48 protein-coding genes, 1 tRNA gene and 1 pseudogene (1 of these 50 running past the window's edge) are annotated in these 57,671 nt (G+C 50.8%); 9 read left to right on the forward strand and 41 right to left on the reverse strand.

Features of this window, described 5'->3' with window-relative positions; all coding sequences use genetic code 11:
* Positions 1 to 148 precede the first annotated feature (148 nt).
* Positions 149 to 225 (forward strand) — tRNA-Met (locus tag ACEN2G_RS09725).
* 279 nt (positions 226 to 504) lie between these two features.
* Here ACEN2G_RS09725 and ACEN2G_RS09730 read toward each other — a convergent pair.
* The 8 genes from ACEN2G_RS09730 to ACEN2G_RS09765 form a co-directional block, all read right to left on the reverse strand.
* Positions 505 to 1,041: a cell division protein ZapC gene (locus ACEN2G_RS09730; protein WP_442021296.1), complete on the reverse strand. Its 537-nt coding sequence runs from the start codon at positions 1,039 to 1,041 to the stop codon at positions 505 to 507.
* A 238-nt stretch (positions 1,042 to 1,279) separates the two neighbouring features.
* Positions 1,280 to 2,287, reverse strand: a complete 1,008-nt coding sequence (gene pyrD, locus ACEN2G_RS09735; RefSeq protein WP_442021297.1) for a quinone-dependent dihydroorotate dehydrogenase — start codon at positions 2,285 to 2,287, stop codon at positions 1,280 to 1,282.
* Between the two features lie 120 nt (positions 2,288 to 2,407).
* A complete protein-coding gene (locus ACEN2G_RS09740; protein WP_442021298.1) occupies positions 2,408 to 7,258 on the reverse strand; it encodes an NAD-glutamate dehydrogenase in 4,851 nt (1,616 codons plus the stop codon).
* 444 nt (positions 7,259 to 7,702) lie between these two features.
* A complete protein-coding gene (locus tag ACEN2G_RS09745) occupies positions 7,703 to 7,921 on the reverse strand; it encodes a DUF2835 family protein (protein ID WP_442021299.1) in 219 nt (72 codons plus the stop codon).
* Complete coding sequence (gene pepN / locus ACEN2G_RS09750; RefSeq protein ID WP_442021300.1) at positions 7,921 to 10,572, reverse strand: aminopeptidase N; 2,652 nt, start codon at positions 10,570 to 10,572, stop codon at positions 7,921 to 7,923. Before pepN ends, ACEN2G_RS09745 begins: the two co-directional genes overlap by 1 nt.
* A 182-nt stretch (positions 10,573 to 10,754) precedes the next feature.
* Complete coding sequence (prc, locus tag ACEN2G_RS09755; protein WP_442021301.1) at positions 10,755 to 12,761, reverse strand: carboxy terminal-processing peptidase; 2,007 nt, start codon at positions 12,759 to 12,761, stop codon at positions 10,755 to 10,757.
* A 10-nt stretch (positions 12,762 to 12,771) separates the two neighbouring features.
* Positions 12,772 to 13,395, reverse strand: coding sequence for an RNA chaperone ProQ (proQ, locus tag ACEN2G_RS09760; protein WP_442021302.1), 624 nt, complete (start codon positions 13,393 to 13,395; stop codon positions 12,772 to 12,774).
* A gap of 87 nt (positions 13,396 to 13,482) precedes the next feature.
* Entirely contained in the window at positions 13,483 to 13,941 is a 459-nt protein-coding gene (locus ACEN2G_RS09765; RefSeq protein WP_442021303.1) for a GAF domain-containing protein, read from the reverse strand.
* An 84-nt stretch (positions 13,942 to 14,025) separates the two neighbouring features.
* Between ACEN2G_RS09765 and ACEN2G_RS09770 the strand changes: the two genes are divergently transcribed.
* Positions 14,026 to 15,837: an ABC transporter ATP-binding protein gene (locus ACEN2G_RS09770; RefSeq protein ID WP_442021304.1), complete on the forward strand. Its 1,812-nt coding sequence runs from the start codon at positions 14,026 to 14,028 to the stop codon at positions 15,835 to 15,837.
* Positions 15,838 to 16,068: 231 nt separating this feature from the next.
* Here the strand turns inward: ACEN2G_RS09770 and ACEN2G_RS09775 are convergent, their stop codons facing one another.
* Entirely contained in the window at positions 16,069 to 16,392 is a 324-nt protein-coding gene (locus tag ACEN2G_RS09775) for a YebG family protein (RefSeq protein WP_442021305.1), read from the reverse strand.
* 384 nt (positions 16,393 to 16,776) lie between these two features.
* Between ACEN2G_RS09775 and ACEN2G_RS09780 the strand changes: the two genes are divergently transcribed.
* On the forward strand, positions 16,777 to 17,970 hold the full coding sequence (locus tag ACEN2G_RS09780; protein ID WP_442021306.1) for a Bcr/CflA family multidrug efflux MFS transporter: 1,194 nt from the start codon (positions 16,777 to 16,779) through the stop codon (positions 17,968 to 17,970).
* Between the two features lie 313 nt (positions 17,971 to 18,283).
* On the opposite strand, the gene ACEN2G_RS09785 is transcribed toward ACEN2G_RS09780, so the two are convergent.
* The 15 genes from ACEN2G_RS09785 to yceD all read right to left on the reverse strand — a co-directional run bounded on the left by ACEN2G_RS09785 (position 18,284) and on the right by yceD (position 30,793).
* Complete coding sequence (locus ACEN2G_RS09785) at positions 18,284 to 19,249, reverse strand: SPFH domain-containing protein (protein ID WP_442021307.1); 966 nt, start codon at positions 19,247 to 19,249, stop codon at positions 18,284 to 18,286.
* A gap of 17 nt (positions 19,250 to 19,266) precedes the next feature.
* Entirely contained in the window at positions 19,267 to 19,680 is a 414-nt protein-coding gene (locus ACEN2G_RS09790) for an NfeD family protein (RefSeq protein WP_442021308.1), read from the reverse strand.
* A gap of 161 nt (positions 19,681 to 19,841) precedes the next feature.
* Positions 19,842 to 20,633, reverse strand: a complete 792-nt coding sequence (locus ACEN2G_RS09795; RefSeq protein ID WP_442021309.1) for a TatD family hydrolase — start codon at positions 20,631 to 20,633, stop codon at positions 19,842 to 19,844.
* Positions 20,634 to 20,748: 115 nt separating this feature from the next.
* Complete coding sequence (gene holB / locus ACEN2G_RS09800) at positions 20,749 to 21,759, reverse strand: DNA polymerase III subunit delta' (protein ID WP_442021310.1); 1,011 nt, start codon at positions 21,757 to 21,759, stop codon at positions 20,749 to 20,751.
* Positions 21,740 to 22,366: a dTMP kinase gene (tmk, locus tag ACEN2G_RS09805; RefSeq protein ID WP_442021311.1), complete on the reverse strand. Its 627-nt coding sequence runs from the start codon at positions 22,364 to 22,366 to the stop codon at positions 21,740 to 21,742. Before tmk ends, holB begins: the two co-directional genes overlap by 20 nt.
* Before the next feature lie 3 nt (positions 22,367 to 22,369).
* Positions 22,370 to 23,377 carry an endolytic transglycosylase MltG gene (mltG, locus tag ACEN2G_RS09810; protein WP_442021312.1) on the reverse strand — a complete coding sequence of 336 codons (1,008 nt, stop codon included), beginning with the start codon at positions 23,375 to 23,377 and terminating at the stop codon, positions 22,370 to 22,372.
* A complete protein-coding gene (gene pabC / locus ACEN2G_RS09815) occupies positions 23,361 to 24,221 on the reverse strand; it encodes an aminodeoxychorismate lyase (protein ID WP_442021313.1) in 861 nt (286 codons plus the stop codon). The genes mltG and pabC overlap by 17 nt, the downstream gene beginning before the upstream one ends.
* Positions 24,222 to 24,368: 147 nt before the next feature.
* Complete coding sequence (gene fabF, locus ACEN2G_RS09820; protein ID WP_442021314.1) at positions 24,369 to 25,610, reverse strand: beta-ketoacyl-ACP synthase II; 1,242 nt, start codon at positions 25,608 to 25,610, stop codon at positions 24,369 to 24,371.
* 72 nt (positions 25,611 to 25,682) lie between these two features.
* A complete protein-coding gene (acpP, locus tag ACEN2G_RS09825; RefSeq protein WP_086963052.1) occupies positions 25,683 to 25,919 on the reverse strand; it encodes an acyl carrier protein in 237 nt (78 codons plus the stop codon).
* Between the two features lie 158 nt (positions 25,920 to 26,077).
* Positions 26,078 to 26,812 carry a 3-oxoacyl-ACP reductase FabG gene (gene fabG, locus ACEN2G_RS09830; RefSeq protein WP_442021315.1) on the reverse strand — a complete coding sequence of 245 codons (735 nt, stop codon included), beginning with the start codon at positions 26,810 to 26,812 and terminating at the stop codon, positions 26,078 to 26,080.
* 188 nt (positions 26,813 to 27,000) lie between these two features.
* Positions 27,001 to 27,939 carry an ACP S-malonyltransferase gene (gene fabD / locus ACEN2G_RS09835; RefSeq protein ID WP_442021316.1) on the reverse strand — a complete coding sequence of 313 codons (939 nt, stop codon included), beginning with the start codon at positions 27,937 to 27,939 and terminating at the stop codon, positions 27,001 to 27,003.
* Between the two features lie 157 nt (positions 27,940 to 28,096).
* Entirely contained in the window at positions 28,097 to 29,056 is a 960-nt protein-coding gene (locus tag ACEN2G_RS09840) for a beta-ketoacyl-ACP synthase III (RefSeq protein ID WP_442021317.1), read from the reverse strand.
* Between the two features lie 4 nt (positions 29,057 to 29,060).
* Complete coding sequence (plsX, locus tag ACEN2G_RS09845; RefSeq protein WP_442021318.1) at positions 29,061 to 30,071, reverse strand: phosphate acyltransferase PlsX; 1,011 nt, start codon at positions 30,069 to 30,071, stop codon at positions 29,061 to 29,063.
* A gap of 8 nt (positions 30,072 to 30,079) precedes the next feature.
* A complete protein-coding gene (gene rpmF / locus ACEN2G_RS09850; RefSeq protein WP_442021319.1) occupies positions 30,080 to 30,250 on the reverse strand; it encodes a 50S ribosomal protein L32 in 171 nt (56 codons plus the stop codon).
* A 21-nt stretch (positions 30,251 to 30,271) separates the two neighbouring features.
* A complete protein-coding gene (gene yceD / locus ACEN2G_RS09855; protein ID WP_442021320.1) occupies positions 30,272 to 30,793 on the reverse strand; it encodes a 23S rRNA accumulation protein YceD in 522 nt (173 codons plus the stop codon).
* 217 nt (positions 30,794 to 31,010) lie between these two features.
* Between yceD and ACEN2G_RS09860 the strand changes: the two genes are divergently transcribed.
* On the forward strand, positions 31,011 to 31,610 hold the full coding sequence (locus ACEN2G_RS09860) for a Maf family protein (RefSeq protein ID WP_442021321.1): 600 nt from the start codon (positions 31,011 to 31,013) through the stop codon (positions 31,608 to 31,610).
* Between the two features lie 101 nt (positions 31,611 to 31,711).
* Here ACEN2G_RS09860 and ACEN2G_RS09865 read toward each other — a convergent pair whose 3' ends face one another.
* On the reverse strand, positions 31,712 to 32,353 hold the full coding sequence (locus ACEN2G_RS09865; protein WP_442021322.1) for an HAD family hydrolase: 642 nt from the start codon (positions 32,351 to 32,353) through the stop codon (positions 31,712 to 31,714).
* A 52-nt stretch (positions 32,354 to 32,405) separates the two neighbouring features.
* Positions 32,406 to 33,368, reverse strand: coding sequence for a 23S rRNA pseudouridine(955/2504/2580) synthase RluC (gene rluC / locus ACEN2G_RS09870; protein WP_442021323.1), 963 nt, complete (start codon positions 33,366 to 33,368; stop codon positions 32,406 to 32,408).
* Between the two features lie 399 nt (positions 33,369 to 33,767).
* Between rluC and rne the strand changes: the two genes are divergently transcribed.
* Both rne and ACEN2G_RS09880 read left to right on the forward strand, forming a co-directional pair.
* The gene (gene rne / locus ACEN2G_RS09875; RefSeq protein WP_442021324.1) at positions 33,768 to 36,926 is read left to right on the forward strand and encodes a ribonuclease E; all 3,159 of its coding nucleotides are present in this window, start codon (positions 33,768 to 33,770) and stop codon (positions 36,924 to 36,926) included.
* Between the two features lie 582 nt (positions 36,927 to 37,508).
* On the forward strand, positions 37,509 to 38,459 hold the full coding sequence (locus ACEN2G_RS09880) for a formate/nitrite transporter family protein (RefSeq protein ID WP_442021325.1): 951 nt from the start codon (positions 37,509 to 37,511) through the stop codon (positions 38,457 to 38,459).
* A 125-nt stretch (positions 38,460 to 38,584) separates the two neighbouring features.
* Here the strand turns inward: ACEN2G_RS09880 and ACEN2G_RS09885 are convergent, their stop codons facing one another.
* From ACEN2G_RS09885 to apbC, 8 genes and pseudogenes are all read right to left on the reverse strand, one after another.
* Positions 38,585 to 39,544: an alpha/beta hydrolase gene (locus ACEN2G_RS09885; RefSeq protein WP_442021326.1), complete on the reverse strand. Its 960-nt coding sequence runs from the start codon at positions 39,542 to 39,544 to the stop codon at positions 38,585 to 38,587.
* A 139-nt stretch (positions 39,545 to 39,683) separates the two neighbouring features.
* Positions 39,684 to 40,109, reverse strand: coding sequence for a low molecular weight protein-tyrosine-phosphatase (locus ACEN2G_RS09890; RefSeq protein WP_442021327.1), 426 nt, complete (start codon positions 40,107 to 40,109; stop codon positions 39,684 to 39,686).
* A gap of 161 nt (positions 40,110 to 40,270) precedes the next feature.
* Entirely contained in the window at positions 40,271 to 40,609 is a 339-nt protein-coding gene (locus tag ACEN2G_RS09895; protein WP_442021328.1) for a zinc ribbon domain-containing protein YjdM, read from the reverse strand.
* Between the two features lie 91 nt (positions 40,610 to 40,700).
* Positions 40,701 to 40,946, reverse strand: a complete 246-nt coding sequence (locus ACEN2G_RS09900; RefSeq protein WP_442021329.1) for a DUF6868 family protein — start codon at positions 40,944 to 40,946, stop codon at positions 40,701 to 40,703.
* A 257-nt stretch (positions 40,947 to 41,203) separates the two neighbouring features.
* Positions 41,204 to 41,698 (reverse strand): low molecular weight protein-tyrosine-phosphatase, encoded by a 495-nt coding sequence (locus ACEN2G_RS09905; RefSeq protein WP_442021330.1) that lies wholly within the window; start codon positions 41,696 to 41,698, stop codon positions 41,204 to 41,206.
* A 595-nt stretch (positions 41,699 to 42,293) separates the two neighbouring features.
* Positions 42,294 to 44,333: pseudogene (locus ACEN2G_RS09910) on the reverse strand (AsmA family protein); the annotation flags it as partial.
* Between the two features lie 20 nt (positions 44,334 to 44,353).
* Positions 44,354 to 44,935: a dCTP deaminase gene (gene dcd / locus ACEN2G_RS09915; protein WP_442021331.1), complete on the reverse strand. Its 582-nt coding sequence runs from the start codon at positions 44,933 to 44,935 to the stop codon at positions 44,354 to 44,356.
* Positions 44,936 to 45,076: 141 nt separating this feature from the next.
* On the reverse strand, positions 45,077 to 46,150 hold the full coding sequence (apbC, locus tag ACEN2G_RS09920) for an iron-sulfur cluster carrier protein ApbC (protein WP_442021332.1): 1,074 nt from the start codon (positions 46,148 to 46,150) through the stop codon (positions 45,077 to 45,079).
* 239 nt (positions 46,151 to 46,389) lie between these two features.
* Between apbC and metG the strand changes: the two genes are divergently transcribed.
* On the forward strand, positions 46,390 to 48,447 hold the full coding sequence (metG, locus tag ACEN2G_RS09925) for a methionine--tRNA ligase (protein ID WP_442021333.1): 2,058 nt from the start codon (positions 46,390 to 46,392) through the stop codon (positions 48,445 to 48,447).
* A gap of 253 nt (positions 48,448 to 48,700) precedes the next feature.
* Here metG and ACEN2G_RS09930 read toward each other — a convergent pair whose 3' ends face one another.
* The 3 genes from ACEN2G_RS09930 to pabB all read right to left on the reverse strand — a co-directional run bounded on the left by ACEN2G_RS09930 (position 48,701) and on the right by pabB (position 52,363).
* A complete protein-coding gene (locus ACEN2G_RS09930) occupies positions 48,701 to 50,110 on the reverse strand; it encodes an L-serine ammonia-lyase (RefSeq protein WP_442021334.1) in 1,410 nt (469 codons plus the stop codon).
* A gap of 164 nt (positions 50,111 to 50,274) precedes the next feature.
* Positions 50,275 to 50,838 carry a CoA pyrophosphatase gene (locus tag ACEN2G_RS09935; protein WP_442021335.1) on the reverse strand — a complete coding sequence of 188 codons (564 nt, stop codon included), beginning with the start codon at positions 50,836 to 50,838 and terminating at the stop codon, positions 50,275 to 50,277.
* Positions 50,839 to 50,977: 139 nt separating this feature from the next.
* Positions 50,978 to 52,363 carry an aminodeoxychorismate synthase component I gene (gene pabB / locus ACEN2G_RS09940; RefSeq protein WP_442021336.1) on the reverse strand — a complete coding sequence of 462 codons (1,386 nt, stop codon included), beginning with the start codon at positions 52,361 to 52,363 and terminating at the stop codon, positions 50,978 to 50,980.
* Positions 52,364 to 52,572: 209 nt separating this feature from the next.
* On the opposite strand from pabB, the gene ACEN2G_RS09945 reads away from it, so the two are divergent.
* On the forward strand, positions 52,573 to 54,096 hold the full coding sequence (locus tag ACEN2G_RS09945; protein WP_442021337.1) for a fumarate hydratase: 1,524 nt from the start codon (positions 52,573 to 52,575) through the stop codon (positions 54,094 to 54,096).
* 189 nt (positions 54,097 to 54,285) lie between these two features.
* Here ACEN2G_RS09945 and arsB read toward each other — a convergent pair whose 3' ends face one another.
* From arsB to ACEN2G_RS09965, 4 genes are read right to left on the reverse strand one after another with little or no spacing between them, the layout of a single operon-like run.
* Positions 54,286 to 55,332 carry an ACR3 family arsenite efflux transporter gene (gene arsB, locus ACEN2G_RS09950; protein WP_442021338.1) on the reverse strand — a complete coding sequence of 349 codons (1,047 nt, stop codon included), beginning with the start codon at positions 55,330 to 55,332 and terminating at the stop codon, positions 54,286 to 54,288.
* A gap of 37 nt (positions 55,333 to 55,369) precedes the next feature.
* Positions 55,370 to 56,110 carry an arsenical resistance protein ArsH gene (gene arsH / locus ACEN2G_RS09955; protein WP_442021339.1) on the reverse strand — a complete coding sequence of 247 codons (741 nt, stop codon included), beginning with the start codon at positions 56,108 to 56,110 and terminating at the stop codon, positions 55,370 to 55,372.
* Positions 56,107 to 56,589 (reverse strand): arsenate reductase ArsC, encoded by a 483-nt coding sequence (locus ACEN2G_RS09960; RefSeq protein ID WP_442021340.1) that lies wholly within the window; start codon positions 56,587 to 56,589, stop codon positions 56,107 to 56,109. The genes arsH and ACEN2G_RS09960 overlap by 4 nt, the downstream gene beginning before the upstream one ends.
* Before the next feature lie 38 nt (positions 56,590 to 56,627).
* Positions 56,628 to 56,978, reverse strand: a complete 351-nt coding sequence (locus ACEN2G_RS09965) for a metalloregulator ArsR/SmtB family transcription factor (RefSeq protein ID WP_442021341.1) — start codon at positions 56,976 to 56,978, stop codon at positions 56,628 to 56,630.
* Between the two features lie 173 nt (positions 56,979 to 57,151).
* Here ACEN2G_RS09965 and ACEN2G_RS09970 point away from each other — a divergent pair, with 173 nt between their 5' ends.
* Positions 57,152 to 57,671, forward strand: the beginning of a protein-coding gene (locus ACEN2G_RS09970; protein ID WP_442021342.1) for a class I SAM-dependent rRNA methyltransferase. It continues 674 nt past the right edge of the window; 520 of the gene's 1,194 nt are visible here — the first part of the coding sequence; its start codon is at positions 57,152 to 57,154; its stop codon lies beyond the right edge, outside the window.

Consider the following 57,671-nt stretch of genomic DNA (forward strand, 5'->3'; position numbering starts at 1 on the left):
AGCAGTCTGGTAGCTCGTCGGGCTCATAACCCGAAGGTCGTCGGTTCGAATCCGGCTCCCGCAACCACTTAAGTGTGCAGTTGCAGTAACTTTCGTTGTAGTAAAGTGTTAAGCAGTACAGAGTAAAGAATAGCGTTTAAGTATCGGACGCGGGATGGAGCAGTTTGGTAGCTCGTCGGGCTCATAACCCGAAGGTCGTTGGTTCAAATCCAGCTCCCGCAACCACTTAAAAAAACTTAAAATAGTTATCTTCAAACATCATAACTCCCCTCTTCTAGCAATCACCCGCCACATCTTGTAATAAAACACTCACGAACTCTTAGTTCGATTTTCCCGATCCTGATTTTCACTGGGTTATTGGCCACACATTCAATATTTTGTTCGCTGCTTCAAACAGATAACACAAAGCCAACAGCAGAATGCGCTACTGTTGGCTTTGTGTTTTAATGTTCTTGCATTGCTATCTTGACTGAATGCTGACGGCTTATCGCTGAAAGTTGCCCGTTAACCTACTTGCCTGATGTGCTCGTTCTCGCTCAGCACATCTAAACTAACCAGACGATCGTTCATCACCTTGATGGCACTAAAGGTGTTCAGTTGTTTACTGCCCGATAACAATCGGCTTGGGGCCAGTGAAATACACACGGACGCCGAAGGTGAGGTTTCGATAACCATCATAGTCAGTTGTTCATTTTCCACATCTAAACCGATTAATTCGCCAAGTTCTGGCTGATGGTAATCCGCTTGCGGCTCAAAAAACCAACTCTGGGGCATCAAAGGTTTATAAAAACGGGCGGCTGCCACACCATTTAATGCCGCTTGCACCCGCTGTGCCGATGAACCCCAATGGCAGAGTTTGTCTAAAAATCGATAATACAGGCCGGTATCTTCGACCGAAAAACACTGATCTAATGAGGTCGAACACACTAAATGCTTTGCTACATAAGGGCTGCAAAACAGCATCTCCTCACCTAAGTCCAGCATTAGGTGTCTGTCTTCACCCATAAACCAGCGCCACTGATCATTTGGTTGAAGCAACATCCAAGTCACACCTTTTAGTTATATTTACACTAGTTATGCGTGCAATAGTTATGCGTGCAATAGTTATGCGTACAATAGTTATGCATACAACAGTTATGTTTAGTAAAACTAGCACATGCACAGGGTTTGATATTTGATAATAGTCATCAAACATCAAACCATAGTGTTAATTTCTGTTTATTGCCTTATTTTATAACCTATTTCGCACAAGAGTTACAGTCTGTGACGCATATCTAGTTTATAAATGGCGCGCCAGCTGCTGAATAAGTTGCGGCCCCTGATAAATAAAGCCGGTATAAATCTGCACCAGACTGGCACCGGCAGCCATTTTTTCGCGCCCTGCCGTTAATGAATCTATGCCACCCACACCAATAATAGGCAAACGGCCCGCTAAGCGACGGGACAATTCCTGGATAACAATTGTGCTTTTATTTTGTACCGGACGACCACTTAAACCACCTGCTTCATGGGCATGAGGCAAGTCAAACACCAATTCGCGATCCAGCGTGGTATTAGTGGCGATCACGCCATCGATATTAAAGCGCACTAAGCTGTCCGCCACCTGCTCAATTTCTTCCATAGACAAGTCTGGAGCAATCTTCACCAGCAAGGGCACCTGCTTATTATGCAGTGTGGCCAATTCGGCCTGCTTTTCTTTCAGTGAACCCAGCAAGTCGTCCAGCGCCTCGCCGTATTGCAAGCTACGTAGGCCTGGGGTATTGGGTGAGGAAATGTTCACCGTAATGTAGCCTGCGTGAGCGTAGGCTTTTTCCATACAGATAATATAGTCGTCTTTGCCGTGCTCAATCGGCGTGTCTTTATTCTTACCGATATTAATGCCGAGCACACCGCTATAGCGGGCGTTTTTCACATTTTCAATCAAGTAATCGATGCCATGGTTATTAAAGCCCATGCGGTTAATGATGGCGTCCGCTTGCGGAATACGGAACAGACGCGGCTTATCATTGCCATCTTGTGCCTTGGGCGTGACGGTACCAATTTCAATAAAGCCAAAGCCCATGGCGGCGAATGCATCTATGCAGTCGCCATTCTTATCCAACCCCGCCGCCAACCCCACAGGGTTATCGAAGGTCAGGCCCATTAATTGCACCGGATTCATAATTTTAGGTCGGCGATATAAGGTCGCCAAGGCGTTGTGTTGGCTTTTTCCTAAGCCCTTGATAGTGAGCTCGTGCACATGCTCTGGGTCACATTGAAACAAAAGCGGTTTAACCAGTGAATACACAGTTCTTGTCCTTGTAAAAAAGCCCCGGTATTGACCGAGGCTTGAGTATTGTTATGGGTATAACTACGGGTATAGTTATGCAATGCCATTTATTAAACGGCGTTTACGCTAAGCCCGCCATTAAACCGCGTTCACACAATGCAGATGCAGCAAATTCAGCTCACGCAAGGCCACTGAAAACTGAGCAAACTCATGGCTAGATGAGGCCTTAAAGTCTGCTAATAAATGGCGCCAGCGATTCAATGCTTGCTCGTGCTTATCCAGCCACTGGGCCAGCATATTAGCGCATTCATCGCTCGCATTACAGTCTTTCAATACCACAGCCGCGAGGCTACGCTGCTGATAATCCAAGTCTTCTCTAAATGCGGATCGCGCCTGTGCCTGCCAGTGGTTGCTGACGGCTTGCAGGTTTATTTGATCTAAGAACCAATGCAGCTCCAGCTCAACGCCAAGGTGGAAATACAGCTTGGCCACCACGTTTATGTCTTTGTCTTGCTCTGTGGCCACTTGTGCTATGTCTAGGCTTGAGAAAGCGCTGCTTAACTTCGCCACTCGCTCGGCGACAGATTGCGACACGCCTTGAGCCGTAAGATCGCTTACTGCCTGTTTGATGTCCGCCACTTCTGACTCAATCATCACCTGATACAGATCCTGCGCCAAGCTGGTATAAGCCGGTTTAAAGAGGCTGATGGCCTGCTCAATAGACAACTTACGATCCCGATTGCGCAACAGCCAACGGGTCGCACGACGAACCGTACGTCTCACTTGAGTAAAGAGCGCTAATTGCACGGCGGCCGGTGCTTGGTTATCCAGTGCTTCAATATCGCGCAGCAAGTCGTCCATGCCAAACACCTCGCGCGCTATCATAAAGCTGTGCGCAATATCGCAGATGCTGGTGCCGGTTTCGTCTTGCAGGCGCATGGCAAAGTTAAAGCCCATGTCGTTGACCATGATATTGGCCAAACGCGTCGCAATGATCTCACTCCGTAACGGGTGAGCCATCAGTGCCTCACCAAACTGCGCCACTAAGGGTTGTGGCATACTCAGCGGCAATAACTGCGCGATAAAGTCGTTGTCGGTGATTTCACTAATATTCAGTGTCTCTTTCAAGGTCATCTTGGCGTAAGCCACTAAAATCGCCAATTCGGGACGCGTTAAGCCGCGGTTTGCCGCCATGCGCTCGGTCAGCTCATCGTCGCTCGGTAAATACTCTAATTGACGATCCAGTTTGCCTTTGCGCTCTAACCATTGAATAAAGTGCTGCTGCTCTTTTAGTGCCGCCGCACCGCTGTGCTCGGTCACAGAAATCGTTTGCGACTGACGATAGGCATTGGTCAGCACTTTGTTGGCCACATCCTCCGTCATATCAAACAGCAACTGGTTGCGGTGCTCCATGGTCAGCTCGCCTTTATCGACCAAGGTGGTCAATAAAATCTTGATATTCACTTCGTTATCGGAGCAATCTACGCCGCCCACGTTATCGATAAAGTCGGCGTTAATGCGCCCGCCTTGACTGGCGTATTCAATACGGCCCAGTTGAGTGAAGCCTAGGTTACCGCCCTCGCCTACGATGCGCGCCCGCAGCTCAGTGCCATTCACACGCACTGCATCATTGGCGCGGTCGCCTACGTCGTTATGACTTTCGCGCGCAGATTTCACATAGGTGCCGATGCCGCCGTTCCAAATCAAATCCACTTTGGCCATCAATAAGTGATGAATAACCTCAGTTGGCGCCAAGCTCGTCTTATCCGTATCCAGCAGTTGCTGCATTTCGGGCGTTAAATTAATGGACTTAGCCGAGCGCTCAAACACGCCGCCGCCTTGTGAAATTAAGCTAGCATCAAAATCGCTCCAGCTTGAGCCTGGGGTATTATATAACCGCTCACGCTCCACATAGGTGGCCGCCGCATTGGGGCTCGGGTCAATAAAGATATGTAAGTGGTTAAAGGCCCCCACCAGGCAGGTGTGCGGTGATCGCAACATGCCATTACCAAACACGTCGCCGGCCATGTCGCCAATGCCGACTACGGTAAAGTCGGTGGTTTGACAGTCGATATTCAGCTCTCGGAAGTGGCGCTTCACCGACTCCCAGCCGCCGCGGGCTGTGATGCCCATTTTCTTGTGGTCGTAGCCCACAGAGCCGCCAGAGGCGAAGGCATCGCCTAACCAGTGCTGGTATTCAGCACTGATTTCATTGGCAATATCAGAGAAAGAAGCAGTGCCTTTATCCGCGGCCACCACCAAGTAGTAGTCATCTTCGTCGTGACGCACCACCTCTTTGGCCGGGATCACGTGGCCGTCAATGATGTTGTCGGTCACGTCTAACAGCGCGCGAATAAAGAGGCGGTAACAGGCCTTACCCTCGGCTAAAAAGGCGGTACGATCGCCGTTTGGAAGTTGCTTACACACGAAACCGCCCTTAGCACCCACGGGGACGATCACGGTATTTTTCACTTGCTGTGCTTTTACCAAACCTAATACTTCGGTGCGGAAGTCTTCACGACGATCCGACCAGCGCAAACCACCGCGCGCCACCTTGCCCCAGCGCAGATGCACACCTTCAACCCGCGGCGAATAGACAAAAATCTCAAACATAGGTAGCGGTTGCGGCATGTCACTAATGGTGGACGGCGCCAGCTTATAGGAGATATAGGGCTTAGGCTCGCCATTGGCCGCCGTCTGATAGAAGTTGGTGCGCACCGTGGCTTCAATCATTTCCATAAAGCGGCGAATAATACGGTCGTCGTCGAGATTGGCAACTTTATCGAGCTCTGCCACTAATTGTTGATGCAACGCAGCCTCCTGAGCGGCGTCTTGGCTTTGCAGCAAGGAAAAACGCTGTTCAAATAGCGTAAACAACAGCTGGGCTAATTGTGGATAGCGGGTCAGGGTTTCTTCAATGTATTGTTGGCTAAAACTCACCCCGGTTTGGCGCATATATTTGGCATAACCACGTAACACGCTGATATCACGCCCCGTTAGATCACAGGCCAACAATAAACGGTTAAAGCCGTCGTTTTCCAGCTCTTTATTCCACACCTGAGCAAACGCCTGCTGAAAACGGCCTTGGCAATGATCCAGATCCAAAGGCGCGCCGGTGTAAAACATGGCGAAGTCTAATACCCAATAAGTGTCGTCGCCGCAGCTTACCTGATGGGGCGTTTCACCTATGATGCGCAGGCCTAAGTTTTCCAACATCGGCATTACATCAGATAAATGGATGGGCTCATTTCTGTGATAGAGCTTAAGGCGCACCCGGTTAGAGTCGGGTTTTTCTTCTTGGGCGCGATAAAACAACATGCCCAACGGCTGCGCATCACTGAGCGCTTCCAATTTTTCAACATCGGCTACGGCTGAGCCTGGCATCACTCTTTCGGTATAAGAATGTCCAAAGGCGGCACCGTATTTATCGAACAGGCGCTTTCCTTCGGCTTCGCCCATGCTCACCGACAAGGCTTGGCTAAATTGGTCTTCCCAACTGCGCGCCGCTTCAATTAAGTTTGCTTGAATTTTATTCACATCAATGTCCATCGCGTTATCTTGCACCCGAATTAAATAGTGGGTGCGTGCAAATACGCCTTCAGAAAAGTAAGTGCTAAATTCCACTTCCTCTTCTGAACCAAAATAATCTTGTAAAATTGCTTGGGTTTTTTGGCGTAGCGTAGTGTTAAATCGCTCTTTGCTGACATACACCATGCAAGAGAAAAAGCGTTCAAATAAGTCACGGCGCACAAACAGCCGCGTCATGTCCCGCTCTTGCATGCCCAATACACCCATGCCGATGGTGGTTAGCTCTTGCTCAGTGGCTTGAATAAGCTCATCGCGCGGGTAGCTTTCTAAAATATTAACTAACGATTTATAGGCATGACTGCCCTTCACCAAACCAGAATGAGCCAAAATACGGCGTAACTTAGCGCCAATCAGTGGGATATCGAGGGCACTCAGGTTATACACATTAGAGGCGTAGAGTCCGATAAAGCGGTCTTCACCTATCACCCTACCCTGATCATCAAAGCGTTTAATGCCGATGTAATCAATATAAGACGGTCGGTGAACCCGAGATTGATGATTGGTTTTGGTGAGAATTAAAATGTTATTATTTAACGCCGCCTCTCGCGCGGCTGGGCTTAAATCGCTGAGCACTAACGGCTGGGCGTGGTTGATATTACCTAACAAGCCTAAGCTGCTGTCTAGCTCCGGCAATAGCACTTGAGACTCGCCTTCACCGGTTAATTGATAGCGACGATAGCCCATCAGCGTAAATTTATGATCCACCACCCAGTTTAAAAACGCTAACGTCTCCGCCATGTCATCGGGATGCGCGCCACAGGCGGTAGGCAGTTCGGCTATCACTTGCTCCAAACGTTGCACCATCGGCTGCCAGTCAGACACCACTTGCAGCACTTCTGTGACCACAGACAACAATTCAGCGGTTAAGGCGTCTTGAATTTCTTGGGTGGGTAAGCGGTCAATTTCAATTAGAAAAGCGGTTTCAAGGGGCTGATTGGCGCTGGCTTGCTCTTGTGTTTGCTCCTGCTCTCGCTCTCTGATCTCGGTGAGTGTGCCATCCACATCTCGCACCACCTGCATGGGTTGATGCAGCATAAGATGCGATGTGATGCCCATACGGTTAAGCGCCATGCGAATGGAGTCCACTAAAAATGGCGCATCAGTGCAGATAACTTCTACCAAGGTATGGGGTGACTGCCAGCCGTGACGGCCGAGCTCTGGGTTATAAACACGCACATATAAGCCAGCGTCTGGACGCGTAGCAAAGGCTTGCCACAGGTTAATGGCTGCGCCATACACATCGCTGGCGTTGCGATGAGATAAGTCATAATCGGTAATGCCGCTGTATAAATGAGTGACGAAATTGTTCACTAAGGGAGCGAGAGGGCCTGGGAATTTATCTGTGATGTGCTGGGCTACATTGTCGAGCAAAACGGATCTTGCTGGGGGGGTAAATGCCATGTTGTTATCTTCCTCGTATACAAGCGAGTGTCCATAGAGCATGACGCCCTAACAGAACAGGATGGAAACAGTGTATGCCCGCCCAATTTTGAATACGAGTCAGGCGTGGGAGCAAGGTGTCAAAGTATCGACTCGATCACGGCCTAAGAGACTATTTTTCAATTGACGACTGTCTCATCCCCCTGCTGTCTTGCAACTTAATGAATAAGTTAGCAAAAGTTTGCATTTTTAATAAGCCATTGTTAATAAACCGTTGTTATTAAAACATTGTGATTAAACAGGCGGAGCAATACAGAGATACAACTTTCGCAGTACGCCGTATGCTAAAAAATCCTGTCGCTAATACACATTGGGTTTGGGCATAAAAATACCGGGCAAGCCCGGTATTAGGTGTTGTTTTTAACGTATGACGTATATGTTATGCCTTACATATGACCGCAGGCACTATAACCGCGCTAATTGCTGAAATTGATTCTCAGCATTGAGGGTAATTTCAAAATAACCTTGTAAGCCATCATGACTGACAAAAGTGCGAAAGTGATGCAGCCCAATTTGCAGCCGCACCCCTTGTTCGGTTTGGACCGACAAGGCCCCAGTGCGACCTTGGTAATACTGCAACAGCTGCGGGGCCGAAATAGCCAGCCGAAACCGCAGCCGGCGCATTAGGCTAGCGCCTTAACGATTTTTTCATACAAGTCACCAGATAAATCAGGCATCGCCATTAGCTGTGCCAAGCGTGTCTTAATTAAGTTTTGCCGGGTATCGTCAAGGCGCGCAAACTGTATGAGCGGCGTAATTAAGCGCGAGGCGATCTGTGGGTTGCTCTTATTCAGAGCCATTAATACCGACACCAAAACATCATAACCGCTACCGTCAATGCGGTGAAACGCTAACGGGTTGCCGTTAATAAAGGCACCAATGACCGCCCGTACCCGATTGGGATTGTTCAAGCTAAAAGTGGGATGCTCCATTAACTGGCCGATACGCGCCAATACATCATCTCCGGGTGCCGTGGCTTGTAAGCGAAACCAGTTATCGAGCACTAAGCCATCGTGCTGCCATTTTTGCTCGAAGTCCGCCAGCATAACGCCCGCTTCAACGAGTGAAGCACGCACCGCCGCCTTCATGGCACCCAGCGTATCTGTCATGTTATTGGCGTGCTGATATTGCTGTTGTGCCAAGCCATTCTTTCCTGCATGAGTCCCCGCATCAGCATCAGCTAACGCCAAATAGCTCAGCGCCACGTTCTTCAAAGCGCGTTTGGCTATATCTTGATGTTCGATGCGATAGTCAGGCGTAATATTTTGCTCATAGGCTTGGCGCCACAAGGGTGCCAAGGTTTGCGCCAGCGCTAACTGCAGCTGGGCGTGCACTTGACCGAGTATATCTATGTCGACCTGCTCAAATAACTCCAGCAGGCTGCCAATATCCGGCAAGGTCAACATCTCCGCTTTTAAGGCAGAGTCCAGACTTTCCTCTTCAAGCGTCGCGCTAAACACATCTAACAATGCTTGAGGTACGGGTACAACGTGCTCGCCTTGCTGTTGCGTTTGTAAACTTTGTAAGCGCGCTACATTGTCGCGCACCGCATTGTTAATCAGCATTTGTACCGCGTCCCAGCGTACGAACTCATCTATGCTGTGCTTGGCCAACAGGCTAAGCTGGGCATTGGTATAGGGATAATCCAGCTTCACGGGTGCCGAAAATCCCTGCAATAATGCCGGTACGGGCCGCGTGGGCACATTTTCAAAGATAAATTCGTGCTCGGCTTCTATAACATCCAATACTGGACTGACATTCTCGCCACGCAAGATGAGGGTGAGCGGCTCGCCCTGCTCCGTGTATAAGGCCACACTGAGTGGAATATGCAGCGGTAATTTTTGCGTCTGTTCTAAGGTAGGTGGCGTATGTTGGCGCACGATTAAGATGTAGTGCTGGGTGGCGGCATCGTACTCATCACGCACCGTTAATACCGGCGTACCCGACTGACTGTACCAGCGGGCAAAGCGTGTTAAGTCACGGCCACTGGCCTCAGACATGGTGCTAAGAAAATCGTCACAGGTGGCCGCTTGGCCATCAAAACGCTGTAAGTAAAGCGTCAAACCACGCTGAAACGCAGCTTCACCCACTAAGGTATGCAGCATGCGGATCACTTCTGCGCCCTTCTCATACACAGTGAGTGTATAGAAGTTGTTCATTTCAATCACCGCATCCGGGCGAATAGGATGGGCCATAGGACCGGCGTCCTCGGCAAATTGCGGGCCGCGTAAGATGCGCACATTTTGAATGCGATTGACGGTACGTGAGCCGAGATCAGAGGAAAACTCCTGGTCGCGAAATACCGTTAAGCCTTCTTTCAACGACAACTGAAACCAGTCACGACAGGTAACGCGATTACCGGTCCAGTTATGAAAGTATTCGTGGCCAATTACCCGCTCTACATCCAAATAATCCGCATCGGTGGCGGTATTGGCATCGGCCAACACAAACTTGGAGTTAAAGACGTTGAGGCCTTTGTTTTCCATGGCGCCCATGTTGAAAAAATCCACCGCCACTATCATGTAAATATCGAGATCGTATTCTAAGTGACAGCGCTGTTCATCCCACGCCATGGAGGCTTTTAAGCTGTCCATGGCGTGGTCGGCGCGGTGTAGGTTACCCTTGTCGACAAAGATCTCGAGCGCCACGTTGCGACCACTCACTGTGGTGTAATGGTCGCGCAGCACATCAAAATCACCGGCTACCACTGCAAATAAATACGCCGGCTTTGGAAACGGATCTTGCCATTGCACCCAGTGGCGGCCGTCGTCCAAGGTGCCTGCATCCACCTTATTGCCGTTCGATAATAAATACGGGCAGGTAGCAGCATCGGCAGTAATACGGGTACTGAAACGCGCCAATACATCTGGGCGATCCAAGTAGTAGGTAATACGGCGAAAGCCCTGAGCTTCACATTGAGTACAAAAAGCGGAGCCAGACTTATATAAGCCTTCCAGCGCGGTATTGGCCGCCGGATCCAGCTGGGTTTTAATGGTTAGCACAAACTCTTGGGGCAGTTGCGACAACACTAAGCTGCGCTCAGTTTGCTGATACTGACCGATATTGATGCCATTTACCGCCACCTGTAACAAGGTTAACTGCTCACCATCCAGTACCAAAGGCTCATCGTGCTCGCCATTGCGGCGCACGCGGCTGATGGCCACCACTTGGGTGGCGTTATCATGCAGCTGAATATCCAGATCCAAGGTATCAATCCAATAATGGGGCGCTTGATAATCATCACGATATTGCACTTTAGGCGTGATTTGAGTCATGAACGGAGACCTCGCTTATTTGACCCCATGCATAGAGGGCACAGGTGAAATGAAATGGTGTGGTAGCGGGTAAAATTGCTTGAGTCACTGGGCATAAATTATGAACTAAAAAGTGACGAACTTGAGCAGTAAAACGGCATAAAAAAAGCCCAGGCTGATTAATCAGCCTGGGCTTAGCTTAATTAGCCTTTAGCGTTGGCCAGATCGGCGGTAATACGTGCCGCTTCATCTAAATAACCATCGATAGGTACAAAGTCGGTAGGCGCATCGTCTAACTGAGTGACGGTGGCCAAGCCTGCTCGCTTCAAACGCTCATTTAAACGTATCAAGGCTTTGGCATCTTGCTCTTCCATCTCGACTTTGCGTTTAGCAGAGTTGAGTGACACCGATTTTTTGTCTTTGAGTTTTTGGTATTCTTTAATATCTTCAAAAACGTACACAAACTCGGGAGCTTGCTTAATACGTGCCTGATGATGCTGGCGTAAAGAACCCAGTAAAGGCGTAAGGTCTTGCACCTTATCAAACGCTAAGCTGTCTACTTGATCCCAAGGTAGCGCATGTTTCTCCAGACTTTCGCCGGTTTCCTCCGCCACAATCGGCGTAGGGAAAGCAATGTCGGGTTTCACACCTTTATTTTGGGTACTGCCGCCATTAATGCGATAAAACTTGGCGATGGTGAATTGTACGAAGCCCATGGGGTGTTCATACAAGTCATACATGCGCGATAAGCTACGATGTTGCTGTACCGTGCCTTTACCAAAGGTATTTTCACCCAAGATCACCGCTCGACCGTAATCTTTTAACGCAGCAGCAAAAATCTCAGAAGCCGACGCCGAGTAGCGGTCAACCAGTACCGTCATCGGACCCGCGTAGGCCAACAGCTCATCGTCATCACCGTTTACCGTAATACGACCCAAGCCATCACGAATTTGCACCACAGGCCCGCTTTTAATAAACAGGCCCGTTAGACTGGAGGCTTCGGTGAGTGCACCGCCGCCATTACCGCGCAAGTCAATCACTAAGCCTTTAATGTTTTCTTTCTTCAGCTTATCGATTTCTTTGGCTACATCCACGCTCAAGTTGACATAAAAACTCGGAATTTCAATCACACCGATATTTTCATTGTTCACCTTGATCACTTTGCCGCTGGCGGCTCTGTCTTCGAGACGTACCGTATCGCGAGTGATCTCAATCAGCTTAGGCGTACTGGTGACCGCCTTGCCACGCTGAATTTGTAGCCAGACTTGCGTGCCTTTTTTGCCCTTGATCAAGTCAACAACTTCATCAAGACGCCAGCCAATGACGTCGATAATTTTATCGGCCGCTTGGCCTACACCAATAATACGGTCGTCAGGCAGCAACTCGCCTGACTTAGCCGCTGGGCCCCCGGGTACCAAAGAGCGGATCACCGTATAGTCATCTTCACCCTGTAATACGGCGCCTATGCCTTCGAGCGACAAGTTCATTTCTGTCTCGAAGCGCTCGGCGTTACGCGGGCTTAAATAACTGGTGTGTGGCTCTATGGCGCGGGCAAAGGCGTTGGTGAAGCTTTGAAAGGCGTCCTCGCTTTCGCTTTGCGCTAAGCGCTTAATCGCGTTGTTATAGCGTTTGGCAAGGGTTTCTTTGATCTCTGGCCAGTCTTTATCGGTAAGAGCCAGACTGAGCGCATCGTATTTAACTCTTTGTTGCCACAGCTTATCTAGCTCTGCCTGATCTTTCGGCCAATCGGCCTCACGCCGGTCAAACTGATACTCGTCATCGTTTTCAAAGGTGATGGGGGTATCGAGTAACGACAGTGCATAGACAAAACGCTCATAGCGTTTTTTCAAGCTTTTGTTATACATCCCATAAACAACGTCGAGCCTGCCGGCTCTCAGTGCATCGTCAAAACTATCTTGATAGCCCCTAAAGCGCTGAATATCAGCTTGAGTAAAAATATTCTTACTGAAATCTAGGCTTTCTATATAGCCATCAAAGATCCGTTCGGAAAAGGCATTATCAAGCTGAAATTGACGATAATGGGAACGGGTGAACAGCGCGGTAACCCGCTTGCTGGCAACCGCATGCTGACTTTCTGGCGCCAATACGGGAATGGCGGACGCATCAGTGGTCGGCGGTACTGCCCAAGCAATACTCGCCCCCATGATGCCGGCGGCGACCAAAGACAAACGAATTCCGTGACTGATCAAACCCTACTCCTTAAAGAATAAGATGTTCGAATTTAACACGCAGTGACAGGCCAGTTTTTAACTCAACCTGTACATCATCGCGGGTAATTTCTTTAACGGTCGCAGGTACTGGCGACGTGCCCAGTAACACTCTGACCTCTTGTGCGACTTTTAGGGTCGCGGGATCAACAGGCTGCGGCTTAGCTTGCGGTTGCGCCGGGGTCGCAACTGCTGGCTCAAGCTTAGCTTTAGACTCAGGTTTAGGCTGAGCTTTTGCTTTGGGCTTGGCTTTTTTAGGAGCGGGCTTGTCTTTACGCGCACCAAAGACTTTTTCTTTGCTTTCTTTAAGCGCGCCTTTGGCATGCTCAACATGTTCTTCAGTCAACTCACCACAGGCTTCGCCATCTAAACCGACACGGGTTTGACCGGCTTTTAAGCCATGCAGATAGCGCCAGCTAGACGTGTACTGGCGTAAGGCTGTGCGCAGTAAGGTCTTGGACACCTTAGGATCTTCGCCTAATTGGGCGGCTAAATCCTGAAAGATACCAATTTTTAAAGGCTTAGCTTCGCCGTCGGCGATAAAGCATTGCGGGAAGCGTTCTGCTAAGTAAGCAATAACTTCTTTACTGTTTTTCAATTTTTCCGAGTTTTCCATGAAATACCTTGGTTAAGACCTAAGGGCGCACCGCCCACTGAAACAATGCATATTATAAAGAGCGCGCAGACAAAAGCGACCCCGACGTTACAGCAAGGGACTCACTGTCGCCACAAAAAGACTCAATCCAGCCTCATCCTCTTCATCAAAGCGGTCAAAGGTCGGGCTATCAATGTCCAATACGGCCCAAACTTGCTCACCGTCACTGATAGGCAATACGATTTCTGAATTGCTGGCGCCGTCGCAGGCGATATGACCAGAAAATTCATGTACATTGGCTACGCGTTGAATAATCCCTGTGCTTGCCGCCTTGGCGCACACGCCTTGGCCCATCGGCAAGCGCATGCAAGCGGGCTTGCCTTGAAAGGGACCCAGCACTAGGCTTTCTGATTCGCAGAAATAGAAGCCAACCCAGTTAATGTCCTCTAGGGCTAAATTAAGCAAAGCAGATAAGTTGGCCAATTTAGCCAAGCGATTGGGCTCGCCATCACACAAGGCGACGGCTTGTGCGGTGAGACTGTTATAAAATGCAGATTTTGTAGACATAGTATGTTTTTAAACACGAAAGCCGATAAATTTTACTTAACTTACCTGCCCTTTCCCTAAATGAAAACCCAGTGAGGGTAATTGATGGATAAAAAAAATTCCCTGACCCCGTTTTTGTCATGGTCAGATATCGTCAACATGATGCGAAAACGCAAATCTGCGCTGATATACGCGCACATTTTTGCCTTATGTGGCACCTTATTGGCCGTACCCGTACCCTTGCTGATGCCGTTATTAGTTGATGAAGTATTACTCGACCAACCAGGCCGCTTACTGGCGGGATTAAGCTGGTTCTTACCCAGCTCATGGCAAACTGGGGTGGGCTTTATTTTAGCAGTATTAGCCTTAACGCTATTACTGCGGGTGTTTTCTTTGGTGTTTAATATTATTCAGGGTCGCCAATTTGCCCATATCGCCAAGCACCTCACCTTTCAGGTACGCACCTTATTGGCCAAACAGCTAGTGCGCACCCCCTTGCGTGCATTTGAGTCTGTCGGGGCGGGCAGCGTCAGCTCACATTTTGTGACTGATGTGGAAACGCTGGATAAATTTTTAGGTGAAACCTTAAGTCGGTTACTGATCAGCCTATTTAGCGTGATCGGCACCGCCATTGTCTTGCTACTACTAAGCTGGCAGTTAGCATTATTTATTTTATTGCTTAATCCGATAGTGGTGTATTTTTCGAGTCGCCTCGGTGCCAAGGTAAAATATTTAAAGCGCAATGAAAACAGCGCCTTCGAACTGTTCCAACAAGCCTTAGTCGAGACCCTAGACGGCATTCATGAAATTCGCGCCGCCAATCGTGAGCGTCATTATTTACTGCGCGTGATCGACCGCGCTCGAGGCGTGCGCGACACCGCTATCGATTATGCGTGGAAGAGCGAAGCGGCCAGTCGCGCTAGCTTCTTGCTGTTTTTATCTGGCGTAGAGGTGTTTCGCGCCGCCGGTATGATAATGGTGCTTTATACCAACCTGACAGTGGGTGAGATCTTTGCCGTCTTCAGTTATCTGTGGTTCATGATGGGACCGATACAAGATCTTCTGAATATGCAATATTCATTTTATGCGGCCAGTGCTGCGTTAAAGCGCATCAATAATATGCTGGCATTAGGTACTGACACGGATCGACAAGCCGTGGGCGACCTTAAGCATTCGCCGCAGGCTGATCCTTTTTTGGGTGTTACTACCCTGCCCATCAGCGTGCAAGATTTGAGTTTTTCCTATAATGGCGAGCGCAAGGTATTAGACCAAGTCAACTTGCACATTCACGCCGGTGAAAAAGTGGCTCTGGTGGGTGCCAGCGGCGGCGGTAAGTCGACCTTTATTCAACTGTTATTAGGCTTGTATCCCGCTGACAGCGGCGAAATTCGCTTTGGTGGGGTTAGCAGCCAAGCGATTGGCTTTCCCATTATTCGTGAACACATCGCCACCGTTCTACAACAACCCGTGCTGTTTAACGACACCATTCGCGCCAATCTGTGCTTGGGCGATGAGCATGACGACGCGGCACTGTGGCAAGCCCTTAAGGTAGCGCAACTCTTTGATGTGGTTTTTACCATGACCGAAGGCTTGGACACCCAAGTAGGCAGGCGCGGCATGAAGCTCTCCGGCGGCCAACAGCAACGACTCGCCATCGCGCGCATGGTGTTAAAAAATCCGGCCATCGTTATCTTAGATGAAGCCACCTCTGCGCTCGATACAGATACCGAAAATAAGCTGCATACGGCATTGGCGGAATTTTTACAGGGACGAACCACCTTAATAGTGGCGCACCGCCTCAGCTCAGTGCGCCAAGCGGATCGGGTACTGGTATTTGAAGACGGTAAGATAAGCCAGTCTGGCACGCACCAAGAATTGCTGGCGCAAGAAGGCCTGTATCGGACTTTGTATCACTGATTACGCGTGAGGCGTGAGGTCCAGGCAAAAATACAGCGCCGAGCACCAAGCTAAACAAAAACGGTAACATCGCTGTCGGCATGGAGCAGCAAAGCTGTAGTTCTGCGGTAGTCGCGTGCTTTAGCCGCGAAAACCTGCATAGCAGGTTCTGAGGTGCCAAGCACAACGGTTGCGAGGAGGCGTAACAGGGTTTTCCCTCACGCCTCACCTTTTACGCCTCACAGTTAGCCATCAAGCCACGGCGTTAATGTCGTCTTCTGGCTCAGCATCTTCTGCAGCTGCAGGCTCAGCCTCTTTGGTGTTACGGGCGGGCTTAGGGGCTTTTTTGGCGGGCTGTTTTTTCGGTCCGCTGAGCAAGTCTTGGTTTTCGGCTAAAAACAGCGCCAGCGCTTCACGATCGGTTTCATTTAGCGTGATCGGCGCGCGTTCCAACACTTCATCTAGGTGCTCTGCCAAGTCGAGCAGACGATCGTAAGCATCGGCGTCTTTTTTATTAATAAACGTCATTTTTTCGATTCCGTTTCTAACCACGAGATACTGTATTGTTACTGCCATTACTGACTCCTTATCTGTATGGGCATACAGTAATATTATGTAGACCCAGTTGCAAGCCTATCGCATCACACCGGGTAAAAAATTGAGCGCGATTTTAAGCGTCTTAAGCTCGCTCAATTATGACTTTACCGCGCACTTGCCCGTATACTGGCGGGCTTAGAGTCAGGGCCTGATACAACACAGTTTCAGCTGCTCACTCGTGAGATTGTTAAGTGTGAGCTGGCAAGCTTAGCGTTTGTGGCCGATAGTGAGAAGGTGACACTCAGCGGTCTGCAGCTCGCGCTTCCCCTAGGCTAGGTACACGGATTTAGTACCTAGCTTTTTTTGCTTTATTTTGTCGACAACCGCAAGGAGCGCTTGTTTGCTTGGAGGAATCTGCGGCGTATGTCAGCTCACGCATCGTTACCGTTAATTATCTTGCTTGGCGCCGTGTCCGCCCTCACGCCACTGGCCATCGATATGTACCTGCCAGCCATGCCGGCCATCGCCGAAACCTTGGCCAGTAACTCCCATCGCGTACAAGCCACGCTTGCCGCCTACACTGCCGGCTTTGCCTTAGGTCAACTGTTGTTTGGCCCCCTTTCCGATGCCAAAGGCCGCCGTCCGGTATTACTAGGCGGCATGTTAGTATTTGCCGCCGCCGCCATGCTGTGTGCCATGGCCACTAGCGTAGAAAGCCTGACTTGGTTGCGCGCCGCGCAAGGCTTTGCCGGAGCAGCGTCGGCCGTGGTAGTACAAGCCTTAGTGCGCGACTTATTTAACCGCGAAGACTTTGCTCGCACTATGTCCTATATCACCTTGGTGATGACGCTCGCGCCCTTAATTGCCCCTATGCTGGGCGGGCATTTGGCCCATTGGTTTGGTTGGCGCTCCATTTTCTGGGTGTTAGCGGGTTTTACCGTCATTATTGCGGTGTCGTGCAACTTTCGTCTGCCCGAGACCTTGCCCTTAGCGCGCCGCCAACCATTGCATTTGGGCTCCATATTGCGCAGCTACTTACGCCTGCTGACTAGTCCGATGGCATTGGGCTTTATGTTGTGTGGCGCCTTTTCCTTTGCCGGTATGTTTGCCTTCTTAACCGGTGCTTCGTTTATTTACATCGAGATCTATGGCATAGCTCCCCAGCATGTGGGCTACTTATTTGGCTTAAACGTCATCAGCTTGATGCTGTTCACTATTTTTAATGGCCGCTGGGTGCACCGCTTAGGCTCGCGCACTATGTTGCGCTTAGCGCTGGGGCTGCAGTTATTGGCCGGACTGCTGATGCCGATTGGTCCGTTAATGGGCTGGGGATTATGGTCTGTGGTGGCGCCCATCATGTTGTACGTGGGTGTGATCTCCACCATCGGCAGTAACAGCATGGCCAGCCTACTTGGCAGCTTACCGAACTTGGCGGGCACGGCATCGTCCATGGCAGGGACGCTGCGCTTTGGCTCTGCGGCCTTGGTGGCGGCATTTGTGGCGCTGCTGCCCGATGGCTCGCCGTTATATATGTTGATTACCATGAGCGGCTGCACCTTACTGGCCGCCCTCGCCTATGTGGTTTTATGTGAGCGCAAGGAGCAGGTTGATGTGTAGATCTTAGCCCAGCACCAAGCGTAAAAAACACCAGATCCGTAGCCCGTATATTTTCATAAAGAGTATTCGCCCTTTGTAGCCGCCAATTTATTCGGCGGGCCAGCATAGCTGGCTATTTTAAGGCTAAAAAACAGAGCCAAACCGTGGCAAAGACTCTTTACCTAAGAGACGGCCACACTACAGAAGAATTGTGCTTTGTAAGCGGCTGTTTAAAACCAATTATCACAAGCTGCGGCAAACGAATATAAAAAAGCCCAGTGCTGTCAGCAGCACTGGGCTTTTATATAAAAAATAATCGCAGCTGCGTTAACTGTTAGCCGCTGATCTTACGCGGGTTAAGCAGCGCTTCTATGCTACCTACTGCGCCCAGTACACTGCTGGCTTCAAAGGGCAAGAAGATGCGATCGCCCTCTCTACCAATCTCGGGCAAGGTTTTCAGATATTCAAGACCGAGTAAATAACCAACCATAAGTTGCGGGTCTAGCCTTGAATCGCCGGCAGATAATACCTCATCTATGGCCTTGCGTTGGCCTTCGGCCATTAAGATGGCCGCTTCTTTACTGCCCTCAGCCACTAGGATGCTGGAGCGCTTTTCGCCTTCCGCCTTGGCAATGGCCGCTTCACGCTCACCACTGGCGCGCAAAACAAGCGCACGACGTTCACGCTCCGCGGCCATTTGTTTGCGCATGGCGTCTTCTACTTCAGCCGGGATCACTATGTCTTGAATTTCAACACGGGTAACTTTTACGCCCCACTTATTGCCGGCTTCATCCATCACCAGCTGTAATTTGTCGTTAATTTCTTGGCGCGATTCAAACAGCTTATCCAGCTCCATTTTGCCCATTTCAGAACGCAGCGACGTTTTGGCTAAAATTTCGATAGCTTGGATCAGGTTCTCGGTTTGATAGACGGCACGCTCTGGATCTATCACCTGAAAATATAAGGCGCCATTAACGTTCACACTGACGTTATCTGCGGTCACCACCGACTGTCCTGGGAAGTCGAGCACAGTTTCACGGCGGTCAATGCGCAGCTCATCGGTCACCATGGCGACATTTTGGCCGCCAATGGTACGATAGCGGCGAACTTTGATGGATCTGGGCTTATCAATAAAGGGGATCACCCAGTTAACACCCGGGCCTAAGGTTTTGTTGTAACTGCCTAAGCGTTCAATCACCACAGCTTCTGACTGCTGTATTATCATCAATCCTTTGATTACAAATACTAAAATAAGCACCGCAAACACCAATGCTACGATAAATGTTGGTTCGAAACCCATGCTATTCCCTTATTTTATTATTCAATGATGGCGGTAATGCCATCAAAGCGACAAATCATTACTCGCGCCCCCACTATCAGCGGCGCATTTGAGGCACTGCGTACCATAAATAAGTCACCTTCAAACCGCAGCCGATACTCTCCCGTTTCAAGCTGGGTAATCTCGCCCTCTTGCAATTGACCTTCGCCGGCCAAGCAGCTGGTACGCCGTGACGGCGCATACCGGCGAAATAGCCACTTTAAGCCCGGTGCTAACACCCCCGCTGCTAAGGCAAACACAAACCATTGTACGGTTGCTCCCTGATCTAACAAGGCGGCACTCATGGCCACTAATGCCGCTAACCCCAACGCCAGTGCAAAGAAACCTAGGCTCAGCAATTCCAGTAACAACAGTAATAAGGCGACAATTAGCCACCCATGCCATGCAAGCAAGGCGCACCTCCTGATAAAGACACCAATGGATCGATTCGTTTATAACACAGACGGCTAGCCTACGTAAAAATAGAAATAAAACAGCAGCCTAGCAACTGAGGAGCTTAAATATTGAAAATGAGCACCCGTCTGCGTTTACCCCCCCACTCACGATTCACGCCTCACTTTACATCCACAGGCTTGGCTAATTTAAATAACTCGAAAAAATTGGCAGTCGTTTGCGCGGCCACTTCTTCTGGCGTGATGTTTTTTAGCTTGGCAATAAACTCCGCCACGGTGCGCGTATAGGCAGGCTCATTTTCTTCACCGCGAAATGGCACAGGTGCCAGCCAAGGGGAGTCGGTTTCCACTAATAATCGGTTTAATGGCAGGGCTTTCACCACTTCACGCAGCGCCGAAGCGCTGTTAAAGGTCACGATACCGGAGATCGAAATATAGAAACCCAGCTCTATGGCCGCTTGGGCCATTTCCAATGACTCAGTAAAACAATGCAGCACACCACCTACTTTTTCGGCGCCGCCGTCTCGCAATACTTGTAACGTGTCTTCTTGGGCGCCGCGGGTATGAATGATCAACGGCTTATTGACCGCGACCGCCACCGCCACGTGTTGCTCAAAGGAGCGGCGTTGTAACTCGGCTGACTCAGGCGCATAGAAATAATCTAAGCCGGTTTCACCGATCGCCACCACGGCCGGATCGGAAGCCAATTTAAGCAGTAACTCAGGATCGTTGGCTTCATCGTCTTGATGCAGCGGATGTACGCCGCAGGAGGCAAACACCTGTGGGAACGGCTTAATGGCATCCAACATATCGGGAAAGGAGCTTAAGCTAACGCCGATACACAACATATGATCTACGCCACGACGAGCCGCCTTGGCGATCACCTCGGCCATATCGGTGTGTTTTTTTCCGTATTCGAGTCTGTCTAAATGGCAATGTGAGTCAACCAGCAAAACCGTCTCCTTTGTGTGTATGTGAAGTGTGAAGTGTGAAGTGTGAAAAGTGAGGCGTGAAGAGTGAGATAAGAGTAGAAGTGGGCATCACCCCTCACGCTTCACACCTCTCTCCTCACTTTGCGTTCGCCAGCCAATCATTTAGCCACAGGCTTAGCTGCATACCGGCATTCACCGGTCGGCCAAGGCTGGTTTGACCGACTTGCTGCAGTTGCAGTAAACCGGTTAAGGCGCGCTCTAAACGCATCATCCCCACTTGGCTAACGCGACGGGCAAGATCTAGATTATCTGCTAAGCGCAATGCGGCTGGCGTTAAGCCCAGGGCTAACTGCAGCGCATCTTGCAGTAACAGCTGCAACCATGTCAGGTGTACTTTGTTAGCCAACAAGGCGGTATGCACCGCCATCACAGTCTGCGGTTGGTCGGCTAACTGGCTAAATTGGCTTAATAAAGCATGGCGCCCTTGATCCAGCCCTGCCTGTAAATACGCCAAGGTGGCCAGCGGCGAGCCTTGGTTGACGTTTAAGGCGCCCAACCAAGACTGCTCACTATGGGCGCCCACGTCTTGCTGTGCCAGCCCTTGCTCTGAAAACCAAGCCAACACCAAATCCGGTTTTGGCAGCGGCACCAACCACTGCTGACAGCGGCTGCGAATAGTGGGCAACAGCCGCTCCGGATGGGCGCTAACAAGTATTAACGTCGCTTGACCGGCGGGCTCTTCTAGGGTTTTCAGCAAGGCGTTGGCCGCCGCCTCGGTCATTTTTTCTGCCTCATAAATAATGGCGACTTTAGCGCGGCCCAAACGTGGGCTTTCGCTTAACGTCTGAGAAAGCTGGCGTATGCTGTCTACGCCTATGCTGCGGGTATCACTGTTAATCAGGTGCAAATCACTGTGGGTGCCCGCCTGCACCAGTCGACAGCTATGACACTGGCCACAAGGCAAAACAGCGCTGATATCAGCGGCTTCATCAGGCGCAATATCACACAACAAGGCCTGCGCTAAATGCTGGCTTAAGTGCAACTTGCCAAGGCCCGCCGTGCCTTTTATCAACAACGCATGGCCCAATTGCCGCCGAGCTATCAGCGGCAACAATTGGCCTAATGACTCACTTAGCCAAGGATACAAACCACTGCTCCAAGGCACTTAGCACGGCTTCTTTTACCGTTTCTTCATCAAGACTTGCATCAATCACCCGACAATTTGGCTCGGCGGCCGCCAAGGTTAAATAAGTAGCACGGGTGCGTTGAAAAAAGCTTAATTGCTCCTGCTCGATGCGATCCAGCTTACCGCGCTCTAAAGCACGCGCTAAGCCAATCGCGGGGTCTATGTCCAGATACAAGATAAAGTCAGGTCCAAAGTCCCCTAATATTGCTTGTTTGATTTCGCGGATCAGATCTGTGTCAATGCCGCGTCCGCCACCTTGGTAAGCCAAGGACGACCAATCATGGCGATCACCCACCACCCAGCAATCGGCTTCTAAGGCAGGCTGAATACGATTTCTCACTAATTGCACGCGGGCCGCATACATCAGCAGTAGCTCGGCTTCCATGGTCATGGGCTCGTCATGCACCTCTTTCACCAGGTCACGCATGCGCTCGGCGAGCGGGGTGCCACCGGGCTCGCGGGTGTTAACCACGCTAATGCCTTTGGCTTGTAACCACGCCACTACGTGGGCGTGTACCGTACTCTTACCGGCTCCTTCGAGCCCTTCAATCACAATAAACTGGCCCATAATCTACCTTTTTAAGATATAGCGACGCACGGCATTATTATGCTCACGCAAGGATTTAGAAAAATAGTGCCGCCCTTCACCCATGGCCACAAAATAGTAATACGTGCTGTCCAGAGGATGCAAGGTGGCCATAATGGCCTCTTTGCTGGCCATGGCAATCGGGCTAGGTGGCAAGCCATCTATGGTGTAGGTGTTATAAGGCGTTGGCGTCTGTAAGTCTTTCTTACGAATATTGCCGTCATAATCTTCACCCATACCGTAAATTACCGTGGGATCGGTTTGCAGACGCATGCCGACTCGCAACCGATTCACAAATACCGAGGCGATCAGCGGTCGCTCTTCGGCAATGCCGGTTTCTTTCTCGATAATGGAGGCCAGGATCAAGGCTTCGTAGGGAGTCGCTATGGGTAAGTCAGGCCTACGCTCTGACCATGCCTTATCGATAAATACCTGCATCTCATCATAAGCACGCTGCAAAATAGAAAGATCCGTGTCACCTGGGGTATAGCTGTAGGTTTCGGGTAGCAACCAACCTTCTAATTTTTTATTATCCAGTCCGAGTTGCTTGGCTATCTGAGCTTCGCTTTGCCCGTCTAGGGTTATTTCTAAATATTCCGCAGTGGCCAAGCGTTGCAGCCAATCGCTTAAGCGCAGCCCTTCTATTAAGGTGACTTGCAAGCGATAAGTTTCACCATTTACGATAGCTTGCAGTGCCTCTCGCACCGAGGTCTGCTCATCAAATTTATAGGTACCATGGCGTACCGCGACTAACTCGGGATGAAAGCGCAACCATAACTTTTTAACAAAGTTCGGCACCGACTCCGTACTTAGGCGCGTGACCAAATTCCCGCTGGTTTCACCGCGTGCCACCACGAATAACGGTGACTCTGTAGTGGCAATCGGTGCTGTTTCTAGCTGCTGCCATTCTTGATAACTGTAGATGGCCATACCGCCAATAAAGAGCACGGCTAATAAAAAAATACGGCCCAGCCACTTAATTAGTTTTCTCATAAGCCTGTTGTAATTCCCTCGTTATTTTAAACTCAGCAACGTTTAAATTGGTTGTCTTAACATTTGTTGTCTTAACATTTGTTGTCTTAACATTCGAGCCCGCATGGCGCTCAAGGATCCTAGTTATCGGGACCACACCCAGCAGCGCATTGGTGAGCCAGACTTCATCGGCGACGAGTAAGCGCGCTAATGGGGTTTGAGTGATGGTCAGTCTGTCTCCCAAATAATCCGTACACCAAGCGCGCATCGTACCCCATACGCCAAGCTGACATAAATCTGGGGTATAAATTTGCTCGCCTTCTCGCCAAAATACATTGGCGGTGACGGCTTCTACTATGTGGTTTTCTGCATTGAGCACTAATGCTTCGGGCCAGCCTTCGGCGTCCAATTCGGCTTTCAGCAGCACCTGCTCTAAGCGATTCACTGTTTTTAAGCCCGCTAATAAGGGGCTGTTACCCAAGCGCCCTTGGCATACGCCAATCTCAATGCCCTGCTCGCGCCACTGATAATATTGCATCGGAAAAGGCGCGGTATTGAGCAGCACTTGAGGTTCAGCACAGCCTTGCATGCTGTAGCCGCGTCCACCCGCACCGCGCACTAAAGTAATACGCAATACTTGGTCGGTTTGTGAGCCGACCAATGCTTGCGCGTGATCTTTTACTTTTGTCCAGTCAGGCATCGGCATTTGCAAGCGCATGCAAGCAGCACTCAAGCGCGCCTCATGATACGCCCAGTGCAGTAAGTGGCCATGTTTAGCATGCATGGTAGTGAAGTGGCCATCACCCAGTTGCCAACCACGACTTACAGCCGAAAAGAGACGGGTGTCTGTGATAATGGTATCCATGCCGCCCTCCACTATTTTCTTATACAACAAGACTTTGTATCTCGTATCAACTTTGGCGTATGGCTTACCACGTAAAACATACCGCTCTACTTGCGCCTATAAAAAAGCCCGGCACAGGGCCGGGCTTACAGCATGACCGAAGGGCCATTATATGCGTTTAAAAATCAATGAGCCATTAGTGCCACCAAAACCAAAAGAGTTGGATAAGGCATACTCAAACTGACCTTGTTTCGCGGTGTGGGCGACTAAGTCCAAGTCACACTCATCATCTGGATTGTCCAAGTTGATGGTGGGTGGTGCAATTTGGTCGCGCAACGCCAGTACACTGAAGATGGCTTCAATAGCACCGGCCGCACCTAATAGATGACCTGTCATCGATTTGGTGGAGCTTATCATTAGCTTGCTCGCATGCTCACCAAACACCTGCTTCATGCCGCGCAACTCGGCCACATCGCCTAACGGCGTTGAGGTACCGTGGGCGTTCACATAACCGATCACACTCGGTGCTATGCCCGCATCCTTAATGGCATTGGTCATGGCTTTTGCACCGCCACAGCCTTCCGCTGGAGGAGCCGTCATATGGTGTGCGTCGCCGCTCATACCAAAGCCGACTAGCTCGGCGTAAATTTTGGCACCGCGAGCCTTAGCATGCTCATACTCTTCCAGCATCATAACGCCGGCGCCGTCACCCAGCACAAAACCGTCACGGTCTTTGTCCCAAGGGCGACTGGCTTTTTGTGGTTCGTCGTTACGCGTAGAAAGCGCACGCGCCGCCGCAAAACCACCCATACCTAAAGTGGTAGAGGCTTTTTCGGTGCCGCCTGCCAGCATGGCATCGGCGTCACCATAAGCAATCATACGCGCCGCCAGACCTATGCTGTGCGTGCCTGTGGTACAAGCGGTAGTGACTGCGATATTTGGGCCGCGTAAGCCATTCATAATAGATAAGTGGCCAGACACCATGTTGATGATGGTGGAAGGCACAAAAAACGGGCTTAATTTACGCGGGCCACTGGCCAGTAAATTGGTGTGGTTGGACTCTATTAAGCCAAGACCACCAATGCCTGAACCAACGGATACACCAACGCGATCGGCGTTAGCGTCTGTAATGTCGAGTCCGGAGTCGGCCATGGCCTGTAAACCGGCTGCCACGCCATATTGGATGAACAAGTCCATCTTGCGGGCTTCTTTCTTCGCAATACCATGATCTTCGGGATCGAAGTCCTTGACCAGGCCTGCAAATTTGGTGCTGTAATCGGTTGTATCAAAGTGCTCGATATTGCTAATGCCACTTTGACCTGCCAACAAGGCCTGCCAGCTGGCATCAACCGTGTTACCGACAGGAGATAGCATACCGAGGCCAGTCACCACGACTCTGCGTTTGGACACAGGAGCGTCTCCGAATGGGGATTAAAACGGGGAAAGAGCCGAAGTGACCTTGGTCACTTCGGCGCAGATTTATTACTCTTGATTCGCGTTGATGTAATCAACTGCCGCTTTAACGGTAGTGATTTTTTCAGCTTCTTCATCAGGAATTTCAGTATCGAATTCTTCTTCTAACGCCATTACTAATTCAACGGTGTCCAAAGAATCGGCACCCAAGTCGTCAACGAAAGAAGCTTCAGATTTAACTTCTTCTTCTTTAACGCCCAGTTGTTCAATGATGATTTTCTTTACGCGTTCTTCGATGTTGCTCATGACAAATATTACCCTTTAGAAATACGCAAGTGCGTGTAGTTGCGGTAGTGTATTAAATTAACCGTCGTTTGCAAGACTATTTAGGGCTGGTCTAACCAGAAATAATGTTGAAAATGCTGCATTATCCACCAAACGGCAGCAAACTGCGGAGATTTTCATCACACCATGTACATGCCGCCATTTACGTGCAGCGTTTCACCCGTGATATAAGCCGCCTCTTCTGATGCTAAAAAAGCCACCGCAGAAGCAATTTCGTTGGGATTACCCAAACGTTGTGCCGGAACTTGAGACAAGATACCCGCCTTTTGCTCGTCATTTAAGGCCTGTGTCATGTCGGTTTCAATGAAGCCCGGTGACACTACGTTAACGGTAATACCACGACTGGCCACTTCACGACCCAATGACTTACTAAAGCCAATTAGGCCGGCTTTGGCCGCCGCATAGTTTGCCTGACCCGCATTCCCCATAGTGCCCACCACAGAGCCAATAGAGATGATGCGACCATGGCGTTTTTTCATCATGCCGCGTAATACCGCTTTAGAGAGACGGAATACTGAGGTCAGATTAGTATCGATAATATCCTGCCATTCGTCATCTTTCATCCGCATCAATAAATTATCGCGGGTAATGCCGGCATTATTCACTAAAATGTCAATCTCGCCAAAGCGCTCTTTTACACTAGCTAAAAACTGTTCTAATGAGGCCGCATCAGTCACGTTTAATACTAAACCCGCACCTTGCTCGCCTAAATAGGTACTGATGGCTTCGGCACCGCTTTCGCTGGTAGCCGTACCGATAACGGTGGCGCCGCGAGCAACAAACAACTCAGCCGTAGCTCGGCCAATACCGCGACTGGCGCCCGTGACCAGTACTAGTTTACCGGAAAAACTCATAATGACTCCTTCAGTTATAACTAAGGCCGGTGTGATAAGGCGTCAAGCTGCGGTTGTCTCTCCTGAACGCACAGCAAACCCTCCTTGGCTTTCTGCTTGATTTCAACACCACACCGGCCTTTGTATATTTGTTAATTGTCGTATTTATTAAGCTGACGGCTTCGCATCATAGTAGCGAAACAAGTCACTTATTGCGCAGCAACGGCTGCAAGAGCTTGCTCAAGACCCGCTTGGTCATTGATGCCTAAGCCTTCTACACGCTTATCGATGCGCTTAGCCAAACCCGACAATACCTTACCTGGGCCCATTTCTAGCGCCAAGGTCACACCTAGCTCCACCATGGTTTCCACGGTTTCGGTCCAGCGTACTGGACTATAGAGTTGGCGTACTAACGCATCTTTAATGGCTGCGGCACTGGTTTCAGTGCGCACGTCCACGTTATTAATCACAGGCACACTTGGCTCATTAAAGATCATCTCGGCCAAGGTTTGCTCTAGCTTCTCGGCTGCCGAGCGCATCAGTGCACAGTGGGAAGGCACGCTGACCGGTAACGGCAAGGCACGTTTAGCGCCACTTTCTTTCATTAACACGTTAGCGCGCTCTACGGCCGCCTTATTGCCGGCGATCACCACTTGGCCTGGTGAATTAAAGTTCACTGCAGAGACCACTTCGCCCTGCTCGGCCAGCGCGCAGTTGGCAATAATAGTGTCATTGTCGAGGCCAATAATGGCAGACATAGCACCTGTACCTTCAGGCACGGCTGCTTGCATCAGTTGACCGCGCAGCTCGACCAGTTTAACGGCGTCGGTGAGACTTAATACATCGGCGCAGACTAATGCCGAATATTCGCCCAAGCTGTGGCCCGCCATCACATTCGGCATGGCACCGCCCTGCTCGCGCCATAAACGCCACAAGGCAACCGAGGCGGTGAGCAAGGCAGGCTGAGTGCGCCAAGTTTTATTCAACTCTTCTGCTGGGCCGTTTACGACCAGTTCGGCTAAGTCATAACCCAAGGCACTAGAGGCCTCGGCAAAGGTCTGTTTAACGCAGTCATGTTCAGCTAACACATCGGCTAACATACCGACCGTTTGCGAGCCTTGGCCGGGAAAGGTAATGGCAAAAGTCATTGTCTGTCCTTTTATTTAACACATGTTTTTTAAAACAAAGTGTTCAAAACATACTGGTTGAGCAAAACATGCCGCCCTTGGCTGCAATCGCACAAGTACGGCATGCTGCATACCCCGACGCTGATATAGACACTCGCGTCGAGGAGGATGGTCGGGCTTAAAACCGGATCAGGGCTGAACCCCAAGCAAAACCGCCACCGAAGGCTTCCAGAAGCACCAAATGGCCCCGCTGAATACGACCGTCGCGCACGCCTTCATCGAAGGCAATAGGCACACTGGCCGCCGAGGTATTGCCGTGGCGATCGAGCGTTAAGATAACGTTATCCAGCGACATGCCTAACTTGCGGGCGGTGGCGGTAATAATACGATAATTTGCCTGATGTGGGACTAACCAATTGAGCTCAGACTTATCAATATTGTTGGCTTCTAAGGTCTGAGTCACAATTTCGCTTAACCGCGAGACCGCCACCTTAAATACGTCGTTGCCTTTCATGGTCATGTAAGCGCCCATCTCGGCACCACTGATGCCGCGAGTACGGTGAGGCAATTTCAGCATATCTGCATAACGGCCATCGGCGTGCAAATGGGTCGACAAGATACCCGGCTCTTCGCTAGCACCTATGACGACCGCGCCGGCACCATCACCAAATAAGATAACGGTGCCGCGGTCTTCTGGGTCACACATACGTGACAGTGCATCGGCACCTATCACTAAGATATGACGGGCGGCGCCACTTTTAATAAATTGATCTGCCACGCTCAAGGCGTAGCTAAAACCCGCACAGGCCGCCGATAAGTCGAAGGCGGGAATGCTTTGTACTTCCAACAAGGCTTGCACTTCACAGGCCGCGGCCGGAAACGCATGTTCGCCACTGGTGGTAGCAAGAATGATCATGTCCAAGTCTTGGGCAGAAATACCCGCGGCCTCAATAGCACGCAAGCCTGCCTGATGGGACATGGTCGCTATGGTTTCGTCGGCGCTGGCAATGCGGCGCTCGCGAATACCGGTGCGCTCCACTATCCAGTTGTCGTTGGTGTCTACCATTTTTTCTAAATCGGCGTTGGTACGTACCGCGGCGGGCAGGTAGCTGCCGGTTCCTAATATTTTACTGTTCATAGGCTTATCTTACGTGACTGTCCTGTGGGGCAGTATCGAAACGATGCGCGATGCTCGCAGGCAAGTCATGTTCAATCTCAGAAATGGCCTGCAAAATCGCATTGAAGAAGGCAGGTGAGCCAGCACTGCCATGGCTTTTCACCACACTGGCGCGTAATCCTATCAGACTTGCGCCATTATACTGGTCGGGGTTCAGATGAGAGAGCCGTTTTTTTAACCAAAAGGTCAACATTTTACTTAACAACCCGCGTTTTAAGCGCTGACCCAAGAGTAATCTGGCCACACCTTCACTGGTTTTAAGGGCCACATTACCCACGAAACCGTCGCAGACGACAACATCGGCTTTACCGATAAACAGCTCATTGCCTTCGATATAACCGCAGTAATTTAGATCGGCGATTTGGCTTAAACGGTGACCTGCTTCACGTACCGCTTCATTACCTTTGTTGGCTTCGACACCTACATTCAGCAAAGCAATACGCGGAGCTGTGATACCGAGTATACGCTGGGCGGCTTGCTCTCCCATCAAAGCAAACTGCACCAACTGCCCGGCATCGCAACTAATGTTAGCACCCACATCAAGCAGCAAGGCATAACCGCCCCCCCCTTGTGGCAGACGCGTGATCAGTGCGGGTCTGTCTACGCCGGATACGGTATTGAGCACCTTCATGGCCATGACCATTAATGCGCCTGTGTTACCAGCGCTCACGCATGCGTGAGCGCGCCCTGATGCAAGAGCATCAAGCGCGTGGCGCATAGAAGAGTCGGTTAGATGACGCAGGGCATAAGCGGCTTTATGATCATTGCCCACCTGTTGCGTACAAAAGCACGTCTGCACTCTGGGGTGTTGGTCTAATTTTAGGCGCGATAACCAAGGAGACAGCTCCGCTTCTAAACCAAACAAGAGCAAATGCAGATCAGGCAGAAGCGACAGTGCCTGCGCGGCGGCAGGCACTGTTATTGAGGGGCCAAAATCTCCCCCCATCATATCTAACGCAACGGTCAGCTGCGACAAGGTTATTATTACTTATTAATAACCTTTACACCGCGGTAAAAACCATCCGCAGTGATGTGGTGACGACGATGCAATTCGCCTGTAGTTTGATCTACAGTCAATGCAGCAGCAGTCAACGAATCGTGTGAACGACGGCTTCCGCGCACAGCGCGAGATACTTTACTCTTTTGTACGGCCATTTGACCTCACTCCTAAATCAGTTACTTACGTTTTAAACCTTCCAGAATCGCGAAAGGGTTCGGACGTTCTTCAGCAGTAGGAATTGTACCAAAGCTTTGGTCGAATTTACCTTCAGAACAATGTTCATTCGCATGAACCGGAATCTGAGGTAAGCTGAGAATAAGTTCATCCTCGACTAATTCTACCAAGTCTATTTCGCCAACTTCATCCACTTCGACCGTTTCGTAATCTTCCGGCACATCTGGCGCTTCTGCGTTTGCACGCAGTGGCGTGTATGTAAATTCGGATTCTATAGTAGTATCAAACGGCTCGTTACATCTCTGGCACTGGAGGGACACACTCATGCGCGTTTTACCGTGCATGATGCGTAGCCCTTGGGCGTCAGTGCCAAAGTCTAGAGATACGTTGATATCACCATGGATACCTTGGGTTGACTCCGCCAGTCTGGGCATTAGCGACGCAGCATATTCACCTTCGTATTGAAGACGATTAAGCGCGCAGCGAGCGGGATCAACCTTATTGGGCAACTTTACCTTTTCCATAAGGCGCGCATATTATAGAACCTCATCATGGGAGTCAAAGAGAAAGTCCCTTTGACTGTTAAATAATCGCTAGCAATTAACGCCCTACCTTTAACGCTTTACGCCGTAATAAAAAAGCTGGGGTCGCCTTAACTTAGGGCCTAATGCGGTTCGCGCACCGCGTCCGTTACAACATGCTAAACTGTTGCACCTGTTCCTTATGATGACTTAGCCATTCATGCTATCAGCCCAGCCGTCACTTATTCTTGCTTCTTCCTCCGTCTATCGCCAGCAAGTATTACAAAAACTGCAACTCGACTTTAGCTGTCACAGCCCAGAGATAGATGAAACCGCTCGGCCCAATGAGACTGCCGAGGCGTTAGTACTGCGCTTAGCCGAACAAAAAGCCCGTGCACTGAGTCACCTTTATCCCCGCAGCCTGATCATTGGCTCAGATCAAGTGTGTGTTAACTCCGTAGCCATGAGCCAAATCTTGGGCAAACCACACACCTTAGCCAACGCCCGCGCACAATTACTGGCCGCCAGTGGCCAACGCCTGACCTTTTATACTGGCTTAGCCGTTTATAACGTGGCACAGGATCAAATGCGCTCATTGGTAGAACCCTTCACTGTGGTGTTTCGCACTCTTACGAGCGCCCAAATCGATCGCTACTTGGAACGGGAGCCGGCACTGGACTGCGCCGGCGCCTTTAAATGCGAAGGCTTAGGCATCAGCTTATTTGAGTCAATGGAAGGCCGCGACCCCAACGCCTTAGTCGGCCTGCCGTTAATAGCGCTGGTCGATTTATTAAGCGCGTTTGGCGTGCAAGCACCTTGATTTATCGTGAGGCGTGAATCGTCAGGTGTGAGGTGAAAAAGCACCGAACGTTCAGATATTCGGTTTACTCTTCACTCTTTACCCCTCACTCTTCACTACTCTTAAACCCAATCTCGTAATTGACGAATATCGTCGATCAGCGCGAGCGGTTGATGCACGTTTAACTTTGCCGCATCGTGCACCCCATAGGTTACGCCGATACGCGGCATGCCAATGGCTCGGGCCATTTCAAGGTCATAGCTCGAATCCCCCACCATCACAGCTTCTGTGGGACAGACATTCAGCTCGGCTAAAATCTGCTCCAGCATTAACGGGTGCGGTTTAGATATCGCCTGATCGGCACCACGCAACGCGTGAAAATACCCACCTAATTGAGTATCGGCCAAGACGCTGTCTAATCCGGCTCTTTGCTTACCCGTGGCCACGGCTAACTGATAGCCACAGTTATGTAATCCCTTAATCGTATCGGCGGCACCAATAAACAGCGGTGCTGGAGTTTGATTAAGCTCCATATAATGACGGCGATAGGCTGCCAGTAAATTAGCCGATTGCGCATCACTCATAGTGCCAAACAAAATGGGAAACGCCTTATATAAGCTAAGGCCAATAATATCGCGTACCGCATCAGCACTTGGTATCGGCAACGCACAGTCCTGCGCCGTGGCTTGCATGCTAGACACAATGCGCGCCACCGAATCCATCAAGGTGCCATCCCAATCGAAGATGACTAACTTAAAGTTCATATATAGCAAACCCTCATTTAGCCGCTTTATTTAGAGACCTTATTTAGAGACCTTATTTAGAAACTTTGGCCAAGCGCGTTAATAACCGCTCTAAGCTAGGCTCTAATGGCGCCTCTACTGTCATCTGCTCTTCACGCACTGGGTGAAAGAAGCGCAACCGACAAGCATGCAAAAATAAACGTTTTAGGCCTAACTTGCCCATTTGTTCATCAAACTGGGCATCACCGTATTTAGTATCACCGGCAATGGGGTGCCCCGCATGCAAGGTATGCACACGAATTTGGTGAGTACGCCCGGTAATGGGGCTACATTCCACGAGCGTGGCTTGGGTAAACTGCTGCAGGATCTTAAAGCGCGTTTCCGACGGTTTACCTTCTTTGGTATCCACCTTCACCACGCGATCGCCCGAGGGCATCTCAAATTTTCTTAATGGTGCCTGCACGGCTCGCTGCTTAGCCGGCCACTCACCACACACCAAAGCTAAATAATGTTTATCTATGGTTTTTTCACGCAACTGCTCATGCAAGTTGCGTAACATGCTACGCTTTTTAGCCACTAACAATAAACCTGAGGTGTCGCGGTCGAGTCTGTGCACTAATTCTAAAAATCGCGCTTGGGGGCGCAGCGCACGCAGGCCTTCAATTAAGCCATAACTCAGGCCACTGCCGCCGTGCACGGCAAGCCCTGAGGGTTTATTGATAACGATGAGTGCATCGTCTTCATAGACGATGGCCGCTTCTAAGGGCTGCACTTCTTTGAGCTTATCGTTCGGCACCGGATCTTCGCGTTCCGCCAAACGCACCGGCGGGATGCGCACTATGTCACCGGCCTGGAGTTTGTATTCGGGTTTAATGCGTTTTTTATTAACTCTGACCTCACCTTTGCGCACAATGCGATAAATCATGCTTTTAGGTACGCCCTTGAGCGCGGTGCGTAAAAAGTTGTCGATGCGCTGCCCTTCATATTCCGCATCTATGGTGAGCAGTTGTACGCTATGTTGCTGTTCTGGTTTCATGGTCTACATTCTATCATTGGCAAGTGTGATTTGGCGCTAAAAAGGCGTCTTGCTAAGGTTACAGTTAAAGTGTGATAATGGCTCAGAATTTTGTGTCGGCCAGTTGTTGCTAGCGATGATTATCTAGCCATTTTTATCAAACCATGTTTATCCAACATGAATTGTTCAACACTGGGTGATACGCCCCGAACACCCCTTACTATCCGTTTTATTCGCGACCTTTGGGCTCTCCCTTACCCGTGAAAAACACCTGAAAAAGCGCCTCAAGCGTACCCAGCCGGGAGGCTGTATCTTTTACGCTAACAGACTCGAGGCCGGTGTTCGTCGGAATAACGCGGTTAGGCTAGGGAAAATACCAACACTGTAAAAAACAGTAAAAACTTTATAAAAGAGTCATTAATGAAAAGAATGCTAATCAACGCCACTCAAGAAGAAGAGTTGCGTGTAGCCCTCGTAGATGGGCAAAAACTCTACGATCTGGATATTGAAAGCCCAGGCCATGAACAAAAAAAAGCCAACATCTATAAAGGTAAAATTACCCGCGTAGAGCCCAGCCTAGAAGCGGCGTTTGTTGATTACGGTGCAGATCGTCACGGTTTCTTACCGTTAAAAGAAATTGCGCGTAACTACTTCCCTGCCGGATACAGCTACCAAGGCCGTCCCAATATCAAAGAAGTGGTTAAAGAAGGCCAAGAAGTCATAGTGCAGATTGATAAAGAAGAACGTGGCAATAAAGGCGCCGCGCTCACGACCTTTATCAGCCTTGCCGGCTCTTATTTGGTGCTGATGCCGAATAATCCTCGTGCGGGCGGTATTTCTCGCCGTATCGAAGGTGACGAGCGCACCGAGCTAAAAGAAGCACTGTCGCAACTTGCCCTGCCCGATGGCATGGGCCTGATTGTACGCACCGCAGGTGTGGGCAAATCGGCAGAAGAGCTAGAGTGGGACTTGCGCGTACTGCAAGGTCACTGGAAAGCGATTCAAGAAGCCTCCGAAGGCGGCGCGGCACCTTTCTTAATTCACCAAGAAAGTAACGTCATTGTGCGCGCCATTCGCGACTACTTGCGCCGAGACATTGGCGAAATCGTCATCGATAACCCAGTGGTGTATGAGCGCGCGCGCAAACACATAGAGCTGGTTCGCCCCGACTCCTTGAAAATCGTCAAGCTGTACGACGGCGACGTGCCCATGTTCAGCCACTATCAGATTGAAAGCCAAATTGAGTCGGCCTTTCAGCGCGAAGTGCGTCTGCCTTCTGGCGGCAGTATCGTTATCGACCCGACCGAAGCCTTAACCAGTATCGATATCAACTCGTCTCGCGCCACCAAAGGCAGCGATATCGAAGAAACGGCATTGAGAACCAACCTAGAAGCGGCCGAAGAAATCGCCCGCCAGTTACGCCTGCGTGACTTAGGTGGCTTGGTGGTGATCGACTTTATCGACATGACGCCGGTACGCCATCAGCGTGATGTCGAAAACTGCCTGCGCGACGCCGTGCGCCAAGACCGTGCGCGCATCCAGTTAGGCCGTATTTCTCGCTTTGGCTTGCTGGAAATGTCGCGTCAGCGCCTGCGTCCTTCATTGGGCGAGTCCAGCACCCACGTGTGCCCTCGCTGTTTAGGCCAAGGCACCATTCGTGATAACGAATCCTTAGCTCTCGCCATCTTGCGCCTGATTGAAGAAGAAGCCCTGAAAGACAACACCGGGCAAATTCACGGCCAAGTACCGGTAGACGTCGCCGCTTATCTGTTGAACGAAAAGCGCAAGTCCATCGCCGGTCTTGAGCAGCGTTATAATGTTGAAATTTACATTATTCCGAATGAACGATTGGAAACCCCGCATTTTAGTGTGGAACGCGTGCGCAGCGGCGAAGAAGAAGCCGTGACTAGCTACAGCCTTAAAACTGCCGTACCTAAGTCCACTTATACGCCGCGAGACAGCCAGTCTAGCCCGCGTATTGAGCAGCCTGCCTTGCAAGGCTTTACGGCTCCAACCCAAGCCACACCTAGCGTGGTTGCTACTCCTGCTCCTGCAGCCACGTCGGCTCCTGCAGCTAGTACTGTAGCTGTAGTCGCGACAGGTGAAACGGGACCAAGCCTTGTCAGCCGCGTTTGTGCCGCCATTGGTAACTGGTTTAAAGGCGATACCGCAACCCAAGCGGCTCCTACTCCAGCACCTAGCCGCCCTGCTACCGGCAGTAATGCCAGCAACAATAACAACGGCGAGCGTAACCAGAGCCGCAATAACAATCGCTCCGGCGAACGTCGTGATCGCAACGCCAGTAACGACCGTAATGATCGCAACGACCGTTCACAGCGTAATACCCGTAATAGCAATGCTCGTAGACCTCGTGATGAAGAACGTAATATCGCCTCACAAACCGAGTCTAAAGCGCCGGTCACCACCGCCGCCGTGCAAGATGAGAATAAAAATGAGCGCCCACGTCGTGAACGCAGAAAGCCACGCCGTGAGCATCCACAAGCCACAGCTCAGCTGAATGACGGTGATGCAGCCGTTGTCGCCAACGATGCCGTAACTGCAACTCCGGCCGCAGCCACGACAGCTGCCCCGGCGACTGAGTCTCAAGAGCAGAACTTGGCCGAACGTCGTCAGCGCCGCCAGCAAAGAAAACAAGTGCGCATTGGCGGTGAAGAGGAACAAGCAACCACCACTGAGACTAATGTTCAGCCGCCAGCAGCAGCTAGCGCGGATGACAACAGCAAAGAGCACCATAAACGCAGTGCCATGCCAAAGCGCAAGCGTATGAACGAAGACAGCCGTCGTCGTCGTCGCGAAGACAGCATAGCCGCGTTAATTGCCGCTCAAGGTGAAGACAAGTGGGTAGCGACTGAAGAAGCACTGGCCGCAGCACAACCGCGAAAGCTAGAGCCCAAAGCTGCACCGGAATCCGTCACGCAGCCAGCCGTTGAGCCTGCCGCAGTGACGCAGCCAGTAGCTGAGCCAAAGGCAGTCGAGCCTGTGGCCGAGAAAGCAAGCGTTGAACCTGCCGTTGCTGAACCCTCTGTTGCTGAACAGGCAGTAGTTGAACAAACAGTAGTTGAACAAGCAGTGGTTAAACAAGCCGTTGCTGAGCAAAAAGCGCTTGAGCCAGCTGTGACCAAACAGCCTGTTGTTCATGCTGAGCCGGTTCAAATTAAACCAATCAAAGCGGAGCCTGATGCCCAAGTAACAGTAGCACCTAACGCTAAACCGGCCATTGCGCAGCAAGCTGAGCCAAAGGTTACCGTTGCGCCTGTAGTGACAGAGAATGTAGTGACAGAGTCGGCTCCTGCCCCACAGCCAGCTGCCGTTACTGAGGCTGTAACTAACCCTGCGCCTGCCGCTAGAACTGCGCCAAAGGCTGACGGTCTATACCGCGGCTCACGCCAAGTTTCGTCACCCATGGTTAAGCCAGAAGAGGTAGCCCAAGCGCCTTACGTAAAGCCTGAGTATCCACAACTTAAACGTGAGGCGGTGGCCACCAGTGGTCGTCATGCAGGCAGCACGGCGGCACAAAACACCGCATCGGCCCCCATGGCGAAACCTGAAAGTCATTAATCACGACTGACCGCAATTACAAAAGGCTCCTCAGGGAGCCTTTTTATTTAGCTGGGATTTAGATATGCCTTAATTTTGTGGTTCCTCAACACGCACACTGCGTCTCTAATACCAATCTGGAAAACTAACTGATCTATTTAGCTATCTTGTAAAGGTCGAACGAAGGGGCTACTCCACCGACACGCTGAACCGCATCCCTGCGACGCTCAGCACATGACGTCCTGTCATGTGATGGTCGCTTGAGTAGAACCCTTCATCCGCCCCTGTGCTGTGGCGTCGCCTGTGGGAACGCTCTGCAGACAACTCGGTGCTTAAGGAGAAGGCAACAGAGTTCGGCTCCCACGACCGTGAAATGCCAAGGAAGGCATTTCCCGAGCCCCCATGGATGGGTTTATGGCGTGTCGCGGGAGGTGATTCTGTTGCCTTTCGTTCCGAGCTTTAAAATCGATCATATTTTTACTTAGACTGGTATAAAAACACTTTTATAGTCTGGGTTGTTGAATATCATTCCCGAAAACGTCATCTTTAAGCAACACTGTCTTTAGTAACAGGGTTATTTATGGTCAATTAGAGGGCCGCTAAATGGATGAGCGCAACGCAGACCCAATAGATGCCGCACACAATGCGGCTAAAGCAGCAACGGACGCCAGAGATGAAGCAGATGAGCAAGAAACGCGCGCCAAGAACAAAGAGCGTGAAGCTCGTGAGCGAACCCCTACCTCTAGCGAGAAATCATTAACTCGCAAAGAACGCGCTTCTGTTGCAGAGCACAGTAATCTCTCCGCATTAACTGTCTACTCCATCATACTGCGCGAGGGAGAAAATGAGCTGAAAAGGCCCAATACTTCGCTTTGGTGGTCTGGCGTAGCGGCGGGCATCGGCATCTCAACCTCAGTGCTTGTTGAGGGCATTCTGCGCGCTAATCTGGGTTCAGAGCACCCTTATCTAACACTTTTAGAAAGCCTAGGTTACACCTTTGGCTTTGTGCTGGTTATTTTATGCCGCCTACAGTTATTTACTGAAAACACCATTACCGTAGTACTGCCGGTGTTAGCCGAGCCCACACGCACACGTTTCTATTGTGTCGCGCGCCTGTGGGGAATTGTGTTGATGGCTAATTTAGTGGGCACTTTCTTAACTGCCGCCCTCAGCGTTTACGGCGGTATCCTGACAGCTGAAACCTTAACCGCAATATTAGCTATCTCACGCCACGTGGCAGAATTGACACCGCCAGAGGCATTTTTGCAGGCAATACCTTCCGGCTTTTTAATAGCAGCCTTAGTGTGGATGCTACCTTCGGCAAAGGGCTCTGAGGTGTTGGTGATTATAATGTTTACCTGGCTAATCGCAGCCGGTGGTTTTACACACGTGATTGCCGGTTCAAATGAAATTTTTACGCTGGTGCTCAACGGTGAAATAACCCTGTTTAGCGGCTTGGTTTATCATATATTTCCGGTACTTATCGGCAATATCTTAGGTGGGACCGGCTTGTTTGCCATGCTGGCCTATGGCCAAGTTCATGAAGAAATGTAATATCGGGCGCAGCTATGTCTTGTAGCCGTCAGCTGTTTGTATGCAGTGAGCTTCGGCGAGCCAACTTCTCGTATCCATGCTGGGCGTGGTATTTTTATTGCGCTGATCGCGGCCCGAAGGGCTTTTTATCTCGTGTCTACGCGCTTTAGAAATTCACCAATATGCTCAAACGCTTGTTCTGCCTCGAGCAAAGGGGGCGTAAAAATATGCCACACATGCACCATATCTGCCCAAGTTTCTATTTCTACGATTGAGCCCGCCGCCTGCGCTTTGGCTGCGTATTGTTGGGCGCTGTCTAGCAACGCCTCCGACTCACTCACTTGGATCAAAGTGGGCGGAAGATGATGAAGATCACCGCGCAAAGGTGACACTAACGGGTTACTCGGCAAGGCGCGCATCGTTAATGCCAAGCCGCACCATAATATGGGCGCAGGTATCCACGCCAATCTCTTAATAATGGGCCCTAACATGGCATCGGCGTCTAAGTTAGCAGGGTTGCGCAAGGAGCTGAGCATCAGATCCGTAGTCGGCGACAAGGCAAGCGCCGCATCCGGTGCGGTCAATCCTTGATCACGTATCCAAGCAATCAAAGCCAGCGTGTGGCTGCCGCCAGCCGAGTCACCGGCAATCACCATAAACTTTGCCGCTGATGGACCGTCAGGCCCGTTATCCCGTAACCAGCAGTAAGCGTGCTGACAGTCAATAACACCGTCCAGATAGCTGTGCTCCGGCAATAATCGGTAATCAATGGCGAACACACAGGCTCTGGCTAGTCTCGACAATCGGTCGGTAATAGCACGGTGGCTTTTAGGGCTGCCGGCACTCCAGCCTCCGCCGTGTATGTAAAGCATTCGACGACTCGAGATAGCGCCAGGTGCCAACACCCACTCCCCTCGTGGCTCACCATTGGTCACAGGACGGATCTGCGAAGCTAAGACCATACCATCGCTTAAACTGTCCATCACCCGCCGATAAAAGGCGATACGTCCCCGTACGGGCAAACCTTCGGCCTCGCTGTGTATCTCATTAATCTTCGCCAGTACTAACTCACGAGCAGCACCGCTTGACGTAGGGATTTTCGACACTGCACTAGACTCCGCACTTTGCTGACCCCGCATCTGCTGCACGACAGCCAACAGGACGCGTAAGCGTAAGCAGAAATGATGAGCTCAGGGGCTCCCAGCACTCAGCTATCACAGTGCTTAAGGAGCTAACGCGCTTTCATCACCCGCGTAATTGTGCCAACAGGCCATCACAAGCTGACTCGATAAGGTCTAATACCTGCTCGAAACCTTGCTCACCACCGTAATAAGGATCTGGCACTTCTTGCTTGATCTCTTGTTCAACATTGGCATTAAAACTGAGCAGTAGCTTAATTTTATATTGATGCTCGGCTGGGCACAGCGCCTTAAGATCCGCTAGATTGCTGCAGTCTGCCGCCAAGATCAGATCAAACGCCACAAAGTCACTGGCTTTAACTTGGCGAGAATGAATGCCGCTAAAGTCATACCCACGGCGCTCCCCAGCCGCCCTAGAGCGCGCATCGGGTGTTGCGCCTGCATGGCCGCCATAGGTGCCTGCAGAATCCACTGTTAGTGTAACGCCTGCTCTTTGCGCACGCTGGCGCAGCTCAACCGTTAACACCATCATCAAATAAAAGAGCTACTTATTTTCATAAGTAGCTCTTAGCCTTCACCGTAAAGAGATAAATAACATCACTCTTTAATTGTCTGTTTATTAGGCAGTTCTTTTAATGATGCACGCAAACCTATGATTAATCATTACCCTGCCCCGCTAAACAGATAACCGCTTCAAGATTTTTTCACAAATTTGGCCGTTACCATCATTTCACCGGCACCGTCCACCTTGCAGTCTAGCTCGTGATCTTTGCCTTCCACTATGCGTCTGATCACCGCTTTGGTGCCAATTTTTAGCACCAGAGAACTGCCTTTTACCTTAAGGTCTTTGGCCAGCGTTATCTTGTCACCTTCTTCCAATAAAGTGCCGTTGGCATCATGTGCGGTGAGCGTCTGGTCTTCAATAGCCGCGTGTGACGGATCCCATTCATACGCACATTCGGGGCAAATTAGGTGCGCTTGATCTTGGTAAACGTACTCAGACTGGCATTTTGGGCAGGGTGGTAATGACATAAGCGCTTTCTTCTTATAAATAATGGAACCGATAGCATAACGCCTGAATGGAGTCAGGCAATAACCTTGTGAGACTCTATAGCTGAGCCTATTAAGTGATGATTTTCAGCGCAATATAGGGGGCAAGATTCAATACCAGAATAGCTATCTTGTATTGGCCAAGGTACTGAAAATAGGCTCGGCCAAGATCCTGTTTATTCAAAGCAAACAACCGAGCATGCATGCTGGTGATAGGCTCGCGCATCACCAGCAGTATCAGGGTGGAGAACAACAGCACGCACATGTTAATAACCAACGACCAACCCAAAAATGCCGTGAATAACTCTATCGTCATCATAATAGCCACCTGTCTATTTTTAGGCGCGCGCGACCAAATGAAGCTCGCATTCGCCTTGGATCTCTGCCGATTCGTCTACAACCAAAGCATAGGAGCAAAGATCACGGGCAGCCATTATTCACATAATGATGTGCCATCCATACTCTGCGATGGCACTATTATCGCACTATGCTGATATTCAAGCCTGTTTGGGCCTCGCTTTGGTAGCCGAGCCCGCTCCCTCTCTAAGCGGTATTACGCATTTATTCTAAAACCGATCACTGAGTGTATTGCGCTAACAAGCCATCACAAGCTGACTCAATCAAGTCGAGCACCTGCTCGAAGCCTTGCTCTCCGCCGTAATAAGGGTCAGGTATTTCTTGTTTGGCGTCTTGTGTGGCATCGTTATTAAAACTTAACAGCAGCTTAATTTTATATTGATGCTCGGCTGGGCACAGCGCCTGAAGATCTACTAGATTGCTGCGGTCTGCCGCCAAGATCAGATCAAACGCCACAAAGTCACTGGCTTTAACTTGGCGAGAATGAATGCCGCTAAAGTCATACCCACGGCGCTCCCCTGCCGCCCTAGAGCGCGCATCGGGTGTCGCGCCAGCATGGCCGCCATAGGTGCCTGCAGAATCAACGGTTAGTGCAACGCCCGCTCTTTGCGCGCGCTGGCGCAGCACTGCCTCTGCCGTCGGTGAGCGACAAATATTACCTAAACACACCGCCAATACACGGGGGCTTTGCTTGTTAAGCACGCTTTGATCCATGGTTACATTCCTATATTAAGATTAACGGGCTAACCTAGGGCTTTATTGCAATGATTTAGTACACCTCTATTACAATGATTTAGGCCTCCTTTTGCAGAAGACGTTTTTAAAATCAATAACTTGAGGAGGTTTTGGCGTTAGCCATGCATGCATTGCGGGAATAGGCGTCGTTAGGGCGCTGAATATGTAGGCTATCAATGATTAGCTGGTGAGGGGGGTCACCTCACCAGCCACTGTTTGTTACGGGAGTATTTTCAGTTTTCCTGATTACGTATGAACCTCAGCCATAATGCACCCTGTTTCGGTTTGTTCTTTGTAGCTGCCCAATTTATTCGGCAGGCCAGCTCTGCTGGCTGTTACTGAGGTTTAGATTTAAACCAAAACACCAAACCGGGCCGAATAAATTGGCCCCTACAAGGTCAAAATACCAAACTGAGCCTCATATTCTTTACCGAAGAGGCGGAACCTACCTGTAACATATTGAATTCATTGGTGCTGAGTTCACTGAAACATGGCTGAGCTTTGTGGGTAATCAGGTCAGTTTTAATCTTTAATTGTATTTTTAATCGTTAACTGTTAACCACTCACCAATAAATTATAAGCCTAACTTATCCAATAACCCCGGTAACTTATCGCCGAGCTTTTGGTTGAGCTTATCACCGAGTTTATCGCCCAGCTTCTCTTCGAGCTTGCGCTTGAAACGCTCGGCCTCTTTGTCGGCTTTTTCACTTAAATACACATCAAACACTTGTTGTAAATCTAAGCGGTATTGCGGGTCTTTATAGGAGCCGCTAATACGGATAGGCAAAAGGATATTTTTTAGCTCGTCCAGCTCTTCACCGTCTTGGCCCTTAATACTGCCGACGATAGCGGTATTTAACAGGACATCCAGCGACTCGTCGGCAAGCTTAGTATTACCTTGGCCGTCGATGCGCAGTAAGGGCGAGGCCAAGTACAGATTGTCTGTGCTCACCACGCCTTTTTTAATGGCGAAATCTGCTGTCAGGGCGCTAAAGTCGGTTTTTTCGACGTCTTCTTTTGCCGGTAACGGCAAGCCTTTTATTTGGGCGTGCGCACGGCGAATAAGCGCGGCGATATTCACGCCTTCTACGGCACCGTCTGCCACGCTGATATTAGCGGTGCCGGTGAGGTCCTTTTGCAATTGCTCGACGCTAAAGCCTGCCCCTTTTACATCCACGTTGATATCCGCACGGCCTTGAATGTAGTCGAGCTTGGTGGCGGCACTCAGTAGCGCATCGGCATTTACGCCAGTCAGTACATTGTTCATGCTAAAACGAGTGGGATCAGCGGTAAAGTCGAGCTTGATGTCGGCGTCCACTTGGCCTTCATACAACTGGGCTTGCAGCGGCTTAAACTCAAGCTTGCCTTGCGTCGATTTAATATGCACATCCAACTGATCAAGCTCTATGCCCTGCACTGTCACCTTATCGGCTTTCAAGTCGCCCTCTAGGTTAATACCTTGCAATAAAGAACCGCTGGCATCACTGGGCTTGGCTTTCGACAAGGTGCCCGGCACAGATGCGGTTGCCGTTTTTGTCTCTTGGCTGGCTACTTTAGCTTGGTTTGCTGTGTCTTTGTTCTTGGCTTTATTCTCTACCTTGGGTTGGCCTTTAGTCGGTGGCGTAACGCTGCGCCATTCTGCTTGCAGCGCGTCCACGTTTAACGAGTCAGTGTGCAAGTTAAAGCTCAGTTCAGGCAGCGCAAGGTGATTAACCATCAGCTGACCGGTTACCTTAAGCTCACCCGTCTCCAAGTTAAGCTCGGTAAACTCCGCCAGTTTTTTATCCAAGTCGTAGGCTAATTGCCCCTGTAACTTAAGCTGCTTATTGCCTGGTATGGCGCGGCCGGTGGCGCTAGCTTCAAAATTAAGGTTGCTTAACAGCAGGCGATTAAGCTCAGGCGCTAACCAAAAATCACCGTTCAGCAGAATATTGCCTTGCAGATCGTCGCTAAAGAGGTTGCCGGACAAGCTCAAAGGCACGGTTTTATCAGGTGCAAAATCGTCCAATTTAACGTTAACGCGGGTCAGTCGAGTGAGCTTGCCCTTGGCCTGATTTTGCATCACCACTTCGGCATCTTGTACATTCACACCTGCCAAGCTAAAGCTCATCGGCTCTTTGGCGCTGTTCGCCTCTGAGCTCTCATCGCTACCGGAATTAGGGGACGCAGAATCAGTTTCACTGTTGCCACTGGCGCTATTATCAGACTGTTTTGCCGCCAACTCGCGTAGGTCATCAATGTTTGTCACGCCATCATTACGGGTAATTAACTGCAGACGCGCCTTATTTAATACCGCTTCACCGACTTCTAATCGATTGTTAAACAGCGGCTTTAGCGCCACATCTAAGCTGAGCTCGCCAATCGATAAGGTATTACCGCCCTCAAAGCCCGGTGGGTTTAATAAGGCGGTGTCGGTCACGGTAAAACCAATGGAGGGGAAAAAACGCCAGCTTAAATCACCATTAATCACTAAGGTGCGGCCCGTTTTTTCTTTGGTTTGTTCAATCAATACTCGCTTCACGCGGTCGGTATCTACCACCTGCGTTAATATGACACCTGCGAGCAAGATCAAAAGTAATAAGGCTCCCAGTCCATAGAGTAGCTTTTTCATGCATGTTTCCCGTGTCGATGTTTTTAGTCTTGGTTAATACGGCTAGCATCCGCGCCTTGCTGCGCCTTGTATTTAGCGCTGGCACGACTCATATAAGGACGCTCAGCAGGGCCGGACATAGTCTCAAAGTTAATGGCACCGATCACCATGTGCGGGCGCAGCGCCAATGGCAGTTTGCCGCCGTTATAAAACTCGAGCACTATGCGCCCCGACCAACCCGGATCGATACGGTGCGCCGTGGCGTGCACCATTAAGCCTAGGCGAGCTAACGATGAGCGGCCGTCTAGCCAACCCACTATGTTATCGGGCAGGGTGACGGATTCAAGGGTTACCGCCAGCGCTAATTCGCCAGGGTGCAAGAAAAAGGCATCGCCGTCGGCAATAAAAATTTCATCACTCATCACGCTATCGATGGCAGCCGCCACTTCGCTCTTAGGGCCACTTAAGTCGATATAAGGCGCACTGTGAGCCTCAAACACCCGAAACTCATTGCCTAACAGCACATCTACGCTCACACCACTGATCCGCTCCGGATCCGGCTCCGGCGTCATGGTAATAATGCCATCAGCCAAATAACGCTTAATATCGCGGTCACAAAGACGCATGAAAATTCCTCAACTCATGATAAAAAACCACCCTGCTCACGACGGCATTTGCCGCTGCACTCGCAACGCTGACCTTTAGCCACAAAAATGCAGGCTGGGTGGTGAAGATTAAATTTGTCGCTTGATTAAATTGGCAGCGCATTAAATCAAGCGCGTATATAGGCTAGTAGGGATGGCCTTGCCGCTAAAAAAGAGTCCGCTGGCAATGCGCGCCGCCATGGTCAGATAGGTGTGGGCTAAGGTGCCGTCTGGCTCGGCTATCATGGTCGGACGGCCCTTATCCATGTCCACACCAATGCGGGCATCTAATGGCAACTGGCCTAATAAGGGCACCTGATTTTTTTGCGAAACCCGCAAACCGCCGCCTTCGCCAAATAAGGCTTCTTGATGGCCACATTGGCCACAAATGTGATAGCTCATGTTCTCAATTACGCCCAGCACAGGCACGTTTACCTTGCGGAACATGCTGATGCCTTTCACCGCATCCGCCAGCGCCACGTTTTGTGGCGTAGTCACAACCACGGCGGCGGTAGTGGGCACACTTTGGGAGATGGTAATTTGAATGTCACCTGTGCCCGGCGGCAGATCGACGATTAAATAGTCTAATTCGCCCCAGCGGGTTTCTTGCAATATTTGGGTGAGCGCCTTGCTGGCCATGGGTCCGCGCCAGATGGTGGCATCTTCTGCCCCCACCAAAAAGCCGATGCTGTTGGCCAACAGACCATGGGCCGCAATCGGTGCCATGGTTTTACCGTCCTCGCTGGCGGGCTTGGCACCCATCACGCCCAACATCATAGGGATAGAGGGGCCATATACGTCGGCATCTAAAATGCCCACCCGCGCGCCTAAGCGTTTCAAGGCCAGTGCCAAGTTCACGGCAGTGGTGGACTTGCCTACGCCGCCTTTACCGGAAGAAATAGCGATAATATTGCGCACCCCCGCCACGCCTTGGGCATCATTGGCGCGCGCCAAGGTGGCCACGTCCACGCTTAGCTGCCAGTCCACACTTTGGGCACCGCTGAGCTGGCATAATTTTTCGTCTAGCTGAATGAGCGCTGTGTCGAGCTGATAATCCACAAAGGGCAACACTAGCTTTATCACTAAGCGTGATTGTACAAGCGTAATGTCGCGCACCGCTCCGGTACTGACCAAGTCCTTCGCCCAGTGCGGTGGTATAAATTGTGCCAGCACGGCCATAATATCGTTATTATTCATGCTCACTTGCCCCTCTATGACGGTATTAGGCACTCTAGCAAAAAGCCGGCAACGGTGAAACGTCCCCCGCGCACTCTGGGCGCTTAATCAGCCAATATACGACTTTTTATTGAGATTATTCTCCAGATCAGCCGCCTTTTAGCGCTTTGCACCGGAAAAAGCCGCCAAAGTGTGTATAAGCGAAAAAAACTCGGGTAACATGTCCGACCCACCTTAATTGACTTAATAGAATGGACATTATGGCTATCGAACCACGTAAGATACTTGTCACCTGCGCCCTGCCCTATGCCAACGGATCTATCCACCTTGGCCATATGTTGGAGCATATTCAGGCCGATATCTGGGTTCGTTATCAGCGAATGCGAGGCCATACGGTTCATTTTATCTGTGCTGACGATGCTCATGGTACGCCCATTATGCTCAAGGCCAAGCAATTAGGCATAGCGCCAGAAGAAATGATCGCCGCCGTGCAAGCCGAGCACGAAGCTGACTTTGCCCGCTTTAATATCGGTTTCGATAATTATCACACCACACACAGCAATGAGAACCGTGAATTTGCCGAACTTATCTACGGTCGCCTCAAGAGCAACGGCTTCATTGAAAACCGCACTATTTCTCAGCTCTACGATCCTGAGCAAAACATGTTTTTGCCAGACCGTTTCGTCAAGGGTACCTGCCCTAAGTGCAAAGCCGAAGATCAGTACGGCGATAACTGCGAAGTATGCTCGGCCACCTACAGCCCAGCAGATCTGATTAACCCACGCTCTGCGGTATCGGGTGCGACGCCGGTCATGCGCGACAGCGAGCACTTCTTCTTCGATCTACCACAGTTTAGCGGCATGCTGAAAGCCTGGACTCGCTCCGGCGCCTTGCAAGAAGAAATGGCCAATAAGCTGGAAGAGTGGTTTGAAACCGGCTTGCAGCAGTGGGACATTACCCGTGATGCGCCCTACTTTGGCTTTGAAATTCCCGATGCACCAGGCAAATATTTTTACGTGTGGCTGGATGCGCCTATCGGCTATATGGGCTCGTTTAAGAACTACTGCGACAAGCGCGGCGATCTGAGCTTCGATGAATACTGGAATAAAGACAGCAGCACTGAGCTGTATCACTTTATCGGTAAAGACATCGTCTATTTCCATAGCCTGTTTTGGCCAGCCATGCTGGACGGCAGCGGCTTTAGAAAGCCGACCAATATCTTCGTGCACGGTTATGTAACGGTAGATGGCGCCAAGATGTCGAAGTCGAAAGGCACCTTTATTAAGGCCGACACTTATCTGAATCATTTAGATCCAGAGTGCCTGCGCTATTACTACGCCGCTAAATTGTCGAGCCGTATCGACGACTTGGACTTAAACTTGACCGACTTTGTGGCCCGCGTGAACAGCGATGTGGTGAACAAATTGGTGAACTTGGCCTCACGCAATGCCGGCTTTATTGCCAAGCGCTTCGACGGCAAGTTAGCCGATACCTGCAGCGAGCCTGAGTTGTATGCTGAGTTTGCCGCCGCCGCCGAGCGCATTGGTCAAAGCTATGAACAGCGTGAATTTGGTCGTGCTATTCGGGAAATTATGGCGCTGGCGGATAAAGCCAACCGCTATGTCGACGACAAAGCCCCTTGGGTGTTAGCCAAGCAAGAAGGTAAAGACCAAGAGCTGCAAGATGTGTGCTCGGTAAGCCTGAACTTGTTCCGCGTGTTGATCACCTACTTAAAGCCGGTGATGCCAAAATTAACCGAGCGCGCCGAAGCTTATCTCAATATCGACTTAACCTGGGATGGCGTCGCCACACCGTTAGTAGCGCATCAGCTCAACGCCTTTAGCCCGCTGTTTAGCCGCATGGAAGCCGATAAGATTGCCGCCATGGTGGAAGCCTCTAAAGAAGACTTGGCCGTGGAGCAAAGCACTGTCGTACCAAGTGCTGAACCAAGTGTTACGGTCACCACAGAGCTAGACTTGGATCCCATTAGCGAAACCATCAGCTTCGATGATTTTGCCAAAATTGACCTACGCATCGCGTTAATCAAAAAAGCCGAGTCTGTGCCCAAGGCCAATAAGCTGCTGCGCTTAGAGCTGGACTTAGGCGGTGAAACCCGCCAAGTGTTTGCCGGCATTAAGTCTGCGTATAATCCTGAAGATCTCGAAGGTAAGCTGACGGTAATGGTAGCCAACCTTGCCCCACGCCAGATGAGCTTTGGCTTAAGTGAAGGCATGGTGCTCGCTGCCGGCCCAGGTGGCAAAGACCTGTGGATTTTAGAGCCTCATGCCGGTGCCAAGCCGGGAATGCGGATTAAGTAACGTAAAGTGTAAATAGTGAGGCGTGAGGGGCAAGACACCGAATGGGTAGCCGTGGTGTTTTGTCTTTTAGACTCACCTTAACCTGCTATAAAAGCCCAGTACACTGGGCTTTTTTGTGCTCGTCTTCCTGACCCACATCAGAAGCTCGTTTAGATTTAAGGCGAGGTGTACAGACGATAGTAGAGATAGCGTAGGCGCCAATTGTAAAGCTTCCCCCCCTCACCATTCACGCCTCACTCCTAACAGCCCTTAATTAGCATTCAATAATATTCACGGCCAAGCCGCCGCGGGCGGTTTCTTTGTATTTGCTCTTCATATCACGACCGGTTTCGCGCATGGTTTTAATGACTTTATCCAGTGATACCTTGTGCTCGCCATCGCCACGCAGCGCGAGGCGGCTGGCATTAATGGCTTTTACCGAGCCCATGGCGTTGCGCTCAATACAAGGTACTTGTACCAGCCCACCAACCGGATCGCAGGTTAGGCCTAAGTTATGCTCCATGCCAATTTCGGCGGCATTTTCTACCTGATCCACAGTGCCACCCACAATGGCGGTGAGTGCGGCGGCGGCCATGGAGCAGGCCACGCCCACTTCGCCTTGGCAGCCCACTTCGGCCCCCGAGATAGAAGCATTTTCTTTGTATAAAATACCGATAGCGGCGGCGGTTAAGAAATACTTCACCAACACCCCATCATCTACCGGTTGCACAAAGTGGTGATAATAATGCAACACCGCCGGAATAATGCCCGCTGCACCGTTAGTCGGTGCGGTAACCACACGGCCACCGGCGGCGTTTTCTTCATTAACCGCCATGGCATATAAGTCCACCCACTCCATCACAATTAAGGCATCTTGATTAAACGCCGACTCGCTGTTGAGCTTGGCCAGCAAGTCTGGTGCGCGACGGCGTAACTTTAAGCCACCGGGCAAAATACCTTTAGTGTTACAGCCACGGGTCACGCAGTCTTGCATCACCTGCCAAAGCTGGCGCAGGCCTTGCAGAATATCTGACTCGCTGCGGTTTACCTTTTCATTGGCCAACATCAGCTCACTCACCGACAAGCCGTGGCTATGGCACAGCGCCAGTAATTCATCGCCACTGTGAAACGGGTACGGCACCGGCTTAGCGCTGGACTCGGCGGCCGCACTCGCTTTGGTGTGGGCAAAGTCTTCGGCTTTAACAATAAAGCCGCCACCAATCGAGTAATAGGATTGTTCGGCTAATCGCTTTTCCTGACTTTCCGCTGCGTGTTCTGCATCAGCCGTAAAAGCCCGACAGGTCATGCCATTGCTGTGCAACGGTAAGGTCTTACGGCGATGAAAGACGATGGCGTTAGTGCGTGGGAAAATTACCGAGTGACACTGATTTAATAACAGCCGCTCATCTTGCTCTACTTGAGATAAAAAGTCGGGGATAAGCTCAATGTCTATGGTGTCGGGTGCAAAACCGGCTAGGCCTAAGATCACCGCCTTGCCAGTGCCATGGCCGATGCCGGTTTGGCCTAATGAACCAAACAGTTCTACCTCAACGCGGCTGACTTGGCTCAATAGACCCCGTTCGCTCAACGCCTGCACAAAGTCTTGAGCCGCACGCATCGGCCCCACGGTGTGAGAAGAAGACGGGCCTATGCCAATGCTGAACATGTCGAACACGCTGATCATAACGACTCCATAAATCGATAAGCAAGGATGATGTGGTGTGCTTAATAAGCGAGGCGCAGATCATCAACTAATTTTGAATTATTGTAGGGATATTTGAGGATAAGCCCCAATGATATTTTAGAGGAGAGAAAATTAGCAGCGGAATGTGTGATTAAGATCGCGAGTTATCGAGCAATCTGCTGGGCGAATTGATGGATAACGGCGGCAGTGATGCCCCAAATCCATAATCCGTGCCAACGGATAAACACCACTTCATGGGTGTGGCCTTGGCGGCGCAACTGAAACAAATGGTGGTGGCGTAAATCCAGCAGATAATCGAGGGGGACCTGAAACACCTCATCGACCTCAGACGGATTAAGCGTAAACCGTGGTTGCCCTTCTATTAGGCCAACAAAAGGCGTGAGTGCAAAGCCGGAAATCGTGTACTGAGCCTGCAATTGGCCTAAAGGCTGGCACAACTCCGGTAATAGGCCGATCTCTTCCCAGCTTTCACGCAGCGCCGTGTGCCACAGGCTGGCATCAGACGCATCCATGCGTCCACCGGGAAAGCTCACCTGTCCGGGATGCTGGCGCAACAATCGATTACGCCGAGTGAGCACCAGCTCCAAGCCCTGCCCCGTTTGCAGCAAGGGCATCAGCACAGCCGCAGGATGCGCATCCAGCGGCAAGTGCGGATCTGGCAGCGGCGCCAATAAATTAATGCGCGTTTTTAGTTCGTCTAAAGTCATGATTCAAACTTAGTAAAGGGTGAAGCGTAAAGAGTGAAGAGCACAACATAATTAGCACCCCATCCTGCTCCGCAGGGCCGTTATGTTTGTCTTTATCTGACAGCTTAAAGCTTACCGCTGTCAGCTGCCCGAAGGGCTGTTACAACTCAGCCAAAAGCGGTAAGATTTTACCCAGCTTATCAAATAACTCTTGATACTCGGCGTCCACTTCTGAGTCGGCGACGATACCGCCGCCAGCCCAGCAATAAAGCTGATCCAGCTCTGCTACTAGGGTGCGTATGGTAATGCTGGTGTCCATGCGCCCGTGGGCACTGATATAGCCAATGCTGCCGCAATAGGCGTGACGACGATGGGTTTCCAGCTCTTCGATTATGGCCATGGCCCGCACCTTAGGCGCGCCGGTAATGGAGCCGCCCGGAAAGGTGGCCGCCAATAAATCGCCACCTGAGAGTTCAGGATTAAGCTCGCCGGTAATGGTGGACACTAAATGATGCACCGCCGGAAAGGATTCGATGGCAAAGATTGAGGGCACCTTGACCGAGCCCGGCACGCAGACGCGGCCGATATCGTTGCGTAATAAATCCACTATCATCAAATTTTCGGCGCGATCTTTAGGCGCCACACTCAGCTCAGCGGCCAGTTGCAAGTCGAGCTCTGCATTGGCACCACGCGGGCGCGTGCCTTTAATGGGTTTGGTTTCGACGCGTCTGCCATCGAGGGCAATAAAGCGCTCCGGCGATAGGCTTAAAATAGTGCTGCTGGGTAATTGCAGAAAAGCAGAAAACGGCGCCTTGTTCTGGGCACTGAGCTGACGATAGGCCTGCCAGCTGTCGCCGCTAAAGCCTGCGTTAAAGCGCAGCGTTAAATTAATTTGATAGCAGTCACCGGCCCGCAAGTAATCTTGCACCTGATTAAAGCTGGCGGCATATTCAGCTTGGGTTTGGCTGGCTTGCCAGCGGCTGGTCAGTTTAAACGGCAACTGTGGCACTAAAGCCCTGGCGTGCAGAGCTTGCCACCACGCCAGCCGCGCGTTTAAGGCGGCCTCATCGCCTAACACCAATAGGTGCGCCTGCTGTTGTTCGAGATCGATAACCCAAGCCCAATCCACCAAGGCCACCGCCATGTCAGGTGTGGCCAGCTCATTGATGGCAAGACTGGGAATACGTTCTAAACGCCGCCCTAAGTCATAACTAAAAAGACCCAGCGCCCCGCCACAAAACGGCAGATGCGCAAACTCATGAGGGAGGGCCACCTCGCCTATCAGCGTATCTTGCCAATGCTTTAACAAGGCAAACGGCGACTCAGTTGAGCGGTAACGCTGCCCTTGGTGCTCAATCACTGTCTCTTCAGCTTGGGTAATTAAGGTGGCCAAGGGCTCGGCGCTAATAATATGAAAACGGCTATCCGTGCCTAAGGGCGCGCCCGACTCCAACAACATAGCCCAAGGTAAATGGGCAATTGGCGAAAAAAAATCATGCACAGCACCGCTAAACGCTTGGCTGTGGATCTGCAAGGACAGTCCCATTATGTAATCCACTCGACAGTTTTGACATCAATTCTGGCGCTCAGGCTGGCCAGCTTAGGGCGGTGAAGCGTATCATAGCGCCAATATAACAATACAGAGCCTAATCTGGGTGCGTCCGCCTATTTTTCGAATAATAAAGTCAGTTTTCGAAATATAACGCCATTAACCTGCCCCAGTCTTAAGCTAACGCCGAACCGTAAGAGGAAGCCATGAGTATTATCAAAAAGCAGGACTTAATCGATTCAGTTGCCGATGCGCTGCAATACATCTCTTATTACCATCCGCTGGACTTCGTACAAGCGTTAGAAAAAGCCTATTTAAAAGAACAAAGCACCGCTGCCAAAGACGCCATCGCGCAAATTTTGATTAACTCCCGCATGGCAGCCATTGGCCACAGACCCTTATGCCAAGACACCGGCATAGTGACCTGCTTCGTAAAAATTGGCATGCAAGTGCAGTGGGACAGCGACTTAACGGTGCAAGAAATGGTCGATGAAGGGGTGCGCCGTGCCTACCTCAACCCCGATAACCCGCTGCGCGCCTCAATTGTGGCAGATCCGGCCGGTACCCGTCTTAACACCAAAGACAACACGCCGTCTGTAGTGCACGTCGAGTTGGTGCAAGGCAATCAAGTTGAAGTAGCCATTGCCGCCAAAGGCGGTGGCTCTGAGAACAAGGCCAAAATGGCCATGCTCAATCCGTCGGACGACGTGGCCGAGTGGGTGCTCAAAACCCTGCCCACTATGGGTGCCGGCTGGTGCCCGCCTGGCATGCTGGGCATTGGCATTGGCGGCACCGCCGAAAAAGCCGCAGTAATGGCCAAAGAGGCATTAATGGATCCGGTGGACATTCATGAGCTTATCGAGCGCGGCGCCGTAACAACCGAAGAAAAGCTGCGCTTAGACATCTTTGAGCGCGCCAATAAGCTGGGTATCGGTGCCCAAGGCTTAGGCGGCCTCACCACAGTGGTGGACATTAAAATTATGTCCGCTCCCACACACGCGGCCTCAAAGCCGGTAGTGATGATCCCCAACTGCGCCGCTACTCGCCACGTGCACTTTACGCTCGATGGCACAGGCCCCGCCGTGCTGACGCCACCTAAATTAGAAGATTGGCCCCAAGTGACCTGGGAAGTGGGCGACAAGGCGCGCCGCGTAAATCTAGATACGCTGACCAAAGCCGATATTGCGGACTGGAAGATGGGCGAAACCGTGCTTTTATCGGGCAAGCTATTAACCGGTCGCGACGCCGCACACAAGCGTATTCAAGAAATGCTGCACAAAGGCGAGCCACTGCCCGTGGACTTTAAAGGCCGCTTTATTTACTACGTGGGCCCAGTAGACGCCATTGGTGATGAAGCCGTGGGCCCTGCCGGGCCGACGACCGCGACGCGCATGGATAAATTTACCGATCTGATGCTCGAAGCCACCGGTTTAATCGGCATGGTCGGTAAAGCCGAGCGCGGCCCCGCCACCGTAGAATCCATCAAGCAGCATAAAGCCGTGTACCTAATGGCGGTGGGCGGTGCCGCTTACTTAGTGGCAAAAGCCGTGAAGCACGCTCGCGTGGTGGCCTTTGCGGACTTAGGCATGGAAGCCATCTATGAGTTTGACGTGGAAGACATGCCGGTGACCGTGGCGGTCGACAGCGAGGGCAATAACGCCCACGTAGTTGGCCCCGCCATCTGGAAAGCCAACATCGAAGAGCTGGATGCGAAATTACGCAAGGCGTGAAGCGTGAATATAAAAACACCGAGCAGATGCTCGGTGTTTTTATTTGGCTTGCGCTCAACTTAAAAACTAATGACAGTACTGATCTCTCTTAATATTTACCAATAAATATCTCTTCAGATTTAATTTCTATTTCTCCGTGGATTCAGTTGCAAAAAAAAAGATTTAGTATTATCTCGTCCTCTTTACCTTTTACCCTTCACTGGCGCTCGTCTCAAACCAAGGCCTTGTACGGTTTGCAAACCACACTAGCGACAGCATAACCGGCACTTCCACTAATACGCCCACTACCGTAGCCAGTGCAGCACCTGATTGCAGGCCAAATAAGCCGATGGCGACCGCTACCGCTAACTCAAAGAAGTTAGAGGTGCCTATCATGCAGGCTGGTGCGGCTATGTTATGACTGAGCTTGAGTTTTAGCGCCAGCCAATACCCCAAGGCGAAAATGCCATAGGTTTGCAGCAATAAGGGAATGGCGATCAGGCCAATCACCAAAGGTTTCGCCACTATGGTCGGCGCTTGCAGGCCGAATAACAGCACTACCGTGGTCAACAAACCCAGTATCGACCAAGGTTTACAGCGTGCCACTAGCACACTGAGCGGTTGTGGCTCAGGCTGCTTCGCCTGCACTTTTTGCCACAGTAGTCGTATCGCTATGCCTGCCACCAGCGGCAACACCACATATAAACCCACGGACAAGAGCAAGGTCTGCCACGGCACGCCAATGGCATTAATGCCTAACAGCAAGGCGGCCAAGGGCGCGAACGCAAACACCATCACCAGATTGTTCACCGACACTTGCACCAGCGTGTAGTTAGGGTCACCGCGCGTCAGCTGGCTCCACACAAACACCATGGCGGTACAAGGCGCCACACCCAGCAAGATCATGCCGGCTATGTATTCACCGGCCATGCCGGGTTCAACCCAAGGCGCAAAGATCACTCTAAAGAATAACCAGGCCAGCAAGGCCATGGTAAAGGGCTTGATCAACCAATTAATCACCAAGGTCAACACTAAGCCCTTGGGCTTTTTGCCGACATTTTTCACGGCCGTAAAGTCGATTTGGATCATCATGGGCGTGATCATCAACCAGATCAGCACAGCCACCACTAAGTTCACTTGGGCAACTTGCCAAGTCGCCAGCTCAGCAAACAACTCTGGCATCACTTGGCCTAACACCAAGCCAGCTCCTATACTTAACGCCACCCAAAGCGAGAGAAAACGTTCAAAAATACCCATATTATTTCTGCTTATTAAATTTTAATTAAGCCTACAGTTACAAAGCGCTTTGATTCACTCTTTGCATCAATTGCGCTGCGGTTTCTACGCGCTCTGAATAACGATCCGTCAAATAGGCACTGTTATCGCGGGTGAGTAGCGTGAACTTCATCAGCTCTTCCATCACATCCACGATGCGATTGTAATAAGGCGAGGGTTTCATGCGGTTATTATCATCAAACTCCATAAATGCCTTAGCTACCGAAGACTGATTAGGAATGGTGATCATGCGCATCCAACGCCCTAAAATACGCAGCTGATTCACCGCATTAAATGACTGAGAGCCCCCACACACCTGCATTACCGCCAAGGTTTTACCTTGGCTGGGGCGGACTGCACCTAGGCTAAGCGGTATCCAATCAATTTGAGTTTTCATCACGCCCGTCATGGCGCCATGGCGCTCCGGCGAACACCACACTTGCCCCTCAGACCAATTCACGAGCTCGCGCAACTCTTGTACTTTGGGATGCTCAGCATCATCGCCATCGGCCAGCGGCAAGCCGGTGGGATCATAAATGCGCACGTCCGCTCCCATAAACAGCAGTAAACGCGCACACTCTTCGATCACTAAGCGGCTAAAGGAGCGTTGGCGTAAAGAGCCGTACAGCAACAAGATCCGCGGCTTATGAGCATCCGCCGTGTGACTGAAATTGGGCAACTGGAAATGCTGTTCATCAATATTGGGCAAGCTAATATCGGGCAATAAAGTGTCGGGCAAACAAGTGTCGGCTAGGCTCATGGATTGATTCCTGAAGGCTGTGTGGCTAATACGGACAGCGCGGCAGGCCACTGAGAGCGCTCTTGGCGGGCCACGGTTAATAAAGACGCGACTCTGTCACTGATCAAGCCAATGGTGTGGCGAAAGGCGTCCGCCAGTTCTTCGTCGGTACCGGTTAATTTAGACGGATCGGCCAAGCCCCAGTGCAGGACTGTGGTGTTACCAAACCACACAGGGCACGTTTCTGCGGCAGCACTGTCGCACACAGTGATCACCACATCCGGTGCAAAATCCGCAAATTCATCCCATGACTGGCTGCGCAAATGGTTAGTCTCAATGCCCGCCTCGGCCAAATAAGTCAACGACAAAGGATGCACGGCGCCCACGGGCTGACTGCCGGCACTTCTGGCCTCCAATAAGCCTTGGCCAAGGTGCTGAGTCACGGCTTCTGACAATATGCTGCGACAGCGATTATGGGTACAGATATACAAGATTTTCATGGGTTTCCTCAGCTCTGGTTTCATTACAGTTTCCTAGATTAGCTTTCACATAAGGGCGAGACTTTAACAAGCCGTTGCTGGCAGTCATGCAAGTAGTCTTGATGGTGCGCCGCTGTTTGCTGCAAGACAGCGCCCGCCCAAGCGGGTAATTGCGGATGCAACCGGTAATACACCCAGCGGCCACGACGCTCGTCCATTAATAAATCACACTTTCTTAGCTCGGATAAGTGTCGAGAGACTTTAGGCTGGCTAAGCTCCAGTGCTTGCTGCAAGTCGCAGACGCACAGCTCTTGATACTGAAAAATCAGCAGCAAAGATTTTAAGCGCGTATCGTCGGCCAAACTCTTAAAAAATACCAAGGGCGACATAATAACCTCAGTCATTAACATGTGATTTATCATATATATGAAAATTCGCATGTCAATATTTTAGGTGTGAGGTGTGAGGTGTGAGGAAAAAATTAGCGATATTGCACCGCTCCAATATTTATTTTCGCGGCTGGTTTGTGCTTGTGGGCGCAACCCTTTAAAATCACCGCCCGCTTCTTTTAAATAGCATGCCCATGACCATCACAGTTACTCTGATCGCCGGACGAGAAAAGTCCCTACAACGTCGTCACCCTTGGGTGTTTTCTCGTGCCGTAGACAAGGTGCTCGGCCAACCCAACGCCGGTGATACGGTGGACATTGTCAGTCAAAAAGGCGAATGGCTCGCCCGGGGCTTTTACTCGCCGCAGTCGCAAATTCGCGCCCGCGTGTGGAGCTTCGATAAAAACGAAGTAATAGACGACGCTTTCTTCTTGCGCCGTTTAAGCCGCGCCAAAGACAGCCGCCAGCCACTGATTGATGAGCAAGGCTTGACCGGTTATCGGTTATGCGCCGCCGAGTCCGACGGCCTGCCCGGCGTGACCATAGATGTGTATGCCAATGTGGTGGTGTGTCAGCTGCTGAGCACGGGAGCCGAGCGCTGGCGTAAAGCCATAGTCGCGGCGCTGAATACCTTGTATCCCAGTGCCTGTATTTATGAGCGCTCCGATGTGGCAGTGCGTAAGAAAGAAGGCCTAGCCGAGCGTAAAGGTGTGC

This window comes from Oceanisphaera sp. W20_SRM_FM3 (assembly GCF_052119705.1).
GTDB lineage: Bacteria > Pseudomonadota > Gammaproteobacteria > Enterobacterales > Aeromonadaceae > Oceanimonas.

Bases quoted from the DNA above. Each gene is read 5' to 3' on its own strand.
- ACEN2G_RS09730 (WP_442021296.1), bottom strand. From the start codon at position 1,041: ATGTTGCTTCAACCAAATGATCAGTGGCGCTGGTTTATGGGTGAAGAC.
- ACEN2G_RS09740 (WP_442021298.1), bottom strand. From the start codon at position 7,258: ATGGCATTTACCCCCCCAGCAAGATCCGTTTTGCTCGACAATGTAGCC.
- ACEN2G_RS09745 (WP_442021299.1), bottom strand. From the start codon at position 7,921: ATGCGCCGGCTGCGGTTTCGGCTGGCTATTTCGGCCCCGCAGCTGTTG.
- pepN (WP_442021300.1), bottom strand. From the start codon at position 10,572: ATGACTCAAATCACGCCTAAAGTGCAATATCGTGATGATTATCAAGCG.
- proQ (WP_442021302.1), bottom strand. From the start codon at position 13,395: ATGGAAAACTCGGAAAAATTGAAAAACAGTAAAGAAGTTATTGCTTAC.
- ACEN2G_RS09765 (WP_442021303.1), bottom strand. From the start codon at position 13,941: ATGTCTACAAAATCTGCATTTTATAACAGTCTCACCGCACAAGCCGTC.
- ACEN2G_RS09770 (WP_442021304.1), top strand. From the start codon at position 14,026: ATGGATAAAAAAAATTCCCTGACCCCGTTTTTGTCATGGTCAGATATC.
- ACEN2G_RS09775 (WP_442021305.1), bottom strand. From the start codon at position 16,392: ATGGCAGTAACAATACAGTATCTCGTGGTTAGAAACGGAATCGAAAAA.
- ACEN2G_RS09780 (WP_442021306.1), top strand. From the start codon at position 16,777: ATGTCAGCTCACGCATCGTTACCGTTAATTATCTTGCTTGGCGCCGTG.
- ACEN2G_RS09785 (WP_442021307.1), bottom strand. From the start codon at position 19,249: ATGGGTTTCGAACCAACATTTATCGTAGCATTGGTGTTTGCGGTGCTT.
- tmk (WP_442021311.1), bottom strand. From the start codon at position 22,366: ATGGGCCAGTTTATTGTGATTGAAGGGCTCGAAGGAGCCGGTAAGAGT.
- mltG (WP_442021312.1), bottom strand. From the start codon at position 23,377: ATGAGAAAACTAATTAAGTGGCTGGGCCGTATTTTTTTATTAGCCGTG.
- pabC (WP_442021313.1), bottom strand. From the start codon at position 24,221: ATGGATACCATTATCACAGACACCCGTCTCTTTTCGGCTGTAAGTCGT.
- acpP (WP_086963052.1), bottom strand. From the start codon at position 25,919: ATGAGCAACATCGAAGAACGCGTAAAGAAAATCATCATTGAACAACTG.
- fabG (WP_442021315.1), bottom strand. From the start codon at position 26,812: ATGAGTTTTTCCGGTAAACTAGTACTGGTCACGGGCGCCAGTCGCGGT.
- fabD (WP_442021316.1), bottom strand. From the start codon at position 27,939: ATGACTTTTGCCATTACCTTTCCCGGCCAAGGCTCGCAAACGGTCGGT.
- ACEN2G_RS09840 (WP_442021317.1), bottom strand. From the start codon at position 29,056: ATGAACAGTAAAATATTAGGAACCGGCAGCTACCTGCCCGCCGCGGTA.
- rpmF (WP_442021319.1), bottom strand. From the start codon at position 30,250: ATGGCCGTACAAAAGAGTAAAGTATCTCGCGCTGTGCGCGGAAGCCGT.
- yceD (WP_442021320.1), bottom strand. From the start codon at position 30,793: ATGGAAAAGGTAAAGTTGCCCAATAAGGTTGATCCCGCTCGCTGCGCG.
- ACEN2G_RS09860 (WP_442021321.1), top strand. From the start codon at position 31,011: ATGCTATCAGCCCAGCCGTCACTTATTCTTGCTTCTTCCTCCGTCTAT.
- ACEN2G_RS09865 (WP_442021322.1), bottom strand. From the start codon at position 32,353: ATGAACTTTAAGTTAGTCATCTTCGATTGGGATGGCACCTTGATGGAT.
- rluC (WP_442021323.1), bottom strand. From the start codon at position 33,368: ATGAAACCAGAACAGCAACATAGCGTACAACTGCTCACCATAGATGCG.
- rne (WP_442021324.1), top strand. From the start codon at position 33,768: ATGAAAAGAATGCTAATCAACGCCACTCAAGAAGAAGAGTTGCGTGTA.
- ACEN2G_RS09880 (WP_442021325.1), top strand. From the start codon at position 37,509: ATGGATGAGCGCAACGCAGACCCAATAGATGCCGCACACAATGCGGCT.
- ACEN2G_RS09890 (WP_442021327.1), bottom strand. From the start codon at position 40,109: ATGATGGTGTTAACGGTTGAGCTGCGCCAGCGTGCGCAAAGAGCAGGC.
- ACEN2G_RS09895 (WP_442021328.1), bottom strand. From the start codon at position 40,609: ATGTCATTACCACCCTGCCCAAAATGCCAGTCTGAGTACGTTTACCAA.
- ACEN2G_RS09900 (WP_442021329.1), bottom strand. From the start codon at position 40,946: ATGATGACGATAGAGTTATTCACGGCATTTTTGGGTTGGTCGTTGGTT.
- ACEN2G_RS09905 (WP_442021330.1), bottom strand. From the start codon at position 41,698: ATGGATCAAAGCGTGCTTAACAAGCAAAGCCCCCGTGTATTGGCGGTG.
- dcd (WP_442021331.1), bottom strand. From the start codon at position 44,935: ATGCGTCTTTGTGACCGCGATATTAAGCGTTATTTGGCTGATGGCATT.
- apbC (WP_442021332.1), bottom strand. From the start codon at position 46,150: ATGAATAATAACGATATTATGGCCGTGCTGGCACAATTTATACCACCG.
- metG (WP_442021333.1), top strand. From the start codon at position 46,390: ATGGCTATCGAACCACGTAAGATACTTGTCACCTGCGCCCTGCCCTAT.
- ACEN2G_RS09930 (WP_442021334.1), bottom strand. From the start codon at position 50,110: ATGATCAGCGTGTTCGACATGTTCAGCATTGGCATAGGCCCGTCTTCT.
- ACEN2G_RS09935 (WP_442021335.1), bottom strand. From the start codon at position 50,838: ATGACTTTAGACGAACTAAAAACGCGCATTAATTTATTGGCGCCGCTG.
- pabB (WP_442021336.1), bottom strand. From the start codon at position 52,363: ATGGGACTGTCCTTGCAGATCCACAGCCAAGCGTTTAGCGGTGCTGTG.
- ACEN2G_RS09945 (WP_442021337.1), top strand. From the start codon at position 52,573: ATGAGTATTATCAAAAAGCAGGACTTAATCGATTCAGTTGCCGATGCG.
- arsB (WP_442021338.1), bottom strand. From the start codon at position 55,332: ATGGGTATTTTTGAACGTTTTCTCTCGCTTTGGGTGGCGTTAAGTATA.
- arsH (WP_442021339.1), bottom strand. From the start codon at position 56,110: ATGAGCCTAGCCGACACTTGTTTGCCCGACACTTTATTGCCCGATATT.
- ACEN2G_RS09960 (WP_442021340.1), bottom strand. From the start codon at position 56,589: ATGAAAATCTTGTATATCTGTACCCATAATCGCTGTCGCAGCATATTG.
- ACEN2G_RS09965 (WP_442021341.1), bottom strand. From the start codon at position 56,978: ATGTTAATGACTGAGGTTATTATGTCGCCCTTGGTATTTTTTAAGAGT.